This is a genomic window from Streptomyces sp. NPDC107546 (assembly GCF_055639175.1).
In genome coordinates, this window is the sequence record NZ_JBVKBA010000007.1 from 1 (window position 1) to 55,221 (window position 55,221).

General features: G+C 72.3%; 55 protein-coding genes (1 of these 55 only partly in view). 27 read left to right on the top strand and 28 right to left on the bottom strand.

Features of this window, described 5'->3' with window-relative positions:
* Positions 1-90: 90 nt before the first annotated feature.
* On the bottom strand, positions 91-894 hold the full coding sequence (locus tag ACZ7L1_RS12125; protein ID WP_471436425.1) for a TVP38/TMEM64 family protein: 804 nt from the start codon (positions 892-894) through the stop codon (positions 91-93).
* 364 nt (positions 895-1,258) lie between these two features.
* Between ACZ7L1_RS12125 and tuf the strand changes: the two genes are divergently transcribed.
* The 3 genes from tuf to ACZ7L1_RS12140 all read left to right on the top strand — a co-directional run bounded on the left by tuf (position 1,259) and on the right by ACZ7L1_RS12140 (position 3,889).
* On the top strand, positions 1,259-2,440 hold the full coding sequence (gene tuf, locus ACZ7L1_RS12130) for an elongation factor Tu (RefSeq protein WP_471436426.1): 1,182 nt from the start codon (positions 1,259-1,261) through the stop codon (positions 2,438-2,440).
* A gap of 61 nt (positions 2,441-2,501) precedes the next feature.
* Positions 2,502-3,347, top strand: a complete 846-nt coding sequence (locus tag ACZ7L1_RS12135; protein ID WP_471436427.1) for a spermidine synthase — start codon at positions 2,502-2,504, stop codon at positions 3,345-3,347.
* A gap of 104 nt (positions 3,348-3,451) precedes the next feature.
* On the top strand, positions 3,452-3,889 hold the full coding sequence (locus ACZ7L1_RS12140) for a DUF4442 domain-containing protein (protein ID WP_471436926.1): 438 nt from the start codon (positions 3,452-3,454) through the stop codon (positions 3,887-3,889).
* A 103-nt stretch (positions 3,890-3,992) separates the two neighbouring features.
* On the opposite strand, the gene ACZ7L1_RS12145 is transcribed toward ACZ7L1_RS12140, so the two are convergent.
* Positions 3,993-5,603, bottom strand: coding sequence for a solute symporter family protein (locus ACZ7L1_RS12145; RefSeq protein ID WP_471436429.1), 1,611 nt, complete (start codon positions 5,601-5,603; stop codon positions 3,993-3,995).
* Positions 5,597-5,998 carry a DUF485 domain-containing protein gene (locus ACZ7L1_RS12150; RefSeq protein WP_471436431.1) on the bottom strand — a complete coding sequence of 134 codons (402 nt, stop codon included), beginning with the start codon at positions 5,996-5,998 and terminating at the stop codon, positions 5,597-5,599. The genes ACZ7L1_RS12145 and ACZ7L1_RS12150 overlap by 7 nt, the downstream gene beginning before the upstream one ends.
* 580 nt (positions 5,999-6,578) lie before the next feature.
* On the opposite strand from ACZ7L1_RS12150, the gene ACZ7L1_RS12155 reads away from it, so the two are divergent.
* From ACZ7L1_RS12155 to ACZ7L1_RS12165, 3 genes are all read left to right on the top strand, one after another.
* Positions 6,579-9,053, top strand: a complete 2,475-nt coding sequence (locus ACZ7L1_RS12155) for a beta-glucosidase (RefSeq protein WP_471436433.1) — start codon at positions 6,579-6,581, stop codon at positions 9,051-9,053.
* Positions 9,050-10,603, top strand: coding sequence for a carboxylesterase/lipase family protein (locus ACZ7L1_RS12160; RefSeq protein WP_471436435.1), 1,554 nt, complete (start codon positions 9,050-9,052; stop codon positions 10,601-10,603). The genes ACZ7L1_RS12155 and ACZ7L1_RS12160 overlap by 4 nt, the downstream gene beginning before the upstream one ends.
* 85 nt (positions 10,604-10,688) lie before the next feature.
* Positions 10,689-11,348, top strand: a complete 660-nt coding sequence (locus tag ACZ7L1_RS12165) for a DedA family protein (RefSeq protein WP_471436436.1) — start codon at positions 10,689-10,691, stop codon at positions 11,346-11,348.
* A gap of 6 nt (positions 11,349-11,354) precedes the next feature.
* Here the strand turns inward: ACZ7L1_RS12165 and ACZ7L1_RS12170 are convergent, their stop codons facing one another.
* The gene (locus ACZ7L1_RS12170) at positions 11,355-11,885 is read right to left on the bottom strand and encodes a gamma carbonic anhydrase family protein (protein ID WP_471436437.1); all 531 of its coding nucleotides are present in this window, start codon (positions 11,883-11,885) and stop codon (positions 11,355-11,357) included.
* A gap of 106 nt (positions 11,886-11,991) precedes the next feature.
* On the opposite strand from ACZ7L1_RS12170, the gene ACZ7L1_RS12175 reads away from it, so the two are divergent.
* Positions 11,992-12,756, top strand: a complete 765-nt coding sequence (locus ACZ7L1_RS12175; protein ID WP_471436439.1) for an acyltransferase — start codon at positions 11,992-11,994, stop codon at positions 12,754-12,756.
* Between the two features lie 2 nt (positions 12,757-12,758).
* Here ACZ7L1_RS12175 and ACZ7L1_RS12180 read toward each other — a convergent pair whose 3' ends face one another.
* On the bottom strand, positions 12,759-13,616 hold the full coding sequence (locus tag ACZ7L1_RS12180; protein WP_471436441.1) for a DMT family transporter: 858 nt from the start codon (positions 13,614-13,616) through the stop codon (positions 12,759-12,761).
* Between the two features lie 93 nt (positions 13,617-13,709).
* Between ACZ7L1_RS12180 and ACZ7L1_RS12185 the strand changes: the two genes are divergently transcribed.
* On the top strand, positions 13,710-14,282 hold the full coding sequence (locus ACZ7L1_RS12185; protein ID WP_103840250.1) for a helix-turn-helix domain-containing protein: 573 nt from the start codon (positions 13,710-13,712) through the stop codon (positions 14,280-14,282).
* A gap of 101 nt (positions 14,283-14,383) precedes the next feature.
* The gene (locus ACZ7L1_RS12190) at positions 14,384-14,938 is read left to right on the top strand and encodes a YbaK/EbsC family protein (protein ID WP_471436443.1); all 555 of its coding nucleotides are present in this window, start codon (positions 14,384-14,386) and stop codon (positions 14,936-14,938) included.
* 27 nt (positions 14,939-14,965) lie between these two features.
* Here ACZ7L1_RS12190 and ACZ7L1_RS12195 read toward each other — a convergent pair whose 3' ends face one another.
* Positions 14,966-16,138 (bottom strand): cation diffusion facilitator family transporter, encoded by a 1,173-nt coding sequence (locus ACZ7L1_RS12195; protein WP_471436444.1) that lies wholly within the window; start codon positions 16,136-16,138, stop codon positions 14,966-14,968.
* Between the two features lie 62 nt (positions 16,139-16,200).
* Here ACZ7L1_RS12195 and ACZ7L1_RS12200 point away from each other — a divergent pair, with 62 nt between their 5' ends.
* On the top strand, positions 16,201-16,590 hold the full coding sequence (locus ACZ7L1_RS12200) for an ArsR/SmtB family transcription factor (protein WP_471436446.1): 390 nt from the start codon (positions 16,201-16,203) through the stop codon (positions 16,588-16,590).
* Between the two features lie 174 nt (positions 16,591-16,764).
* Here ACZ7L1_RS12200 and ppk2 read toward each other — a convergent pair whose 3' ends face one another.
* The 4 genes from ppk2 to ACZ7L1_RS12220 form a co-directional block, all read right to left on the bottom strand.
* The gene (gene ppk2 / locus ACZ7L1_RS12205; RefSeq protein WP_471436448.1) at positions 16,765-17,652 is read right to left on the bottom strand and encodes a polyphosphate kinase 2; all 888 of its coding nucleotides are present in this window, start codon (positions 17,650-17,652) and stop codon (positions 16,765-16,767) included.
* A 41-nt stretch (positions 17,653-17,693) separates the two neighbouring features.
* Positions 17,694-17,927, bottom strand: a complete 234-nt coding sequence (locus tag ACZ7L1_RS12210; RefSeq protein WP_471436450.1) for a hypothetical protein — start codon at positions 17,925-17,927, stop codon at positions 17,694-17,696.
* A 20-nt stretch (positions 17,928-17,947) separates the two neighbouring features.
* Positions 17,948-19,102, bottom strand: a complete 1,155-nt coding sequence (locus tag ACZ7L1_RS12215; RefSeq protein ID WP_471436451.1) for an inorganic phosphate transporter — start codon at positions 19,100-19,102, stop codon at positions 17,948-17,950.
* A gap of 195 nt (positions 19,103-19,297) precedes the next feature.
* On the bottom strand, positions 19,298-19,855 hold the full coding sequence (locus ACZ7L1_RS12220; RefSeq protein ID WP_471436453.1) for an NAD(P)H-dependent oxidoreductase: 558 nt from the start codon (positions 19,853-19,855) through the stop codon (positions 19,298-19,300).
* Between the two features lie 149 nt (positions 19,856-20,004).
* On the opposite strand from ACZ7L1_RS12220, the gene ACZ7L1_RS12225 reads away from it, so the two are divergent.
* The 6 genes from ACZ7L1_RS12225 (at position 20,005) to ACZ7L1_RS12250 (ending at position 24,637) form a co-directional block, all read left to right on the top strand.
* Positions 20,005-20,676 (top strand): TetR/AcrR family transcriptional regulator, encoded by a 672-nt coding sequence (locus ACZ7L1_RS12225; protein WP_471436454.1) that lies wholly within the window; start codon positions 20,005-20,007, stop codon positions 20,674-20,676.
* Positions 20,677-20,708: 32 nt separating this feature from the next.
* The gene (locus tag ACZ7L1_RS12230; RefSeq protein WP_471436456.1) at positions 20,709-21,260 is read left to right on the top strand and encodes a DinB family protein; all 552 of its coding nucleotides are present in this window, start codon (positions 20,709-20,711) and stop codon (positions 21,258-21,260) included.
* Positions 21,261-21,416: 156 nt separating this feature from the next.
* On the top strand, positions 21,417-22,427 hold the full coding sequence (locus tag ACZ7L1_RS12235) for a cation diffusion facilitator family transporter (RefSeq protein ID WP_471436458.1): 1,011 nt from the start codon (positions 21,417-21,419) through the stop codon (positions 22,425-22,427).
* An 83-nt stretch (positions 22,428-22,510) separates the two neighbouring features.
* Positions 22,511-22,966, top strand: coding sequence for a MarR family winged helix-turn-helix transcriptional regulator (locus tag ACZ7L1_RS12240; protein ID WP_471436460.1), 456 nt, complete (start codon positions 22,511-22,513; stop codon positions 22,964-22,966).
* Complete coding sequence (locus tag ACZ7L1_RS12245; RefSeq protein WP_471436462.1) at positions 22,963-23,817, top strand: ABC transporter ATP-binding protein; 855 nt, start codon at positions 22,963-22,965, stop codon at positions 23,815-23,817. Before ACZ7L1_RS12240 ends, ACZ7L1_RS12245 begins: the two co-directional genes overlap by 4 nt.
* Positions 23,777-24,637 carry an ABC transporter permease gene (locus tag ACZ7L1_RS12250; RefSeq protein WP_471436463.1) on the top strand — a complete coding sequence of 287 codons (861 nt, stop codon included), beginning with the start codon at positions 23,777-23,779 and terminating at the stop codon, positions 24,635-24,637. Before ACZ7L1_RS12245 ends, ACZ7L1_RS12250 begins: the two co-directional genes overlap by 41 nt.
* Before the next feature lie 17 nt (positions 24,638-24,654).
* Here ACZ7L1_RS12250 and ACZ7L1_RS12255 read toward each other — a convergent pair whose 3' ends face one another.
* Both ACZ7L1_RS12255 and ACZ7L1_RS12260 read right to left on the bottom strand, forming a co-directional pair.
* Positions 24,655-24,837: a hypothetical protein gene (locus ACZ7L1_RS12255; protein WP_471436464.1), complete on the bottom strand. Its 183-nt coding sequence runs from the start codon at positions 24,835-24,837 to the stop codon at positions 24,655-24,657.
* 352 nt (positions 24,838-25,189) lie between these two features.
* Positions 25,190-25,597 (bottom strand): CoA-binding protein, encoded by a 408-nt coding sequence (locus tag ACZ7L1_RS12260; protein WP_471436466.1) that lies wholly within the window; start codon positions 25,595-25,597, stop codon positions 25,190-25,192.
* A gap of 168 nt (positions 25,598-25,765) precedes the next feature.
* Between ACZ7L1_RS12260 and ACZ7L1_RS12265 the strand changes: the two genes are divergently transcribed.
* Complete coding sequence (locus tag ACZ7L1_RS12265) at positions 25,766-26,440, top strand: hypothetical protein (RefSeq protein WP_471436468.1); 675 nt, start codon at positions 25,766-25,768, stop codon at positions 26,438-26,440.
* Positions 26,437-26,982: a SixA phosphatase family protein gene (locus ACZ7L1_RS12270; protein ID WP_471436470.1), complete on the top strand. Its 546-nt coding sequence runs from the start codon at positions 26,437-26,439 to the stop codon at positions 26,980-26,982. Before ACZ7L1_RS12265 ends, ACZ7L1_RS12270 begins: the two co-directional genes overlap by 4 nt.
* 7 nt (positions 26,983-26,989) lie before the next feature.
* On the opposite strand, the gene ACZ7L1_RS12275 is transcribed toward ACZ7L1_RS12270, so the two are convergent.
* Positions 26,990-28,981, bottom strand: a complete 1,992-nt coding sequence (locus tag ACZ7L1_RS12275) for an APC family permease (protein ID WP_471436472.1) — start codon at positions 28,979-28,981, stop codon at positions 26,990-26,992.
* A 342-nt stretch (positions 28,982-29,323) separates the two neighbouring features.
* Between ACZ7L1_RS12275 and ACZ7L1_RS12280 the strand changes: the two genes are divergently transcribed.
* From ACZ7L1_RS12280 to ACZ7L1_RS12290, 3 genes are all read left to right on the top strand, one after another.
* Positions 29,324-29,950: a YigZ family protein gene (locus tag ACZ7L1_RS12280; protein WP_471436474.1), complete on the top strand. Its 627-nt coding sequence runs from the start codon at positions 29,324-29,326 to the stop codon at positions 29,948-29,950.
* 116 nt (positions 29,951-30,066) lie between these two features.
* On the top strand, positions 30,067-31,230 hold the full coding sequence (locus ACZ7L1_RS12285) for an exonuclease SbcCD subunit D (RefSeq protein ID WP_471436476.1): 1,164 nt from the start codon (positions 30,067-30,069) through the stop codon (positions 31,228-31,230).
* A 31-nt stretch (positions 31,231-31,261) separates the two neighbouring features.
* Complete coding sequence (locus ACZ7L1_RS12290; protein ID WP_471436478.1) at positions 31,262-34,255, top strand: AAA family ATPase; 2,994 nt, start codon at positions 31,262-31,264, stop codon at positions 34,253-34,255.
* A 7-nt stretch (positions 34,256-34,262) separates the two neighbouring features.
* Here ACZ7L1_RS12290 and ACZ7L1_RS12295 read toward each other — a convergent pair whose 3' ends face one another.
* A complete protein-coding gene (locus tag ACZ7L1_RS12295; RefSeq protein WP_471436480.1) occupies positions 34,263-34,709 on the bottom strand; it encodes an Lrp/AsnC family transcriptional regulator in 447 nt (148 codons plus the stop codon).
* Between the two features lie 136 nt (positions 34,710-34,845).
* On the opposite strand from ACZ7L1_RS12295, the gene ACZ7L1_RS12300 reads away from it, so the two are divergent.
* Complete coding sequence (locus ACZ7L1_RS12300) at positions 34,846-35,316, top strand: rhodanese-like domain-containing protein (RefSeq protein ID WP_471436928.1); 471 nt, start codon at positions 34,846-34,848, stop codon at positions 35,314-35,316.
* A gap of 74 nt (positions 35,317-35,390) precedes the next feature.
* Positions 35,391-36,236, top strand: a complete 846-nt coding sequence (locus ACZ7L1_RS12305; protein ID WP_471436482.1) for an SDR family oxidoreductase — start codon at positions 35,391-35,393, stop codon at positions 36,234-36,236.
* Between the two features lie 38 nt (positions 36,237-36,274).
* On the opposite strand, the gene ACZ7L1_RS12310 is transcribed toward ACZ7L1_RS12305, so the two are convergent.
* Positions 36,275-37,969 (bottom strand): DUF885 domain-containing protein, encoded by a 1,695-nt coding sequence (locus ACZ7L1_RS12310; protein ID WP_471436484.1) that lies wholly within the window; start codon positions 37,967-37,969, stop codon positions 36,275-36,277.
* A gap of 86 nt (positions 37,970-38,055) precedes the next feature.
* Positions 38,056-38,541 carry an Lrp/AsnC family transcriptional regulator gene (locus ACZ7L1_RS12315; protein ID WP_103844475.1) on the bottom strand — a complete coding sequence of 162 codons (486 nt, stop codon included), beginning with the start codon at positions 38,539-38,541 and terminating at the stop codon, positions 38,056-38,058.
* A gap of 60 nt (positions 38,542-38,601) precedes the next feature.
* Between ACZ7L1_RS12315 and ACZ7L1_RS12320 the strand changes: the two genes are divergently transcribed.
* Complete coding sequence (locus tag ACZ7L1_RS12320) at positions 38,602-39,819, top strand: trans-sulfuration enzyme family protein (RefSeq protein ID WP_471436485.1); 1,218 nt, start codon at positions 38,602-38,604, stop codon at positions 39,817-39,819.
* 77 nt (positions 39,820-39,896) lie between these two features.
* On the opposite strand, the gene ACZ7L1_RS12325 is transcribed toward ACZ7L1_RS12320, so the two are convergent.
* The 3 genes from ACZ7L1_RS12325 to ACZ7L1_RS12335 form a co-directional block, all read right to left on the bottom strand.
* Complete coding sequence (locus ACZ7L1_RS12325) at positions 39,897-41,318, bottom strand: GNAT family N-acetyltransferase (RefSeq protein WP_471436487.1); 1,422 nt, start codon at positions 41,316-41,318, stop codon at positions 39,897-39,899.
* 200 nt (positions 41,319-41,518) lie between these two features.
* Positions 41,519-43,105, bottom strand: coding sequence for an alkaline phosphatase D family protein (locus ACZ7L1_RS12330; RefSeq protein ID WP_471436489.1), 1,587 nt, complete (start codon positions 43,103-43,105; stop codon positions 41,519-41,521).
* Positions 43,106-43,400: 295 nt separating this feature from the next.
* A complete protein-coding gene (locus ACZ7L1_RS12335) occupies positions 43,401-44,231 on the bottom strand; it encodes an alpha/beta fold hydrolase (protein WP_471436490.1) in 831 nt (276 codons plus the stop codon).
* Between the two features lie 177 nt (positions 44,232-44,408).
* On the opposite strand from ACZ7L1_RS12335, the gene ACZ7L1_RS12340 reads away from it, so the two are divergent.
* Together ACZ7L1_RS12340 and ACZ7L1_RS12345 are read left to right on the top strand one after the other, a co-directional pair.
* Positions 44,409-45,308: an RNA polymerase sigma-70 factor gene (locus tag ACZ7L1_RS12340; RefSeq protein ID WP_471436492.1), complete on the top strand. Its 900-nt coding sequence runs from the start codon at positions 44,409-44,411 to the stop codon at positions 45,306-45,308.
* Positions 45,309-45,580: 272 nt separating this feature from the next.
* Positions 45,581-46,336, top strand: a complete 756-nt coding sequence (locus ACZ7L1_RS12345) for a GntR family transcriptional regulator (protein ID WP_471436494.1) — start codon at positions 45,581-45,583, stop codon at positions 46,334-46,336.
* A gap of 104 nt (positions 46,337-46,440) precedes the next feature.
* Here the strand turns inward: ACZ7L1_RS12345 and ACZ7L1_RS12350 are convergent, their stop codons facing one another.
* Positions 46,441-47,595: an ROK family transcriptional regulator gene (locus ACZ7L1_RS12350; RefSeq protein WP_471436496.1), complete on the bottom strand. Its 1,155-nt coding sequence runs from the start codon at positions 47,593-47,595 to the stop codon at positions 46,441-46,443.
* Between the two features lie 162 nt (positions 47,596-47,757).
* On the opposite strand from ACZ7L1_RS12350, the gene ACZ7L1_RS12355 reads away from it, so the two are divergent.
* On the top strand, positions 47,758-48,201 hold the full coding sequence (locus ACZ7L1_RS12355; RefSeq protein ID WP_471436498.1) for a hypothetical protein: 444 nt from the start codon (positions 47,758-47,760) through the stop codon (positions 48,199-48,201).
* 5 nt (positions 48,202-48,206) lie between these two features.
* On the opposite strand, the gene mug is transcribed toward ACZ7L1_RS12355, so the two are convergent.
* From mug to ACZ7L1_RS12395, 8 genes are all read right to left on the bottom strand, one after another.
* Positions 48,207-48,800 (bottom strand): G/U mismatch-specific DNA glycosylase, encoded by a 594-nt coding sequence (gene mug / locus ACZ7L1_RS12360; RefSeq protein WP_471436930.1) that lies wholly within the window; start codon positions 48,798-48,800, stop codon positions 48,207-48,209.
* On the bottom strand, positions 48,797-50,239 hold the full coding sequence (gene purB / locus ACZ7L1_RS12365; protein WP_471436500.1) for an adenylosuccinate lyase: 1,443 nt from the start codon (positions 50,237-50,239) through the stop codon (positions 48,797-48,799). Before purB ends, mug begins: the two co-directional genes overlap by 4 nt.
* 84 nt (positions 50,240-50,323) lie before the next feature.
* Positions 50,324-50,665: a DUF4326 domain-containing protein gene (locus ACZ7L1_RS12370; protein WP_471436502.1), complete on the bottom strand. Its 342-nt coding sequence runs from the start codon at positions 50,663-50,665 to the stop codon at positions 50,324-50,326.
* A 30-nt stretch (positions 50,666-50,695) separates the two neighbouring features.
* Positions 50,696-51,478, bottom strand: a complete 783-nt coding sequence (locus ACZ7L1_RS12375; protein WP_471436504.1) for an SGNH/GDSL hydrolase family protein — start codon at positions 51,476-51,478, stop codon at positions 50,696-50,698.
* Between the two features lie 206 nt (positions 51,479-51,684).
* Complete coding sequence (locus ACZ7L1_RS12380) at positions 51,685-52,698, bottom strand: hemolysin family protein (RefSeq protein ID WP_471436505.1); 1,014 nt, start codon at positions 52,696-52,698, stop codon at positions 51,685-51,687.
* A complete protein-coding gene (locus tag ACZ7L1_RS12385; RefSeq protein WP_471436507.1) occupies positions 52,695-54,020 on the bottom strand; it encodes a hemolysin family protein in 1,326 nt (441 codons plus the stop codon). Before ACZ7L1_RS12385 ends, ACZ7L1_RS12380 begins: the two co-directional genes overlap by 4 nt.
* A gap of 174 nt (positions 54,021-54,194) precedes the next feature.
* Complete coding sequence (locus tag ACZ7L1_RS12390; protein WP_471436509.1) at positions 54,195-54,620, bottom strand: GNAT family N-acetyltransferase; 426 nt, start codon at positions 54,618-54,620, stop codon at positions 54,195-54,197.
* Between the two features lie 166 nt (positions 54,621-54,786).
* A protein-coding gene (locus tag ACZ7L1_RS12395; protein ID WP_471436510.1) for an LLM class F420-dependent oxidoreductase crosses the window boundary here: on the bottom strand, positions 54,787-55,221 show its final stretch. 456 nt of this gene lie beyond the right edge of the window; only the last 435 of its 891 coding nucleotides appear in the window; its start codon lies beyond the right edge, outside the window; its stop codon occupies positions 54,787-54,789.

Consider the following 55,221-nt stretch of genomic DNA (forward strand, 5'->3'; position numbering starts at 1 on the left):
TGCGATGCTCCCCCACTGCCTGAAGGGCGTGGGAGGTGCCCCCAGCACCGGACGCCGCGAGCTTTCCGGCAAACCTTTCCGGCCACAGCACTAGCGGCCGCGCAGGTGGTGGCGCTTGCGCCAGGCCACCACCGCTCCGACCAGCGCGGGCACCGCGATGAACGCCAGCGCGATCAGGAAGGCCGGCGAGGTCGGCTTCGCGGCGCGGGCTCCGGCGACCACGTACGCGGCGGTGTTCGGGACCGATCCGAGCGCCGTCGCGAGCAGGAACGCCGCCCAGCGCATCCGGGAGACGGCGGCGCAGTAGTTGGCCGCCCAGAACGGCACCCCGGGGAACAGCCGCGCCGCCATCATCGAGCGGAAGCCGTGCCGACTGAGCTGCCCGTCCGCCGCCTTCAGCCAGCGCCCGCGCAGCAGCGGACGCAGCGCGTCCTGCCCGAGCATCCGGCCGAGCCCGAACGCGATCCCGGCCCCGAGCACGGTGCCCGCGAGGGCCGCGCCCGTGCCGAGCTGCGACCCGAACAGGGCGCCCGCCGCGAGGTTCAGCAGCGGGCGCGGCACGAACGCGACCGTGCACAACCCGTACGCCACCGCGAAGACGGCGGCCGCCGCGGCACCCCCGAGTTGCGGCGGCCAGCCGTGCGCCAGCAGTCTCTGCGGCTCGAACGCCAGCACACAGGATGCCGCCGCCGCGAGCAGCGCGACGAGCAGGGCGAGACGCGACCAGGGTGACAGCAGCGCTCTGGTGCAACGGGCGGCGAAACCCGGCGATATGACGACGGCGGCGACCGGTGCGGCTGTGAACTCCATCGCGGGGTCCCGGGGAGGGGACGTGGTAGCGGCCCGGGGGGAGGCCGTGGCGGTGCCGCCAGAGCGGGTGGTGGCATCGAGCATTCGGCGACACTAACCGACGCGTGTGTGTGATCGCCGTATGGTCCGCCTCATGAGCATGAGAGGCATCTCTCGCTGAACTCGTCGGCACGAAAAACCATTCGACGCCGGCGGACGAGTCGGCGATGCTCTACGGCATGTTCCGGTACGCCTTCGTCCTCGCAGCATCCGCCCTCGCGGATGCCCCGAAGGCTGCCGTCCCGCTCCTCGTGGCCGCAGTCGACGACGCCCGAAGCTGACCCTTCCCGGATCGTCCGGCGGACCCCGCAGGGGGAGGGTCGGCAAGACCTCGGGGTCCCCGTCCCGGCCGCAACTCCCGACGCCGGGGCCGTCACTGAGCACCACGAAGAGGCTACGAGGTACAGCCATGCCCAAGACGGCATACGTGCGCACCAAACCGCACCTGAACATCGGCACGATGGGCCACGTCGACCACGGCAAGACCACCCTGACCGCCGCCATCACCAAGGTCCTCGCCGAGCGCGGCACCGGCACCTTCGTGCCGTTCGACCGGATCGACCGGGCCCCGGAGGAGGCGGCGCGCGGCATCACCATCAACATCGCGCACGTCGAGTACGAGACGGACACCCGGCACTACGCGCACGTGGACATGCCGGGCCATGCCGACTACGTAAAGAACATGGTCACCGGGGCCGCGCAGCTCGACGGGGCGATCCTCGTCGTCTCCGCGCTCGACGGAATCATGCCGCAGACCGCCGAACACGTGCTGCTCGCTCGGCAGGTGGGCGTCGACCACATCGTCGTCGCCCTCAACAAGGCCGACGCCGTCGACGACGGCGAGGACGCCGTGCTGACCGACCTAGTCGAGCTGGAAGTCCGCGACCTGCTCACCGCGCAGGGCTATCCGGGGGACTCCGTACCGGTCGTACGCGTCTCCGGGCTCAAGGCCCTGGAGGGGGAACCGCGTTGGACCGCGGCGATCGACGCGCTGCTCGACGCGGTGGACACATATGTGCCCATGCCCGAGCGGTACGTGGACGCGCCGTTCCTCCTGCCGGTGGAGAACGTGCTCACCATCACCGGCCGCGGCACGGTCGTCACCGGCGCGGTCGAACGCGGCAGAATCCGGGTGGGCGACCGGGTCGAGGTGCTCGGCGCGGAAGTCGAGACGGTGGTCACCGGTCTGGAGACCTTCGGCAAGCCGATGGAGGAGGCGCAGGCGGGGGACAACGTGGCGCTGCTGCTGCGCGGGGTGCCGCGCGACGCGGTCCGCCGCGGGCACGTCGTCGCGGCGCCCGGCAGCGTGGTGCCGAGCAGGCGCTTCACGGCGCGGGTGTACGTGCTGTCGGCCCGTGAGGGCGGCCGTACGACGCCGGTGTCGACCGGGTACCGGCCGCAGTTCTACATCCGTACGGCGGATGTCGTAGGGGACGTCGACCTCGGGGAGACGGCGGTCGTCCGCCCCGGCGACACGGTCACGATGACGGTGGAGCTGGGCCGTGAGGTCCCGCTGGAGCCGGGGCTGGGGTTCGCGATCCGTGAGGGCGGCCGTACGGTCGGCGCCGGCACGGTGACGTCCGTCGCCTGAGGGTGCCGTTCCGAGCGGGTGCGGGGAGGCCGCGGTCTTCCCGCACCCGCACAATGGAGCCGTGAGCGAGCCCATACCCGTCACCCGTACCACCGACTACGGCACCGCCAAGCTGATGCCCGACGTCGACCGTGAGCGGGCCTGGCTCCTCACGGTGGACGGGGCGCCGCAGTCGTACGTCGATCTGGACGCCCCGACGCATCTGGAGTTCGAGTACGCGCGACGGCTCGGCCATGTGCTGGACACGGCCGCGGAGCCGGGGCGGGCGCTGGACGTGGTGCACCTCGGCGGGGGCGCGCTCACCCTGCCGCGCTATGTCGCCGCGACCAGACCCGGCTCACGGCAGGACGTGGTCGAAGCCGACCGGGGCCTGCTGGACCTCGTCGTGGAGCACCTGCCGCTGCCCGTCGGTTCCGGCATCACCCTGCACGCGGCTGACGCCCGCGCCTGGCTGGAGACCGCCCCGCCGTCCTCGGCCGACATGGTGATCGCGGACGTCTTCGGCGGCTCCCGTGTCCCCGCCCACCTGACGACGGTGGCCTACGCGCGTGCCGCCGATCGGGTGCTGCGTCCGGACGGCGTCTATCTGGCGAACCTCGCCGACGCCGCGCCCTTCGCCTTCCTGCGCTCCCAACTCGCCACGTTCGCCGCGGTGTTCCAGGAGCTGGTGCTGATCGCCGAGCCGGCCGTGCTGCGCGGCCGCCGCTTCGGCAACGCCGTGCTCATCGCCGCGCACCGTCCCCTGGACACGGCCCCGCTCGCCCGCCGATCCGCCGCGGACGTGTTCCCGGCCCGCGTCGAACAGGGCGCGGCGCTACGGGACCTCATCGGTGGCGCCGAGCCGGTGCACGACGAGAACGCCGTCCCGTCGCCGGAACCGCCCGACGGCGCCTTCAGCATCGGCTGACCGGGTGCCAGGACTGGCGGTTCGGCATCTGGCAAACGCACGGCGCAGCCCCCTTCCAGCCATAGCTACCGACGGGTAACCTGCTGCTCATGAGCGCAGACCAGATGTCGATCGGCGAGATGCTCGCCGCCACGGTGCCGATGGCCAGGACCCTCAACCTGGAGTTCCTCGAGACCACGCCGGAGAAGGCCGTGGTGGCCCTGCCGGACCGGAGCGACTTCCACAACCACGTCGGCGGGCCGCACGCAGGAGCGATGTTCACGCTCGGCGAGTCGGCGAGTGGCGCGATCGTACTGGCCGCGTTCGGGGAGCAGCTGTCGCGGGCCGTACCGCTCGCCGTCAGCGCCGAGATCGCCTACAAGAAGCTGGCGATGGGCCCGGTCACCGCGACCGCCACGCTCGGGCGCCCCGCCGCCGAGGTCGTAGCCGAGCTGGACGCCGGCCTGCGCCCCGAGTTCCCCGTCTCCATCGCCATCCAGCGCGGAGACGGCGCCGTGACCGGCGAAATGACGGTCGTCTGGACCCTGCGCCCCAACGGCTGACGCCACCACAGGCCGCCGTACGGCGAAGGGCCCCCGGCCGGGTGCGTCTGCCCTGGCCGGGGCCCTTTCGTGGCGGGCGCCGCCGGGACGACGGAGGGAGCGATCAGTCCCGGGCCGTGCGAGGTGCCGCGCCCACCAGCGTGCGGATCTGGAACTCCTCGTACTCCGACGGCTCCTGCTGCGGTCGCAGCACGCTCCCCAGCCACCCCAGCAGGAAGCCCGCCGGGATCGAGACGATGCCCGGGTTCTGCAGCGGGAACCAGGCGAAGTCGATATGTGGATACACCGACGTGGGGGAGCCGGAGAGCACCGGGGAGAACACCACCAGGAGCACCGAGCAGGCCAGCCCGCCGTACAGGCTGAGCAGCGCCCCGTGCGCGGAGAAGCGGCGCCAGAACAGGCTGTAGACCAGGGCCGGCAGGATCGCCGACGCTGCGATGGCGAAGGCGAGGAAGGCCAGACCGGCCGTGCTGATCTCCCACGGCAGCAGGGCCAGCAGCATAGCGAGGACGCCGATGACGACCGCCGCCATCCGCGCCACGCCCAGCTCCTCGGTCTGGGTCGCCTGCCCCTTGCGGATGACCTCGCCGTAGAGGTCGTGGGCGAGCGAGGAGGCGGCGGCCAAGGTGAGTCCGGCCGCGACCGCGAGCAGAGTCACGAAGGCCAGGCAGGAGATCAGCGCGGTGAGCAGGCCGCCGCCGAGGGACTGGGCGAGCAGCAGGACGGTCGCGTCACCCCTGGGGTCGATCTTCGCGATGTTCTCCCGCCCCAGGATCGCGGTCGCGCCCAGGCCCAGGATGCCGGCGGCGAGGCAGACGAAGCCGACGAGCCCCACGGCCCAGACGACCGAGGTGCGCAGCACACGGTTGGTGCGGGGAGCGAGCAGGCGCATCACCACGTGGGGGAGCGCGGCGAGACCCAGCACGATGGCCAGCTCCAGACTGAAGAAGTCGAGCTTGCTGACGGTTCCGGCGCCGTAGCGCAGCCCGGACTCCAGGTAGCGCTGCCCGAGGCCGCTGCCCCGGGCGGCGGCCGACAGCAGGGCGTCGACGTTCCAGTGGAAGCGGGTCAGCACCAGGACCGCCATGATCGCCACGCCGGACACCAGCATCACGGCCTTGACGACCTGGATGAAGGTGGCACCGGGCATGCCGCCGAGCGCGGCGTAGACGATGACGATGGTGCCGATGGCGATCACGCACAGGGTGCGGACGGCCTGGCTCGGCGCGCCCACGAACTGGGTCAGCAGGGCCACACTGCCGACGAGTTGGGCCACCAGGTAGAGCGTGGTGATGACCAGCGTGCAGATGGCGAGGGCCAGGCGCACGGGCCGCTGGAGACGGGGCAGGCGCAGCGCCAGGGTGTCGCCCAGGGTGAACCTGCCGGAGTTGTGCAGGGGTTCGGCGACGACCAGCAGCACCGCCATCCAGGCGACCGTGGTCCCGCCCAGGTACAGCAGTCCGTCGTAACCGGTGAGCGCGACCAGGCCCGTACTGCCGAGGAGGGTCGCCGCGGACAGGTAGTCGCCGCACATCGCCAGGCCGCCCCGCAGCGGCGACATGTTCCGGTCGCCGAGGTAGAACTCGCTGATCTCGTCGCGCTGAGGAGCCGTCAGCAGCGCCGTGAAGAGGGTCACCACGACGACCGACAGGAAGAGGACGAACGTCAGTTGCAGGCTAAACCGGTTCACGACGCTCGCGGAGACCGTCACCACGTGCCGAACCCCCTGGGCTGCGGGGCGCTCGCCCCACGGGTGCCGGCGCGCTCCAGCTCGGTGCGCAACCGGCGCGCCGCCGGGTCGACGCGCCGGCTCATGTGCACGGTGTAGCGCCACACCGCGAGGGCCATCACGGCGAACTGGGCGAGGCCCAGCGCCAGCCCCACGGTGAGATGGCCGACCAGAGGCTGGTTCATCACGCGCGGTGCGAAACTCGACAACAACACATAGAGCAGAAAACCGCCCACGACAAGCGTCACGGTGACTATCGCGAAGGTGCGGAACGCGCCGCGTATCGACTGGAAATCGGGATGCTCGTACAGGGACGGAACTCTCGTGGAATCCTCTGCCGGAGGATTCCAGTCGGCGGGTGACGGTGGATATCCGTTCATGACGCACCTTCTTCGCTGCGTGTGCCGCGCTGCCGTCTTCGGAGCAGGTCAGAGGGGACAACCAGGGACGGGTCGGCCCGGAGGAATGGCCCGTCGAGAACTTCTGGGGGTGCCGAAGCCGGGCTTTTGTGTGGACTTTGTGGGAGGTTTGTGGCGCCCTCGGCCCTCGGGTTCGCGGCAAGGTCGGGGCGGCCCTGTCCGGGGTGGTGACGGGGCCGGATGCGGAGTATCGCAGCGGGGCCATTGAGCTATCAACTGCCTGCGCGGCGTGGATATCTGAAGAGACTTGTTTCCGCATTCCCGGCCGGCCGAGCGCGTCATGCGGGGCGGTCGGCGACCCGCGCGGTGGCCACCCTCGCCGGTGCGCGCGGCTTCGGTTCTTGTCGGCGGACGCGGGAGTTCTTGTTCACTTCATTGACACGAGTCACCGGTGGTCATAGTTTTCCACGCCGTACCCGTGGCGTGACGGCGGCTCAAGACCCGTGTGCTACTGGAGCGTTCAAGGGGCGAACGTGCCGTCGTTGACACGTGTACATGCGGACCACGACGACGTGTCCGCGCACAGAAGGAGTGACGGCCCATGTCCCACGCCCCCACCCGGCGGTCCGCCCTGCGCCTGCTCGGCGGATCCATCGCGGTCGCCGCGGCGGCCACCACGACCGGTTCCTTCGCCCCCGCGCCCGCCCTGGCCGAGGAGAGATCCGCTCCCGGTGCCGGTCCGCGCGTCGAGGCGCTCGTCGCCAGGCTCACCCTCGACGAGAAGATCTCCCTCCTGCACGGCACCACCGACCCGAACTCGCTCGGCCAGGCCGGACACGTCCCCGGCGTACCGCGCCTGAACATCCCGCCTCTCCGCCTCACCGACGGACCCGCGGGCATCCGCGTCACCCGGCACGCCACCGCCCTGCCCGCGCCGGTCCTGCTCGCCTCCGCCTTCGACCCGGACCTCGCCCACCGCTACGGCCAGGTCGTCGGCCGTGAGGGCCGCGCCCTCGGCCAGGACGTGCTGCTGTCCCCGATGGTCAACACCATCCGCACCCCCTACGCGGGCCGCAACTTCGAGACCTTCAGCGAGGACCCGCTGCTCGCCTCGGACCTGGTCGCCGCCGAGATCAAGGGCATCCAGGACGAGGGACTGATAGCGACGGTCAAGCACTTCGCGATGAACAACCAGGAGCAGGACCGCATGGCCATCGACGTGCGGGTCGACGAACAGACCCTGCGTGAGGTGGAACTGCGCGGTTTCGAGGCGGCGATCGCGGCGGGCGCCGGCGCGGTCATGGGCGCTTACAACAAGGTCAACGGCACGTTCGCCTGCGAGAACAAGCCCCTGCTCACCGACATACTGCGCGATGAGTGGAAGTTCGACGGCTGGGTGATGACCGACTGGTTCGCCGCCCACAGCACGGTCGCCGCGATCACCGCGGGCCTCGACATGGAGATGCCGAACGGCACCTACTTCGGCGCGGCGCTGAAGACCGCCGTCCGAAGCGGCAGCGTGCCCGAGCGCTCTGTGGACCGCTCCGTGCGCCGCATCCTCTCCGTGATGGACCGCTTCGGGCTGCTCGACGGCGGCACCCCACCGCGCCCCGACCGCGACGCCGGGGCGGGAGCCGAGGTCGCCCTGGAGGTCGCCAAGGCCGGCGCGATCCTGCTCCGCAACGAACGCCGCACCCTTCCCCTCACCGGCGGAAGCATCGCCGTCATCGGCCCCACCGGCTCCCTCCCCTTCGTCAGTGGCGGCGGCAGCGCCCGCGTCGTCCCCGACCATGCCGACAGTCCCCTGGACGCCATCAGGGCACGAGCGGGCCGCGGTAGGCGGGTGACGTACGCGCTCGGCGAGGACCTCTACGGCAAGGTCGTCCCGCCGAGCTCGCTCACCCCGGGCTTCGACCCCGAGGGGCAGCGGGTCACCGCCGGGCAGACCTGGACCTACAGCGGCATCCTCACTGTCGAGGACCCCGACGAGTGGACCTTCGTCATCCACTACTCGGGCGCCACCCGCCCCACCGTCCGCCTCGACGGGGTGGAGCTGTTCCCGGTGCTGCCCGGTTTCGGCGAGTACTTCTCGGGCGGTCTGGTGTCCACCGCGCCCGACGGCCTCGCCGTCCGCCGCAAGACGCTCGACCTTGCCAAGGGCGCCCACAAGCTGGAGATCACGGCCAAGGGCGGCGACGCGGGTCAGCTCTTCCGGCTGCGCCGCATCACGGGCGCGACCCGCGCGCAGGACGTCGCCGAGGCCGTCCGTGTGGCGCGCACGGCGCGCACCGCGGTGCTGTTCGCCTACGAGGACGCCACCGAGGGCATGGACCGCCCGACCCTGGCCCTGCCCGGCCACCAGGCCGCACTGATCGAGGCGGTCGCGGCGGTGAACCCCCGCACGGTCGTCGTCCTCAACACCTCGTCGTCGACGTCGATGCCGTGGCTCCGGCACACCGCCGCCGTCCTGCAGATGTACTACCCGGGCCAGGAGGGCGCCGCCGCCACCGCAGCCGTCCTCTTCGGCGACGTCGACCCCGGCGGCCGGCTCACCCAGACCTTCCCGGTCGACGACCACCACCACCCGGTCGCCGACGACCCGCGCCGCTACCCCGGCGTTGACGGCACCGAGGAGTACTCGGAGGGCATCCACGTCGGCTACCGCTGGTACGACGCACAGGGCGTGCGCCCGCTGTTCCCCTTCGGGTACGGACTGTCGTACACCACGTTCGCCTACGGCGACCTGAGCGTCCGCAGAACCCCGGGCGGCCTGGACGTGAGCTTCACGGTCCGCAACACCGGGCGGCGTGACGGGATCGAGGTCGCCCAGGTCTACGTCGGGGCCTCGCCGGACCTCCGGCTCGACCAGGTGGTCCGCGTACTCGGCGGCTACCGGCGCCTTGCGCTGCGGGCGGGGGAGCGGCGACGGGTCACCGTCCGGGTCGCCGACCGCACGCTGTCCTCCTGGGACGCCGCACACCACCGCTGGGTGCTGGGCACCGGCCGACGCACCGTCCGGGTGGGCGCCTCCTCACGGGATCTGCGGCTGCACACGACGGTGGAGGTGACGCGGTGATACGACGTCTGGTCATCGGGCTGGCCGCCCTCGCCGCCGCGTTCGCCGTACCCCTTCCCGCCCGGGCCGCGCCGCACGACGACCCCGTCGTCCGCACGACCGCGGGCTGGGTGCGCGGCGAAACCACCGCCGAGGGACGGCAGTTCCTCGGCATCCCCTACGCCCAGCCGCCCGTCGGCGACCTCCGCTGGAAGGCTCCGCGGCCGGTCGAACCCTGGCACGGGGTGCGCACAGCTCGGGACTTCGGCGACAGATGTGTGCAGGGCTCGAGCTGGGACCCCGGGTACGACGAACCGACCTACACCGAGGACTGCCTCGACCTCAACGTGTACGTCCCCGAGGGGTCCGGGCGCCGCCCGGTCATGGTCTGGTTCCACGGCGGCGGACTGACCGCGGGCGCCGGCCAGGACATCGTGCCCGACGCCTTCGCCCGGCAGACCGGCACGGTCGTCGTCACTATCAACTACCGCCTCGGCGCGATGGGTTTCCTCGCGACGGCGGGGCTCGACAAGGAGCCCCGCGACGGCGTCTCCGGCAACTTCGGCATGCTCGACCAGCAGGCCGCGCTGCGCTGGGTGCGCGCCAACGTCGGCCGATTCGGCGGCGATCCGGCCCGTGTCACCATCGCGGGCGAGTCGGCGGGCGGACGTTCGGTCTGCACCCAGCTGGCCTCGCCGACGGCGAGGGGACTGTTCCGGGCGGGCATCATCGAGAGCGGCGCCTACGGCGACTGCGCAGCCCGTACGCACGACACGGCCGTGGCACAGGGGGCCGCCTTCGCCGAGAAGCTCGGATGCGGCACCCTGGCGTGCCTGCGCGGCAAGTCCGCCGCGGAGATCCTCGCCGCCCAGGCAGGCTTCGACTGGGGTCCGGTGGCCGGCGGCGCCTTCCTGCCCGTACAGCCCGCCACGGCCTTCGCTCAGGGAGCCGCCGCCCGGGTGCCGGTCCTCAACGGGGCGAACACGGACGAGGGGCGGCTGTTCGCCTTCTCCTCGTTCGACCTGACCGGCAATCCGCTCACCGCCGAGCAGTACCCGCAGGTCATGCGCTCGGCCTTCGGCGACCGCGCCCTGCGGCGCTACCCGCTGCCGGCCTACGCCTCCCCGACGATCGCATACGCCACCGCCCTCGGTGACACGCTCTTCGCGTGCCCCGCGCTGCGGCTGGACGGCGTGCTCGCCCGGCGCGGACCCGTCTACTCGTACGAGTTCGCCGACCGCACCTCACCGCCGTTCGCCTCGTTGCGCCACCTGCACACCGACTTCGACTTCGGCGCGACCCATGTGAACGAGGTGCAGTACCTCTTCAGGCACTTCGGCCTCGAGTCACCGCTGAACGCGGAGCAGAGGGCGTTGTCGCGGCAGATGGTCCAGTACTGGGGCTCGTTCGTCCGGGACGGGGTGCCGCGCGCCGCGGGGCAGCCCGCCATGCCCGGCCGGCCGGGGCTCGTCCTCTCCCTGAAGACGGCCTCCGGGGGTGGGAACACCCTGAGCGCCGCCGTCGGGCGCGACCACCAGTGCGATTTCTGGGACGGCGGCACGGCCGGCTGAGCCGGTAGGCTTCACGGCGTGCGTGGTGCCGGCCGGGCCCGCGCACGCCGTGAAGGCAGGGCCGCGAATCGGGGAGGAACCGGCGGTGCACGTCCAGGAGTGGCTCGACACGGTCCCAGCGGCCGCCGTCTACGCCGTGGTGGCGCTGGTCATCGGTCTGGAGAGCCTGGGCATCCCGCTGCCCGGCGAGATCGTCCTGGTGTCGGCGGCCCTGCTGTCCTCCCAGCACAGCGACATCAACCCGGTGGTCCTCGGGGCCTGCGCGAGCGTCGGTGCCGTCGTCGGCGACTCGATCGGCTACGCGATCGGGCGCAAGGGCGGGCGGCCACTGCTGGCCTGGCTCGGGAAGAAGTTCCCCAAGCACTTCGGCGAGGGCCATGTCGCGACCGCCGAACGGTCCTTCGAGAAGTGGGGCATGTGGGCGGTCTTCTTCGGCCGTTTCGTCGCCCTGCTGCGGATCTTCGCCGGGCCGCTCGCCGGGGTGCTCAGGATGCCGTACTGGAAGTTCCTGATCGCGAACTTCCTGGGGGGCGTCGTCTGGGCGGGCGGCACCACCGCGGTCATCTACTACGTGGGTGTCGTCGCCGAGTCCTGGCTGAAGAAGTTCTCCTACCTCGGGCTGGTGGCGGCGGCCCTGATCGGCCTCGCCTCGATGCTGATCGTGAAGCGCAAGGCCGGCAAGGCGAGCAGGGCGGCGGCCGGTGAGCAGGAGCCGGAACCGGAGACCGTACCGGCCTCCGAGTGAGCCTCACTACTCCTCGTGCACCTCGCGGTGCGCCCGCGCCAGGTCCGCGTACATCGTGCCGTTCAGCGTGACGACCTCCCGCTCCTCGGCCGTCAGCTCCCGCTTGACCTTCGCGGGGACGCCCGCCACCAGTGAGCCCGGGGGCACCCGCATGCCCTGCGGGACCAGGGCCTGGGCGGCGACCAGGGAGCCCGCGCCGATCACCGCGCCGTTGAGGACGGTGGCGCCCATGCCGATCAGGCAGTCGTCCTCCACGGTCGCGCCGTGGACGACCGCGTTGTGCCCGACGGAGACCCTTTCGCCGATGGTGACCGGGAAGCCCGGGTCGGCGTGCAGCGTGCAGTTGTCCTGGACGTTGCTGCCCGCGCCGACGGTGATCCGCTCGACGTCGCCGCGCAGTACCGCGCCGTACCAGACGCTCGCCCCGGCGTGCAGCGTCACGTCCCCGATCACCACCGACGTGGGGGACACGACCGCCTCCTGATCCACCTTGGGATCCCTTCCGCCGATCCCCGTTATCAGCGCCCTCTGCGTCATGGCCGTCTCCTCGTGGTCGGTACACCGGCACCGTACGCCATCGGTGGGGCGAAGATCACAGGCGCCCGGACGCCCGGTAGGAGTCCCGGCCGATTACGGTAAGCGGGTGCTCAGGAGCAGGAACACGTTCTCATCATGGCGCCGTGGCCTCGCGCAGCGCGCCGTTCACGCGGGCTGGGCCTGGGTGCAGCGCAGGGGGTCGGTGACGAAGGAGCACCCCGGGCGCTTCCGCTTCGGCGCGATGGGAACAGGTACCAGACTCGCCTTCCCGCTGGGGACGGTCTTCGGCGAACCCTGGATCCACCTCGGCGCCCACTGCATCATCGGCGAGCAGGTCACGCTGACCGCGGGACTGATGCCCGACCTGGACCTCGGCCCGGACCCGATCCTGCGCATCGGAGACGGTGTGGTCCTCGGCCGGGGCAGCCATGTCATCGCCGACACCACGGTCACGATCGGCAGCGACTGCTACTTCGGGCCGTACGTCTACGTCACCTCCACCAACCACTCCTACGACGACCCCCATGAGCCGATCGGCAAGCAGTGGCCCCGGATGGAGCCGGTGGAGATCGGGCCGGGCTGCTGGATCGGCACGGGCGCGGTGATCCTGCCGGGGGCGCGGATCGGGCGGAACGTGGTGGTGGCGGCCGGAGCGGTGGTACGGGGTGCCGTACCGGACCACGCGGTGGTGGCGGGGGCGCCGGCACGGGTCGTACGGCGCTGGACGCCAGAAGTCGGCTGGCAGCCGCCGCTGAGGACCCCGGCCCCGGTCCCGATCCCGGACGGCGTCACGCCGGACCAGCTGCTGGCGCTGGCCGAACTCGACGAGGAGGACGTCGCCCGGCTCGCCGAGCTGGAGGCGGAATCCTGAAGTCAGCCGGTCGCGAGCAGCACCGAGCCCACCAGGGCCAGGCCCGCGCCCGCCGCCTGCACGGCGCGCAGCCGTTCGCTGAGGAAGCCGCGCGCCGCGAGCGCCGTGACCACCGGGTAGAGCGAGGCGAGCACCGCCGCCACGGTGACCGGGCCGTGCTGGGCGGCGATCGCGTATGTGCCGTTGGCCGCCACGTCGGCCAGGCCGACGAAGGCGAGCGCGGGCAGGGAACGCCAGGGCAGGCCCTCGGCAGGAAGCGCCGGGGCGCCCCTGCGCAGGGCGACGTACAGGGCGGCTCCGCCTCCGGCGACGTTCGCGGCGCGCTGCACGAAGAGCGCCAGGAACAGTCCGGTGACCGTGGTCGACGCCTCCGCGATCAGCGCGAACACCGTGCCGAAGCCGAGCGCGGCCACGAGTGTCAGCAGGATCGCCTTCCGCTGCACCGGGGCGCCCCTGAGCTGGGGGCCGCCCGCGAGCGCGACGCCGGAGACGGCGACCAGGATGCCCGCCACCTGCACCAGCCCGGGCCGCTCGCCGAGGAACAGCCCGACGCCGACTGGGACCGCCACGCTCAGGGTGGCCAGCGGGGAGACCACGCCCATCGGGCCGAGGGCGAGCGCCTGGTAGAAGGAGAGCAGCGCGACCGGGCCGATCAGGCCCGCGGCGAGCGCGAACCACAGCCGTGGCCCCGCCTCGCTCCAGCCGCCCGTGGCCACCACGATCGCGCCCAGCACGGCCGCGGCGATCGTCTGGGAGACGACGACCACGCTCAGCGCCGGCATGCGCCGGGTCAGCAGTCCGCCGCCGAAGTCGGCCAGGCCCCACAGAAGGCTGGTGGCCAGGGCGAAGAGTGCTGTCATGGACCGCCTCGCAGTACAGTTCAGTGAACGATCGGGTGCATCCCACCCTAGTTCAATCGAGTCAACTCTGTCATACATAATATTGGACGGAATGTGTCGGATCTCGACCTGCTGACCCAGTCCCTGGCGCGCAACGTGAAGCGATGGCGCACCGAGCGGGGTTTCACCCTGGATGCGCTGGCCGCCCGCGCCGGAGTCAGCCGCGGCATGCTCATCCAGATCGAGCAGGCCCGCACCAACCCGAGCATCGGCACGGTCGTCAAGATCGGCGACGCCCTCGGCGTCAGCGTCACCACGCTGCTCGACTACGAGCAGGGGCCCAAGGTCCGCATCGTCCCGGCCGAGCAGGCCGTGCGCCTGTGGCACACCGACGCCGGCAGCTACAACCGCCTCCTCGCCGGCACCGAGGCGCCCGGCCCGCTGGAGATGTGGGACTGGCGGCTGATGCCCGGGGACCGCAGCCCCTCGGACCCGCACCCTGTCGGCACGGTCGAACTCGTCCACGTCACCGCCGGCGAGCTGACCCTCACCGTCGACGGCGTCGAGCACCGCGTTCCCACCGGCGCCAGCGCCTCCTTCGAGGCCGGTACCCCGCACACGTACGCCAACGACGGTGACGTCCCGATGGAGATGGTGATGGCGGTCTCGGTGCCGCCCGTGCGCTGAGTGGTCCTTGCGCTGTGCCCGCCCTGGGCGCGCGGCCCGGCACAGTGCAAGGCCCCCAAGGCACCGGCGGGCCGGGGGAGTCCGGCTGTTAGCGTGCCCTCATGCGCGCACCCATCGGAGACTTCGACCACGCCGTTCCGGCCCCCGACTGCCTCGGGGAACTCACCGGCCCCGTCGCCGACGCGGTACGCCAATGGAGCGGCAGCGTGCCCGCCGAGCAGATCGTGTACGTCGACACCGAGCCCGACTGGGCCGACACGGCGACCTTCCTGGAGCACTACGGCAAGGAGTTGCTCGACCGGTCCGCCAACTGTGTCGTGGTCGCGGGCAAGCGCGGCGGCGAGACAACGCCGGCCGCCTGTGTGGTCCTGTCGGCCACCCGGGTCGACGTCAACGGTGCGGTCCGCCGCCAACTCGGCGCTCGCAAGGCCTCCTTCGCGCCCATGGACGTGGCGACGGGGGAGACCGGCATGGAGTACGGCGGCATCACCCCGATCGGCCTGCCGGACGGCTGGCCGGTGCTGGTCGACTCCAGGGTTGTCGACCTGCCGTACGTCCTGGTGGGCAGCGGCCGGCGCCGCGGCAAGCTGCTGGTGCCGGGCAAGGCGTTCGCGGAACTGCCGAACGCGGTGGTGCTGGAGGGGCTGGGTATCTGAGGGTCTCGGCGCCCGAGGGGGGTGCGGTCAACTCCGGGCGTGGTGGGCCAGGGTCAGGTGCGGGTCCGCCTCGCCCGGGGCAGGCGCCGGGTCCGCGTGCACCAGGGCGGCCGTGAGCCTCGGTACCGCGTGCAGCAGGGCGTGTTCGGCCTCGACCGCGATGGCGTGCGCCCGCCGTACGCTCACCTCGCCGTCGACCACGACCGCCACCTCGGCGCGCAGCCGATGCCCGATCCAGCGCAGCCGCAGTTCGCCCACCGCACGCACACCCGGCACCTGTGCGACCGCCCGCTCCGCCCGGTCCACCAGAGCCGGGTCCACGGCGTCCAGCACCCGACGGAAGACCTCGCGCGCCGCGTCCCGCAGCACCAGCACGATCGCGGCCGTGATCGCCAGCCCCACCACCGGGTCGGCGAGCTGCCACCCGAGCGCCGCCCCGCCCGCGCCCACCAGAACCGCCAGCGAGGCGAAGCCGTCCGTACGCGCGTGGAGTCCGTCCGCGACCAGTGCGGCCGAGCCGATCGCGCGACCCACCCGGATGCGGTGACGGGCGACCCACTCGTTGCCCGCGAAACCGATGACGGCCGCGACGGCGACGACCGGGACGTGCTGCATGGGCCGTGGGTCCAGCAGCCGCTCCACCGCCGTCCAGGCGGCGAATGCGGCGGAGGCGGCGATCGTCAGCACGACCACGATCCCGGCGAGATCCTCCGCGCGGCCGTACCCGTAGGTGAAGCGGCGCGTGGCCGCTCGTCGGCCGAGGACGAACGCGATGCCGAGCGGTACGGCGGTCAGCGCGTCGGCCGCGTTGTGCACGGTGTCGCCGAGCAGGGCCACGGAACCGGACAGCACGACCACCACCGCCTGCGCCAGCGCGGTGGCCCCCAGCACGGCCAGCGAGGACCACAGCGCCCGCAGTCCGCGCGTGGAGGACTCCAGCGCCGCATCGAGCTTGTCGGCGCTCTCGTGGGAGTGGGTGAGGAGGTGGCGGAGGCGGGCGAGTGGGCCGTGCGCGGGCTCGTGGCCGTGCCCGTGGGAGTGCGGATGCGGGTGCTCGTGGGGATGGGGGTGGCGGCTGTGCGTATGCGCCCGGCCGTGCTCATGTCGCACGTGGCCGTCCTCGGCGTGCTGGTGCGCCGTGTGCCGATGCCCGGCGTGCTCGTGCCCCGCCTGTTCGCGCCCCGCGTGCTCGTCTCTCATCCCAGGCTCCTTCCGCCGTGCGGCAGTGGACGGGTATCCGCCCAGGGAGTCATTATGTGCGTATGAGCGCACGCATGCACCTATCATCTGCGCAGGATGCGCAGCCGCGCAGGGACGGCACGGACGGCGACCATCCCCGCACGCCGGGGGAGGAGCAGTTCGCGCTGGCGGCCGAGCTGCTGGCGCTGCTGGGCGACCGCACCCGTCTCGCCCTGCTGCACGCTCTGACCGGCGGCGAGGCCGACGTCTCGACGCTCACCGAGGCGTGCGGCGCGGCCCGGCCCGCCGTCAGCCAACACCTGGCGCGGCTCCGCCTGGCCGGCCTTGTCGACACGCGCAAGGAAGGCCGCCGCGTGATCTACTCACTGCGCGACGGCCATCTGCGCCGGGTCGTGGACGAGGCGCTCAGCCTGGCCGACCACCGGCTCACCGACAGCCCTGCGCACGACTGAGTGCTGTGGCCGGAAAGGTTTGCCGGAGAGCTCGCGGCGTCCGGTGCGGTGCATCGCAAGGCGGAGCGTCGCCCGCGTACCGGATGTACTCGGGCGATGCGACAACGCGGCGAGGTGCCGTGCCGGGCGTCGCGAGCCGGTGAACCTTTCCGGCCACAGCACTGAGACGCCGGTTCAGCCGCCGGTGTCGTCCTCGCCGGCCTCCAGCAGGTTCGCCGCCGCGCCCACGATGCGGGGATCGGGGGCGCCGACGACCTCCCGGTCCTTGTCGGTGTAGTCGAAGCGGGCGAGCACGCTGCGCATCGCCTCGACCCGGGCCCGCTTCTTGTCGTTGCTCTTCACCACGGTCCACGGCGCGTGGTCGGTGTCCGTCTCACGGAACATGGCGACCTTGGCCGCGGTGTACTCGTCCCAGCGGTCCAGTGAGGCCAGGTCCATCGGGCTCAGCTTCCACTGCCGCACCGGGTCGACCTGACGGATCGTGAAGCGGGTCCGCTGCTCGCTCTGGGAGACCGAGAACCAGAACTTCACCAGGTCCACGCCGTCGTCCACGAGCATCCGCTCGAACAGCGGGGCCTGCCGGACGAAGCGGCGGTACTCGTCGTCCGTGCAGAAGCCCATCACGCGCTCCACCCCGGCCCGGTTGTACCAGGACCGGTCGAACAGCACGATCTCGCCCGCGGTCGGCAGGTGCTGGACGTACCGCTGGAAGTACCACTGCCCGCGCTCGCGCTCGGTCGGCTTCTCCAGGGCCACCACCCGGGCGCCGCGCGGGTTCAGGTGCTCGGTGAAGCGCTTGATCGTGCCGCCCTTGCCGGCCGCGTCACGTCCCTCGAAGACGATGACGAGCCGACGCCCGGTCTCCTTGATCCAGCTCTGCAGCTTCAGCAGTTCGATCTGCTGGAGCCGCTTGTGCCACTCGTACTCCTTGCGCTCCATCCGGTGGTCGTACGGGTAGTTCTCCCGCCAGGTCTCCACCGGGCTGCCGTCCGGCCGGATCAGCACGGGGTCGTCGTGGTCGGTGTAGTCGACCCGCAGGCCGTCCGTGACCAGAGGTGTCATCCGTCCTTCCTTCTTCTCTTCCTCCCCACGCCTCGGTGGGATCAGTGGAACTGCGGCACGATCAGATAGATCCCGTACGCCACCACGGCCGCGCAGGCCAGGAAGCACAGCCAGGCCTGGGCGAGGCCGAGGGCGTGCGTGCCGCCGTCCTCCTCACGGGCCGACTCGACCTGGGCGAGGCCGAGGACCCCGAGGGCGAAGACGACGCCCACGGCGGCGGTGACTCCGACGCTGACCGCGGTGACCTGCCCGAGGGCGCTCCAGTCGAGGTGCATGGGTCGAACTCCTTCGTCGCTCAGGCGGCGGTGCCGACGCGCGCGGGCGCGGTGCCGCGGAGGGTGACCTCGTGGGTCTCGTTGACGTTGTCGGCGCGTACGGGGTTGCGGCGGGAGGCGGCCACGATGCCCGCGGCGACGGCGGCGGCGACCAGAGCGATCACCGCGGTCCCGGCGTTGCCGCCGTGCTTCACGACGCTCGCGGAGAGCCCGCCGACCAGGGCCGCGGCCGGGAGGGTGATCAGCCAGGCCATCACCATGCGGCCCGCGACGCCCCAGCGCACCTCCGCCAGCCGCCGGCCGAGGCCGGCGCCGAGGATGCCGCCGGAGCAGACCTGCGTGGTGGACAGCGCGAAGCCCAGGTGGGCGGAGGTCAGGATCACGGTGGTGGAGGCGGCCTCGGCGGCGAACCCCTGGGGGGACTGGATGTCCGTCAGGCCCTTGCCCATGGTGCGGATGATCCGCCAGCCGCCGAGGTAGGTGCCGAGGCCGATGGCCAGTCCGGCCGAGGCGATCACCCACACCGGCGGCCCCGCGTCATGGCCGAGGGCACCGGCGGAGATCAGCGTCAGAGTGATCACACCCATGGTCTTCTGGGCGTCGTTGGTGCCGTGGGCGAGGGAGACCAGGGAGGCGGAGGCTATCTGGCCGAGGCGGAAGCCCCTGGTCACCGAATCCCTGCGGGCCCGGGCGGTGATCTTGTAGGCGAGGTAGGTGGCCAGCAGCGCGGCGAGACCCGCCACGACCGGCGAGGCGACGGCGGGGATCAGCACCTTCTCGACAACCTTGTCGAAGTGCACGCCATGGCTGCCCGCACCGACCCAGACAGCCCCGACCAGGCCGCCGAACAGCGCGTGGGAGGAACTCGACGGCAGTCCCAGCAGCCAGGTCAGCAGGTTCCACAGGATCGCGCCCACCAGCCCGGCGAAGATCATGCCCGGGCTCACCAGGGTGTCGTCCACGATGCCGCCGGAGATCGTCTTCGCGACCTCGGTGGACAGGAAGGCGCCGACGATGTTCAGGACGCCGCTGATCAGGACCGCTGTTCGTGGTTTCAGGGCGCCGGTGGCGATGGAGGTGGCCATCGCGTTGGCGGTGTCATGGAATCCGTTCGTGAAGTCGAAGGCCAACGCCGTGACGATGACGACGGCCACAAGGAACGTGATGTGGTCCATTCCTCGATGCAAGCAATCGAAGGCGTACGCCCGGCGACGTCCAGGCAAAGCACGAGCATGCGTCTGGTGGGCGAACCAACAAAGCCGCACATCTCGCAACACACCCGCACACAACTGTGGGCCAGGACCTGCTCGGTCCTGGCCCACGGCCGTGTCACCGTGCGCGGGCCGGTGTGCGGCCCGGAGCGCGGGAGATCAGGCGGCGACCGGCTGCGCCTGGGAGAGCTGCTCGATGACCTTGGTCAGGCCCTCGGCAACCTCGGTGTCGTCCGCAGGGTGGGTCTCGGCGAAGCGGGTCACGGAGCCGGGGATGGACAGCTTGGCGTCCTCGACGACGTGGGCGCCGGCGATGCCCACGGCCTTGCGGGCCTCGTCCTGCGCCCACACGCCGCCGTACTGACCGAAGGCGGTGCCCACGACGGCGACCGGCTTGCCGGTCAGGGCGCCGGCACCGTACGGACGGGACAGCCAGTCGATCGCGTTCTTCAGGACGGCGGGGATGGTGCCGTTGTACTCGGGCGAGAAGAGCAGCAGCGCGTCGGCCTGGGCGGCGGCGTTGCGCAGCGCGGTCGCGGCCTCGGGGACGGTGCCCTCGACGTCGATGTCCTCGTTGTAGAAGGGCACCTGGCCCAGACCCTCGTGCAGCACCACCTCGACGCCCTCGGGGGCGTGCTTCACGGCGGCCTCGGCGAGCTGGCGGTTGTGGGAACCGGCACGAAGGCTGCCGACCAGGGCGAGGATACGTACAGACATGGCAAAACTCCCGGAGATATGCGATCAGTACAAGCGGACCGGGGAAGTCCGTTGAACGTTGTACCATTCCAAGCGGACCGCGGTCCACTTCTTGCCCACCATAAGCGGACCAGGGTCCGATTGTCTTCCCTCGGCGCTAGTCTGGTCTCATGACCGAGCCGCTCCCACCCCTTCTGCCGCCCCCGGCCGACGTCGACACGCCGACCGGCCTCGCCCTCATGCCCACCGGTGAGACGGCCCGGCTGCGCGCCGACGCCGCGCGCAACCGCACGCGTCTGCTGGAGGTCGCCGCCCGCCTGGCCGCGGAGCGCGGCATCGCGAACGTGACCATGGAGGACATCGCCTGTGGCGCGGGCGTCGGCAAGGGCACCGTCTTCCGGCGGTTCGGCGATCGCATGGGTCTGATGGTGGAGTTGCTCAGCCACCACGAGGAGAAGCTCCAGGCCGCCTTCCTCTCCGGACCGCCGCCGCTCGGCCCGGGCGCGCCCGCCCGGGAGCGCCTGCGTGCGTTCGGTGCGGCCGTCATTCGCCATGAGCACGCTAACCGTGACCTGTATCTGGCCGCCCACACGGACCCGGCCCGCCAGCGCGCGACTCCGCCGTACCAGCTGCGGCTGGTCCACGTGTGCATGCTGCTGCGCGAGGCACGGGCGGACGGCGACACCGAGCTCGTCGCGCACACGCTGCTCGGCTATCTGGAGACGGCCCTCGTCGACCACCTGCTGACCCGCCGCGGGATGTCCCTGGAGCGGGTCGAGGCCGGCTGGTGCGACCTGGTGGACCGTTACACGGGCCGATGTACCGGCCGATGTACGGGCTGACCTGTGCTCAGCAACGTCCCATCATGGTGGCCATGACGACCATGAGCAGAAGAGCCGAGATGTTCGTCCCCGCCGACCGCGATCCCCGAGTCCTCGGCCCCGCCACCGGCGACGAACGTACCCTCCTCGTCGATTTCCTCGCCGGCCAGCGCGCCACGCTGGAGCTCAAGTGCTCCGGCCTGGACAGCGAGTTGTCGCAGCGCTCGGTCGCGCCGTCCGCGCTCTCGCTGCTCGGCCTGGTGCGACACCTCGCCGACGTCGAACGCCGCTGGTTCCGCCGGGTCCTGGCCGGTCAGGACGTCCCGCCCCTGTTCTCCTCGCCCTCCGAACCCGACGGTGACTTCACCGGCGCCGTCCCGGACCCGAAGGGTGTGGCTCTGGCCTGGGAGACCTGGCGTGCGGAGACCGCCTTCGCCGACGCCTTCGTCACCGCCGCGCCCCACCTGGACATCGAGGGGCACGACTCCTGGCGCGGCACCGTGTCGCTGCGCTGGGTACTCCTCCACATGGTCGAGGAGTACGCCCGTCACAACGGCCACGCCGATCTGCTCCGCGAGCGCATCGATGGGGCGATCGGGATGTGACACCACTTGGCCCGTCCTTGTCGCCGTAACGTTTACGCAGGTCAGCGTCTTATTATCGGACATGACAACGGTCACCGGTGCAGCCTTTGCCCTGGAGCGTGGCCATGGGTTTGACTGCGGTCCAGACACCCGACTGCGAGGGGGAAGGCGGACCACATGAGCGGTCACGGTCATGAGCACGGCCCGGGGGGCCACTCCGGCCACTCCCACGGTGTGTCGGCGGATGCCGACCGCCGCTGGCTGGGCCTCGCGCTCGGCCTGATCGCCGTGTTCATGGCGGTCGAGGTGGCCGTAGGCGTCGTCGCCGGCTCCCTGGCGCTGATCTCCGACGCGGCCCACATGCTCACCGACGCCGCGTCCATCGTGCTCGCCCTCATCGCGATGCGGCTGGCCGCCCGCCCGGCCCGCGGCGGCTTCACCTACGGCCTCAAGCGCGCGGAGATCCTCTCCGCCCAGGCGAACGGCCTGACCCTGCTTCTGCTGGGTGCCTGGCTGGCGTACGAGGCCGTACGGCGCCTGATCACGCCGCCCCAGGTGGAAGGCGGCCTCATGCTGGTCACCGCGCTCACCGGGATCGTCGTGAACGTCGGCGCGACCTTCTGCATCTCGAAGGCCAACCGCACCTCGCTGAACGTCGAGGGCGCTTATCAGCATGTGCTGAACGACCTGTTCGCCTTCATCGGCACCGCGATCGCCGCGCTCGTCGTCGTCCTGACCGGCTTCGAACGTGCCGACCCGATCGCCACGCTGGTGGTCGTCGCGCTGATGGTGAAGGCCGCGTACGGGCTGCTGCGCGACTCCGGCCGCATCTTCCTGGAGGCCGCGCCCGCCGACGTCGACCCGGACGCGCTCGGCGACCGGCTCGTCACCAGGCCGGACGTCGTCGAGGTGCACGATCTGCACGTCTGGCAGATCACCTCCGGCCAGGCCGCGCTCTCCGCGCACGTCCTGGTCGAACCCGGCGGGGACTGCCACGCCGTGCGCCGTGACCTGGAGGAGGTGCTGCGCCACGACTACCGCATCACCCACACCACCCTCCAGGTCGACCACGCCCCCGAGCAGGTCCTGCAGGTGGCCCTGCCCGGCGACCGGAGCGCCGCTGAGGGCGCCGCGCACTGCGACGCCCCGCACGGTCCCGTGCACCGGGAGGAACCTCACCGCCACTGACGGCGACCGCAGTCGACCGTTGTTGATGGCCTTTGACCGTCTCTTTCCCCGATTACCTCTGAAGCAGAACTAATCTCATCAGTGTGGAACCGGAGAGGCTCGCCGACGACCTGGTGGCCGCGCTGATCGGAGTGCAGCGGCTGATCCGCCGCCGCGTGCGTGGCGGGATGGCCGCGCCGCCGCTGCGCGGAGCCGAGGTGGAACTGCTGCGCCTGGTGGTGGAACGGCCGGGCGTCGGGGTGTCGGACGCCGCCAAGGAGCTCTACCTGGCGGGCAACTCGGTCTCCACGCTCGTCAAGCACCTGGTCCGCGACGGCTATCTGATCCGTGAGACGGACCCGGCCGACCGGCGGGCCGCGCGCCTGCTTCCCACCGGCGCGGCCAGGGCACGGCTGCACGACTGGCGCGAGCGGCGCGCGGCACTCGTACGCGGCCAGGTGGCCCGCCTCGACGAGGCGGACCGCAAGGCGCTCGAGGTGGCCCTTCCGGCCCTGCGCAAGCTGGCGGAGAACCTGCATGAGGAGGCCGAGGAGACATGACGCGGAACGTGACGGACGGCAAGGCACCGGCAGTCGACGCCGTCACCTGTGCCGGACTGCGTTACTCCTTCGGGGAGACCAACGCGGTCGACGGACTCGACCTCTCCGTCCGCGACGGCGAGGTCTTCGGACTACTCGGCCCCAACGGCGCGGGCAAGACCACCGCCATCCGATGCATGACCACGCTCCTACCCGTCCCGGCCGGCAAGGTGCGCGTCTTCGGCCACGACGCGACGCGCGAGCGCATGGCCGTACGGCGCCTGCTGGGCTACGTGCCCCAGCAGCTCTCGGCCGACGCCGGGCTCACCGGCCGGGAGAACGTGGCCCTGTTCGCCCGTGTCTTCGACGTCTCCCGCGGCGAGCGTGCCCGCCGCGTGGACCAGGCCCTCGCCGCCGTCGACCTGACCGCCGCGGCCGACCGGCTCGCGAAGACGTACTCCGGCGGCATGGTCCGCCGGCTGGAACTCGCCCAGGCGCTGGTCAGCGCGCCACGGCTGCTGATCCTCGACGAGCCCACCATCGGCCTCGACCCCATCGCCCGGACCAACGTGTGGGAGCACATCAACGCCGTTCGCGCCGTCACCGGCATGACCGTCCTCGTCACCACCCACTACATGGACGAGGCCGACCAGTACTGCGACCGCGTCGCCCTGATGCACCGCGGCCGCGTTCGCGCGCTCGGCACCCCCGAGGAGCTGCGCAGCGGCCTCGCACAGCGGCTCGGAACCGAAGGCCCGCTGCCGACGCTGGAGGACGTCTTCCGTGACGTCGCCGGCAGCGGACTCGACGACCAGTCAGGAGACTTCCGCGATGTCCGAAGCACCCGCCGCACCGCGTCCCGCGTCGGCTGACCGCGCCCACCCGGCGGACCTCGACCTGCTGGTGGCCCCACCACGGGCCCGTACCGGCTGGAAGGTGCTGCCCGCCCGGGTCCTCGCCATGTGCGCCGTCGAACTGCAGAAGCTGCGCCACGACCGCACCGAGCTGTACACCCGGGCGGTCCAGCCGGCGCTGTGGCTGCTTATCTTCGGGGAGACGTTCACCCGGATCAGGGCGATCCCCACCGGGGGCATCCCCTACCTCGACTACCTCGCGCCCGGGATCATCGCCCAGTCCGCGATGTTCATCGCGATCTTCTACGGCATCATGATCATCTGGGAGCGGGACTCCGGGATCCTCACCAAGCTGCTGGTCACCCCGACCCCGCGGGCCGCGCTGATCACCGGAAAGGCCTTCGCCGCCGGGGTGAAGGCGCTGGTCCAGGCGGTCGTGGTGGTCCTGATCGCGGCGCTGCTCGGCGTCGCGCTGACCTGGAACCCGTTGCGGCTGCTGGGTGTCGCGGTGGCCGTCGTACTCGGCTCGGCCTTCTTCTCCTGCCTGTCCATGACGATCGCGGGCATCGTCCTGACCCGGGACCGCCTCATGGGCATCGGCCAGGCGATCACGATGCCGCTGTTCTTCGGCTCCAACGCCCTCTACCCGGTGCACGTCATGCCGGGCTGGCTCCAGGCCATCAGCAAGGTCAACCCGCTGAGCTACCAGGTCGACGCCCTGCGCGGCCTGCTCCTCGGCACACCCTCCCACCTGCTCACCGACTTCCTGGTGCTGCTGGTGGCGGCGGCCGTGGGCATCACGTCGGCGTCGTCGCTGCTGGGACGTCTGGCCCGCTGAGGCGGGGGAGGGGCGGCTCACCTCTTCTTCCAGAACGCCATCAGATCCGCGAGCGCCCTGATGATCTCGGGGCGCTGCGACGCCTCCGCCTGCCGCAGACTGATGGCGAGCGACAGAAGGATCATGGCGACGAAGAGGCCGATGGCGTAGACGAAGAGCTGAGGGGCGGCCACGGCCACCTGTTCCAGTACGGACCACATAGCGCCTCCCGGACATTTCCAGCCGCTGCGTCCGAGAGACTCCGGCAGGGCGCGAAGCCCCTCGACGAAGGCAGGTCGATCGATCTCCGTGGTGCTTTGTGTCGGGTCGGCGGCGCCGGCTGCTGCAGCCCGTGCGTCGGTCCCGGTCGAAGGTGAGGGGCCCGTACGTCGAGCAGCTCGGCACCCTGAGCGGTTCGGTCTCGTCGACGTCGGCGGAGGCGGGGCGGTACTCCTCGCCGCCGCCCGACCAGTTACTTCGTCATATCAAGGTATCCGAGAGGGCGGCCCGAACCCGGGTGACGCGCGCGCCGGTTCACTCTCGCGGCCCCCTCGGCGGCCGGCCGTCGCGGCCTCAGCGCAGGGAGGGGATCTCGATGGCCGGGCAGCGGTCCATGACCATCTCCAGTCCGGCCCCGCGGGTCCGGTCGTAGGCCTGCTCGTCGATGACACCCAACTGGAACCAGACGGCCTTGGCGCCGATCGCGACCGCTTCCTCGGCGACCGGACCCGCCAGGTCGCTGTTGACGAAGACGTCCACCACGTCGACCGGGAACGGAATCGCGTCCAGCGACGGGTAGCCCTTCTCCCCGTGGACCGTCTCGGCCTTGGGGTGGACCGGCACGATGCGCTTGCCGAAGCGCTGCAGGGCGGCGGCGACTCCGTAGGCCGGCCGGCGCCGGTTGGTGGACAGCCCCACCACCGCCCAGGTGTCGCCCAGCTCGGTGAGGATCTTGCGGATCGTTGCGGAGTCGCCGTACACGCCCGGTTCCCTTCGACGTTCCGCGGCCCGGCAGTCCCGTGCCGCCTGCTGTGGGCGGCAACAGCCGGTGGGAGGCGCTGATTCCCGAGGAGCGGCCGGGACCGCCGGTCCGTCCCGAACGTGCTCCGCTCGGCTGCGCCGGAGGCCTCGCCCGCCTACGCTCGCCTCGTGCTCCGAATCATCGACGCCCGCAGCGGCGAGCCCATCGACGTCCGTCCGGGCCTGGTCCGGGTCCACGCGCACCCGGCCGGGGCCGACGACTCCGCGCTGCGGGTGCTGCTGGTGGCCGACGTGCTGGCCAGGGCCCTGGAGCTCGGCGGAACACCCGTCGTCACGGTGGGCGCACCGCCCGCCGCGCTCCGGGCACGCGCCGACGACCTCGGCATCCGCCCCGCGGAGCCGGACACACCGGGCATCGGACAGGTACTGCACGTGGTCGGCGTGCCGGGTGCCGCGCCCGACGGGGTACGTGTCGAGGTGGCCCCCGTGACCGGCCCCGCCGCCCCGTCGTCTGCGCTGCGCCTCGCCCTGCTCGCCCGCCCGCGCCGGCAGCCCGCCGACCTCGACGCGGCCACCCTCAGCCAGGCGCGGGACACCCTGCTCCGCTGGCGCAAGGCCGTCGCCGCCTGGGCGACCCGCCCCTCCAAGCCGATCCCCGAGCAGGTGCGGCAGGAGCTGCGCACCGCCTGGGAGGACGATCTCGACGTCCCCGCCGTCCTGGACGTCCTGCGGTGCGTGGAGAGCGCCGACGACGTGCCGGACGGGGCGCGCTTCGAGACGTACGCCTACGCCGACCGACTGCTCGGACTCGACCTCACCCGCGAGATCGGTACCTGGACATGAACACCCCGGCCGGGCAGGGCCCGCTGCGCAGGCTAGTCGTGCTGCGGCACGCCAAGTCCGCCTGGCCCGAGGGCGTCCCCGACCACGAACGGCCGCTGGCGGCGCGCGGCCGCCGGGACGCGCCGGCCGCCGGGCGCGCGCTCGCCGAGGCCGACTGGTTGCCCGACCTCGCCCTGTGCTCGACGGCGGCCCGCGCCCGCGAGACCTGGGAGCTGGCCTCGGCCCAGTGGGGCACACCGCCGCCGGTACGACTCCAGCGACGCCTGTACGCCGCCGACGTACCCGATCTGCTGGACGCCGTGCACGAAGTACCCGCCCCCGTGCGGACGTTGCTGCTGATCGGGCACAATCCCGGGCTCGCCGAGCTGGTGCTGGAACTCGCCGGGGACGGGCTGAACGACACCCTCGACCGGGTCCGCGCCAAGTTCCCCACCGCGGCCATCGCCGTCCTCGCCTGGCACGGCCCCGCCTGGGAGGCACTGGCCCCCGGCGCGGCGCTCCTCACGGACGTGGTCGTGGCGCGCGGGAGGAAACCGAAGTAGGGCAGGCTCAGCCGACGTGGATCCTGGGGCGCCGCTCCGGGTCCGGCTCCGCACGGCGCAGCACCTCCCGCGTGACCGGGGCGACCTCGCCGTCCCCGAACACAAGGAAGCGCAGCAGGTGGCTGAACGGGGCGCCCTCGGTCCAGTTGAAGTAGGCGTGCGGCACCTGGCCGGTGCGGTCGCGCAGCTCCATCAGGACCGCCGCGATGGTGTTGGGCACGGTCGCGCCCTGGACGCGCAGCCTGCGCACCCCGTGCTTCTCGTCGCCGTGGACGGTCAGATCGGCGGTGAAGTCCGAGGAGTCGGTGACGAAGACCTCCAGGAAGAGCACCGGCCGCCCGTCCGGGATGTGGGTCTGCTCCCGCTGGCTGGACTCCTTGGCGCGGTACTCCCCGATGGTGTGCTCCTGCGGCTCGTTGGCGATGAGCAACGGCGGCCCGCTCGCCGCGGCCTCGTCGACCAGCCGGGCGGCAGCCTCGTCGAAGGTGACCGTCGCCGCCCGCAGTTCGAAGGCGCGGTGCACACGCGAGGCGAACGAGGTGACGAGGATCGCCACGATGAAGATCAGCGCGATCTTGATGCCGTCGGGGCGCTCGATCACATTGGTGACCAGGGTGTACGCGAGGACGGCGGTGATCGTACCGAAGCCGACTGCGGCGGCCCGGTGGCCGCGCCGGTGCACGGCGACCGTCGAGGCGAACGCCGCGGAGAGCATCAAGACGAGCACCCCCGTCGCATACGCGCCGCTCTGGGCGTCGACGTCCGCGTGGAACCACAGCGTGATGAGGACCGCGGCCACCATGAAGACCAGCACGAGGGGCCTGACGGCGCGGGTCCACTCGGGGGCCATGCCGTAGCGGGGCAGATAGCGCGGCACCAGGTTGAGCAGGCCGGCCATCGCGGACGCGCCCGCGAACCACAGGATCGCGATCGTCGAGATGTCGTAGACCGTCCCGAAGGCCCCGCCCAGGTGCTCGTGCGCGAGATACGCGAGCGCGCGACCGTTGGCCGGGCCGCCGCTCTTGAAGGCGTCCTGCGGGATCAGGATCGTCGTCGCCAGGCTGGACAGCAGCAGCAGACAGCTCATGATCACGGCGGCCGTGGTGAGCAGTTTGCGCGTGTCGCGCACCCGGCCGGCCGGATCCGCGTAGGTGTCGGTCGGGTCGCCCTTGACCTGCGGCATCACCGCCACGCCCGTCTCGAAGCCGGACATGCCGAGCGCCAGCTTCGGGAAGACGAGCAGCGCCACCGCGATCATCGCGAGCGGCGAGGAGTGCTCGGCGGTCATCGCGTGCGTCCAGTCGCCGATCCGCACCGGGTGACTGAGCACCTCCCAGGCCGAGACCGCGATGACGACGACGTTGAGCGCGAGATACGTGGCCACGAGCGCGACCGCGATACCGATGGCCTCCTTGAAGCCCTTGAGGAACACGGCGCCGAGCGCGGCGACCAGGAGCAGGGTGATCCAGGTGTTGCCGCCGTCCATCCAGTGCGGAGCGAAGGGGTTCTCCACGACGTGGGCGGCGGCGTCCGCGGCCGACAGCGTCATCGTGATCAGGAAGTCGGTGGCCGCGAAGCCGAGGAGCACCAGGACGAACACCTTCCCCGCCCACCACGGAAGCAGCCGCTCCAGCATGGCGATCGAGCCCTCGCCGTGCGGGCTCTCGTGGGCCACCCGGCGGTACACCGGGAGCGCGCCGAACAAGGTCAGCGCGATCAGTACGAGCGTGGCGAGCGGCGACAGCAGCCCGGCCGCGAGCGCGGCGATCCCGGGCTGGTAGCCGAGGGTGGAGAAGTAGTCCACGCCGGTCAGGCACATCACCCGCCACCAGGCGTGGCCCTCGTGCCCGTCGTCCCGGGTGGCGTGCGGGCCCGGGTGGCGGGCCGCGCGCTCGCTCAGGCCCTCCAGGAGCCAGGCCCGGCAGCGGGCCGCGGCGGTGGAGGGCCGCGAATGGCCGGGCTCGGCGGCGTCCGGGCTCCCCACCTGGGTGCCGGTCATGCGGTGTTCTCCCTGTGATCGTCGGGCGGTCGGACAACGACGAGCGAGTATCCACTACGGGGTGGTGTGCCCGGATACCGGGGGCGAACGCCTGGGAGGCGCCCAGGCGGGTGACGGGGAGGCGGCCGGCGCGGCGCTTTCGCCGGTGACGACCGCCACGCGCGCGGGGCTTTCGGACGGCCGTGACGAGCGCCACGCGCGCGGGGCTTTCGGACGGCCGTGACGAGCGCCACGCGCGCGCAGGGGCTTTTCCTGCCCTTACCAGCGCCACGCGCGCGTGGCGTGGGCGGCGGGCACCGGCCCGCCTGCGGAACCCGGGCGGGTGCCGCATACGCTGGCGTGATGCAGGACGAGTACCGCACAGTCGCCCGCGTGGGCGTGCACGAGACCGAGGTCAACCGCTCCCGTTTCCTGTGCGCGCTCGCTCCCGCCGCCACCGAGGAGGAGGCGCAGGAATTCATCGCGGGTGTCCGCAAGGAGCATGCCGACGCCACCCACAACTGCTATGCGTACGTCATCGGCGCCGACGCCGCGATCCAGAAGGCGAGCGACGACGGTGAACCGGGCGGCACCGCGGGCGTCCCCATGCTCCAGATGCTGCTGCGCCGCGACATGCGGTACGTCGTCGCCGTCGTCACCCGCTACTACGGCGGCGTGAAGCTGGGGGCGGGCGGGCTCATCAGGGCGTACGGGGGAGCGGTCGGCGAGGCGCTGGACGCGCTCGGCACCCTCACCCGCCGCCGCTTCCGGCTCGCCACGGTGACGGTCGACCACCAGCGCGCGGGCAAGGTGCAGAACGACCTGCGCGCGACCGGCCGTGAGGTACGGGACGTGCGCTACGACGAGAACGTCACCATCGAGGTCGGGCTGCCGGACGCCGACGTCGAGGCGTTCCGCGCGTGGCTCGCCGATGTGACGGCGGGCACGGCCCGGTTGGAGCTGGGCGGAGAGGCGTACGGGGACGCATGACGGACGCACCGGACGTCTGACGGGCCGTCGGGCCGTCGGGCCTCTTCCGTCCCGGGGCGGCCCGGTACGGGAGTAACCGCCCGTGATGTCAGACCCGGCCGTTAGTCTCGGGGATCATGAGGCTGCTGCACACTTCCGACTGGCATCTGGGCCGGGCGTTCCACCGTGTGAACATGCTCGACGCCCAGGCCGCGTTCATCGCCCACCTCGTCGCCACCGTGCGCGAGCGCGGTGCGGACGCGGTCGTGGTGTCGGGAGACGTGTACGACCGGGCGGTACCGCCGCTCGCCGCGGTCGAGCTGTTCGACGACGCCCTGCACTGCCTCGCCGACCTCGGCGTGCCCACGGTGATGATCTCCGGGAACCACGACTCGGCGCGCCGCCTGGGCGTCGGCGCCGGCCTCATCGGTCGCGCGGGCATCCACCTGCGGACCGAGCCCGCGGCCTGCGGAACCCCGGTCGTGCTGAGCGACGCGCACGGGGACGTGGCGTTCTACGGCCTGCCGTATCTCGAACCGGCCCTGGTCAAGGACGAGTTCGCGGTCGAGAAGGCGGGCCACGAGGCGGTGCTCGCGGCCGCCATGGACCGGGTCCGCGCCGACCTGGCCACGCGCGCCCCGGGCACCCGCTCCGTCGTCCTCGCCCACGCGTTCGTCACCGGGGGCGAACCCAGCGACAGCGAGCGGGACATCACGGTCGGCGGAGTCGCCGCGGTGCCGGCCGGCGTCTTCGACGGCGTGGACTACGTGGCGCTGGGCCATCTGCACGGCAGCCAGACCATCACCGAGCGCGTGCGCTACTCGGGGTCCCCGCTGCCGTACTCCTTCTCGGAGGCCGGCCACCGCAAGAGCATGTGGCTGGTCGACCTCGGCGCCGACGGCTCGGTCGCGACGGAGCGAGTCGACTGCCCGGTGCCGCGGCCCCTCGCCCGGCTCCGCGGGCATCTGGAGGACCTGCTCGCCGACCCGGAGCTGGCGCGCCACGAGGAGGCATGGGTGGAGGCCACGCTCACCGACCCGGTGCGGCCCGGCGAGCCCATGGCCCGCTTGACCGAGCGCTTCCCGCACACCCTCAGCCTCGTCTTCGACCCCGAGCGCGCCCCCGAGGATCCCGGTGTGTCGTACGCGCGCAGGCTGGCGGGCCGCTCCGACCAGCAGATCGCGGAGGACTTCGTGGCCCATGTGCGCGGGGCGGGACCCGACGAGCGCGAGCGGGCCGTGCTGCGGGAGGCGTTCGACGCGGTGCGCGCCGACCAGGCGGTCCGGGAGGGCGCCCGGTGACCTCACGCACGCGTGGAACGGAGGGGGACCAGTGAGGCTGCACCGGCTCGACATCACCGCCTTCGGCCCGTTCGGCGGCACGCAGCAGGTCGACTTCGACGCCCTGTCGGCGGCCGGACTCTTCCTGCTGCACGGGCCGACCGGCGCCGGCAAGACATCCGTCCTGGACGCCGTGTGCTACGCGCTCTACGGCGCCGTGCCCGGCGCCCGGCAGAGCGGCCAGGGGATGACCCTGCGCAGCGACCACGCCGCACCGGGGACGCGCACCGAGATCCGGCTCGACCTCACCGTCGCCGGACGGCGGCTGGAGATCACCCGGCAGCCGCCCTGGGAGCGCCCGAAGAAGCGCGGCAGCGGCACGACGACCGACAAGGCCCAGACCTGGCTGCGCGAGTACGACAGCGCTGCCCGCACCTGGAAGGACCTCAGCCGCTCCCACCAGGAGATCGGCGAGGAGATCACCCAGCTGCTCGGCATGAGCCGCGAGCAGTTCTGCCAGGTCGTCCTGCTGCCCCAGGGCGACTTCGCCCGATTCCTCCGCGCCGACGCCGAGGCCCGGGGCAAGCTGCTCGGCCGCCTCTTCGACACCCATCGCTTCGCCGAGGCCGAAAAGCGCCTCGCGGAGCGTCGCCGGACCACGGAGGCCGAAGTACGCGACGGCGACGCCGCGTTGCTCGCCGACGCCCACCGCATGCAGCAGGCGGCCGGTGACCCCGTGCCGCTGCCGGACCTCGCCCCCGGCGCCCCGGGGCTCGCCGACGCCGTCCTGAGCTGGGCCGCCGTCGCCCGCAGCACGGCCCGTGAGCGCCTGGCCGTCGCTCAGTGCGCGCGTACGGCCGCCGAGTCGGCGCGGGCCGCCGCCGAGCGCGCCCTGGACGACGTACGCGAACGGGCGCGGCTGCAGCGAAGGTTCGCCGAGGCCCGAGAGCGTGCGGCCCTCCTGGAGCAGGGCGCCGAGGCCCACCGGGAGGCACGGCAGCGCATGGAGCGCGGCCGTAAGGCCGAGGCCGTGGCGCCCGCCCTGGACCTGCGCGACGCCGCAGAGGCCGAGCACCGGCGCGCCGCCGACGCAGAAGCACGCGCGCGTGCCCGGCTCCCGGAGACCGACGCGGACGCCGGGGCCGCGGGCCTCGCCGCCGCCGCGCGCCGGGCGACGGAGGAGCTGGGCGGCCTGGAATCGGCCCGCCGCGCCGAGCGGCGACTGGGCGAACTGGCCGCCGAGCGGGCGGCGATGGACCGCCAGGAGCGTGCCGACGAAGAGGTCCTGCAGGACGCCGAGGGCTGGCTCGCCGAGTGGGAGCAGACCCGAGCCGCCCTGCAGGAACGGATCGACTCCGCCCAGGAGGCAGCCACTCGGGCCGAGCAGCTCGCCGTGCAGCGCGAACCGGCCCGCAACCGGCTGAGGGCGGCCCGTGAGCGCGACCGGCTCGCCCGGGAGACCGAAGCGGCCCGGGCCCGTGCCCTCGTCTCCCGGGAGCGCGCTCTCGCGGCCCACGAACACTGGCTCGACCTCAAGGAACAGCGGCTGAAGGGCATCGCCGCGGAACTGGCCGCCGGGCTCGTCGACGGCGAACCCTGCGCCGTCTGCGGTGCCACCGACCACCCCGCGCCCGCCCGGAAGGTTGCCGGACACGTCGACCGGGAAGCGGAGGAGCGGGCGCTCACCGCCCATCGGCACGCCGAGGAGGAACACGCCGAAGACGAACGGCGACTCGCCGCCGTGCGGGAGGCACTGGCCGCCGCGACCGCCGAGGCGGGAGACACGCCGACCGGCGAACTCGCCGCGCAGGCGGACGAACTGGAGCGGCTCCACAGCGCCGCACGCGCGGGCGCCTCGCGGCTGCACCCCGCACAGGAGGAGCTGCGGCGGGCCGAGCAGGAGCGCGAGCGGCGCAGTGCGGCCCGGCAGGAAGCCGCCCTGCGTGTGGCGGCGCGCGTCTCCCGCCGGGACGCGCTGGAGCGTGAACGGACCGCGCTCGTGGCGGAGTTGGGCCGGACCCGGGGCGACGCCGTGAGCGTGGCCGCGCGCGCCGCGCAGTTGGAGCGCCGGGCCGCCTTCCTCACCGAGGCCGCCGACGCCGCCCGCGCCGCCGAGGACGCCGCGCAGCGCCTCAAGGAGGCCGACGCACGCCTGGCCGACGCGGCCTTCCGCGCCGGCTTCGACACGCCGCAGGCCGCGGCCGCCGCCCTCCTCGACGACACCGCCCATCGCGAGCTGCAGCGACGCCTGGACGCCTGGCAGCAGGAGGAGGCCGCCGTCCGCGCGATGCTCGCCGAGCCCGACACCGCGGCGGCGGCCCAACAGCCGCCGGCCGACCTCCCCGCCGCCGAACAGTCCGCCGAGGCCGCGGTCCGCCGGCTGCAGGCCGCGGTCTCCGCCGAGGACGAGGCGGCCCGCCGCTGCGCCGAACTCGACCGACTCTCCGCGCGCGCGACCGCGTCCGTGCGGCGCCTCGCGCCGCTGCGCGAGGAGTACGACCGGGTGGCCCGGCTGGCGTCCCTCGCCGCCGGCACCTCCGCCGAGAACGAACGCAGGATGCGCCTGGAGTCGTACGTGCTGGCCGCCCGCCTCGAACAGGTGGCGGCCGCCGCGACCGTACGGCTGCAGCGCATGTCCTCGGGCCGTTACACCCTCGTCCACTCCGACGACCGGTCCGGACGTGGCCGCAGCGGCCTCGGGCTGCATGTCGTCGACGCCTGGACCGGGCGGGAGCGCGACACCGCGACCCTGTCCGGAGGGGAGACGTTCTTCGCCTCCCTGGCCCTGGCCCTCGGCCTCGCGGACGTCGTCACCGACGAGGCGGGCGGGGTGCGCCTGGACACCCTCTTCATCGACGAGGGGTTCGGCAGCCTGGACGACCAGACCCTCGACGAGGTCCTCGACGTGCTCGACTCGCTGCGGGAACGGGACCGCAGCGTGGGCATCGTCAGCCATGTCGCCGACCTGCGACGCCGCATCCACGCGCAGCTGGAGGTCGTGAAGGGCCGGACGGGTTCCGTCGTACGGCAGCGGGGAGTCGGCTGAGCGGCGGTCAACGGCCGAGAGAACGGCGGGGGAGGGGCGAGGAGTACACGACGCTCGTCGTCACCGAGCCCAGCGTGCCGATCCTGCCCGACACCTCCTCCAGGTGGCGCATGGAGCGTGCCGCGACCTTGATGACGAAGCAGTCGTCGCCGGTGACGTGGTGCGCCTCCAGGATTTCGGGGGTCGCGGCCACGAGGTCGTGGAACGGCTTGTAGTTGCCGTTCGGGTAGCGAAGCCGCACGAACGCCAGGATCGGCAGGCCCAGCCGCTCCGGGTCGACGACCGCCGCGTACCCCTGGATGACGCCGGCCTCCTCCAGCCGCCGCACCCGTTCGGTGACCGCGCTCGCGGACATGGAGACGGCACGCGCCAGCTCGGCGTAGGTGGCGCGGCCGTCTCGCTGGAGGACATCGAGTATGCGCCAGTCGGTGGCGTCCGGGGAATAGGCGGTCATTCCCGAGGGATAGCAGGGGAATCCCCGGCTGATCAAGATGCAAGCCGTTGATCGCCTGTTCAGAGAGGCGATCGATCGCCATAGGTTTCTGGTCAGCGAACTCCACCAGGGAAAGGCCGGCCCGTTGAGCATCAGCATGACCGCCGAGAACCCCGTCCTGCGCGTCCCCCCGGCCGCGCCGGCCACCGCCGCCGCACACTTCCGGGCGAGCCTCGCCTTCCACGCCGACGTGTCCGACGTCGCCGCCGCGCTCGCGGTCGGCGGCGACCCCGGGTTCGTCCTCCTCGACTCACGCTCCACCGCGGCCTGGGACCAGGGCCACATCCCCGGTGCGGTGCACCTGCCCACCGCGCTCATCCCGGAACAGGCCGAGCGACTCCTCGACAGGGCGGTGCCGGTGGTCACCTACTGCTGGGGCCCGGGCTGCAACGGCGCGACGCGCGCGGCCCTCGCCCTCGCCGAACTGGGCTTCCAGGTCAAGGAGATGCTGGGCGGTTTCGAGTACTGGGTGCGCGAGGGCTTCGCGTTCGAGACCTGGCAGGGCCCCGGGCAGCGCGCCGCCGACCCTCTGACGGCACCTGCTCAGGACGCGGACTGCGGCTGCTGACCGATCGCCCACCGCACCCCGGGGCGCGCGAAAACCGGGTGCGGGCGGCGCCGGCCGTCCGCATCATGGCGACCGTGCCCCGACTCCCGCACCCCACGCCCGAAGAGCTCCGACGCGATCCGCTGCCCCTGCGCGGCCGCACCGCCCTCGTCACCGGCGCGAGCCGGCGCGCCGGCATCGGGTACGCGGTGGCCCGGCGGCTGGCCGCGTACGGCGCCGGCGTCTATCTGCACCACCATGTGCCGCACGACGCGGACATGCCCTGGGGCGCCGACCGCGTCGAGGACGTCGTCGCCGGAGTGCGTGCGGCGCTGGGCGACCCGGGCGCGCCCGTGGCGGACGGCCCCGCGGACCTGTCCGACCCGGCGGCTCCGGCCGAACTGATCGCTCGGGCCACCGAGGCGCTGGGCGGACGGATCGACATCCTCGTCGCCAACCACGCGCTCAGCGGCAGCGACGGCACCCTCGACACCGTCGACGCCACCATGCTGGACGCGCACTGGGCCGTGGACACCCGCTCGGTGCTCCTCCTGGTGCAGGCGTACACCCGGCTGCGCGCCGGGCTGCCGCCGGGCACTGCGGGCGGGCGGGTGGTGATGATGACCTCGGGGCAGGACCTCGGGGACGGCATGCCGGGCGAGATCGCGTACGCGCTCCAGAAGGGGGCCCTCGCCTCGATCACGCGCTCGTTGTCCACGGCCCTCGCCGAGCACGCCGTCACCGTCAACACGGTCAACCCCGGCCCCGTCGACACCGGTTACCTGACCGGTGACGCCTACGAGGCCGTCGCCGCGCGCTTCCCGGCCGGGCGTTGGGGCATGCCCGACGATCCGTCCCGGCTCATCGCCTGGCTCGCCACGGACGAGGCGGCCTGGATCACCGGTCAGGTCATCGGCTCGGAGGGCGGCTTCCGCCGCTGACGGCCGGACCCGGCGGAGGTCCGGCCGTCCACGCGCGATCAGAGGCGGGACAGTTCGTCCACCAGGTCGTCCAGGCCCAGTGACCCCTGCGAGAGCGCCGCCATGTGCCAGGCCTTCGCGTCGAACGCGTCACCGTGGCGCTCCCGGGCCTTCTCGCGGCCCAGCAGCCAGGCCCGCTCGCCCAGCTTGTAGCCGATCGCCTGGCCCGGCATCGACAGGTAGCGGATCAGCTCGCTCTCCACGAAGTCCGCCGGGCGGCTGCTGTGGGAGCCGAAGAACTCGTGCGCCAGCTCCGGCGTCCAGCGCTCGCCCGGGTGGAACGGCGAGTCCGCCGGGATCCGAAGTTCCAGGTGCATGCCGATGTCGACGATGACCCGCAGCGCCCGCATCATCTGGGCGTCCAGGTAGCCGAGGCGCCGCTCCGGGTCGGTGAGGAAGCCCAGTTCGTCCATCAGGCGCTCGGCGTACAGCGCCCAGCCCTCCGCGTTGGCGCTGACGATGCCCACCGTCGCCTGGTAACGGGAGAGATCGTCGGCCACGTGCGCCCACTGCGCGAGCTGGAGGTGATGGCCGGGGACGCCCTCGTGGTACCAGGTCGAGACGAGGTCGTAGACCGGGAAGCGGCTCTGCCCCATCGTCGGCAGCCAGGTGCGGCCCGGGCGGGAGAAGTCCGCGGAGGGGGGCGTGTAGTAGGGCGCCGCGGCGCTGCCGGGCGGTGCGATGCACGACTCGACCTTCCGCACCCGCTCGGCGAGTTCGAAGTGCGTGCCGTCCAGTGCGTCGATCGCCTCGTCCATCAGCCCCTGCAGCCAGGAGCGGACCTCGTCGACGCCCTCGATGTGGGTGCCGTGCTCGTCCAGGTGCGCGAGCGCCACCCACGGGGTCGCGGCACCCGGCAGGACCTTCTCGGCCTCCTTCTTCATCTCGCCGAGGAGGCGGTGGTACTCCGACCAGCCGTACGCGTACGCCTCGTCGAGGTCCAGGTCAGTCCCGTTGAAGTAGCGCGCGAAGCGGGCGTAACGCTCACGGCCGACCGTGTCGGGCGCGCCCTCGATCGTCGGCGCGTACACGTCGCGCATCCAGTCCCGCAGCTCCGTGACGGCAGCGGTCGCCGCGCGGGCGGCCTCGTCCAGCTCCGCACGCAGCGCGTCGGGGCCCTGGGAGGCGAAGCCCTCGAACCAGCCGCGGCCCTGGCCGTCCTTGTCCGACCATTCGGTGAGCTGCTCGATGAAGGTCGCGGTCGGGCGCGGACCGGCATGCAGCTTGCGCTCCAGGCCGAGGGCCAGGGACTCGCGGTAGCCCCGCAGGGCGGCCGGCACCGCGCGCAGCCGTTCGGCGACCGCCGCCCAGTCCTCCTCCGTCGCCACGGGGGTGATGGTGAAGACGTTGCGCACGGAGTGCACCGGGGACGAGAGGTTGCTCACCGCCCTCAGACCCTCGTCGGCCTCGCGCACGGCGAGTTCGGCGGTGAGCCGCTCACGCAGCAGGCGCGCGCACCGGCGCTCGATGTCACTGTCCGCGCCCGGCCGGCGCTCCGCCTCGTCGAGCCGGGCGAGGGTCTCCCGCGCCAGCTCGGCGAGCGCCTCCTGGCCCGCGGGTGAGGTGTCGGGCAGCTTGCTCGAACTCTCCTTCACACCGAGGTACGTGCCGGTGACCGGGTCGAGGGCGACGAGGGCGTCGACGTAGGCGTCGGCGACCTCCCGGGGCAGAGGGCTTCTGGTCGTGTCAGACATGCGGACAATCCTCATACGGCCACGTGGTGCGCGTCACGCGGATTCAGCGCTCGGCTTACCCTCTGCCCGGCGGGTTGCGGCACGGCTCACGCAGTGGCCTGTCCCGGGGGGAGTAGCGGGCCGCAGTCCCACTGCTGGAAGATCAACCGGGTCTCCACCCGCGCCACCTCCCGCCGTGCCGTGAACTCGTCGAGCACCAGTCGCTGAAGATCCGCCATGTCCGCGACAGCGACATGCACCAGGTAGTCGTCCGGACCGGTGAGGTGGAAGACGGTACGGGACTCGGGCAGCGCCCGGATGCGCTCCACGAACGGACCGACCAACTCCCGCCGGTGCGGCCTGACCTGCACCGACAGCAGCGCTTCCAGGCCGCGCCCCAGCTTCGCCGGGTCCAGCCGCAGCTGATGGCCGAGGATCACGCCCGAGCGGCGCAGCCGGGTCACCCGGTCCAGGCAGGTCGAGGGCGCGACCCCGACCTGTGCGGCGAGGTCGCGGTAGGTGGCCCGGGCGTCGTTCTGCAAAAGCCGCAGCAGATGCAGGTCCACCGGGTCCAGTACGACGGATTCGGCCATGAGCCGAACGTAACACGGGTTTCGCCGCCGTGACCCCGGCCGCTGTTCAGTCTGCCGTCCATGGATTCCCGTACTCATGACACGCGGAACGGATTCCCCGCGGGCGGTCCGTCCGAGCGCCGGGCGCTCGCCACCGAGGCCGTGCACGCCGGGCGCGAGGACCTCGTCGCCCTGGGGCTGCACGCGCCGCCCCTGGACCTGTCCACCACCTACCCCTCCCCGGACAGCCGGGGCGAGGCCGCCCGCATCGACGCCTTCGCGGCCGACGGCGCCGAGCTGGTGGGCCCGCCCGTCTACGGACGGCTCGGCAACCCGACCGTCGCCCGTTTCGAGACCGCGCTCGCCCGCCTGGAGGGCACCGAGAGCGCGGTCGCGTTCGCCAGCGGCATGGCCGCACTGAGCGCCGTGCTGCTCGCTCGGGGCGCGCTGGGCCTGCGACATGTCGTCGCCGTACGACCGCTGTACGGCTGCAGCGACCATCTCCTGACCGCCGGGATGCTGGGCTCGGAGGTGACCTGGACCGACCCGGCGGGCATCGAGGAGGCGCTGCGCCCGGACACCGGCCTGGTCATGGTCGAGTCCCCGGCCAACCCGACGCTCGCGGAGGTCGACCTGCGGGCGGTCGCCCACGCGTGCGGCTCGATTCCGCTGCTGGTGGACAACACCTTCGCCACGCCTGTGCTGCAGCGGCCCGTCGAGCAGGGGGCGCGCCTGGTGCTGCACAGTGCCACGAAGTACCTCGGCGGGCACGGCGACGTGATGGGCGGGGTGGTGGCCTGCGACGAGGAAATGGCAGGCCGGTTGCGGCAGGTGCGCTTCGCGACGGGTGGGGTGCTGCACCCGCTCGCCGGCTATCTGCTGCTGCGCGGCCTCGCGACGCTGCCGGTCCGGGTTCGGGCGGCGTCCGCCACCGCCGCCGAACTGGCCCGTCGTCTCGCCGCCGACCCGCGGATCGCCCGTGTCCACTACCCCCGCATCGGGGGCGCCATGGTCGCCTTCGAGGTGCACGGGGAGCCCCACGCGGTGATCGGCGGGGTCCGTCTGATCACGCCCGCGGTGAGCCTCGGCAGCGTCGACACCCTCATCCAGCATCCGGCGTCCATCAGCCACCGCATCGTCGACGCCGCGCACCGCCGGGGCGCCGGGGTGAGCGACCGGTTGCTGCGGCTGTCGGTCGGCCTGGAGGACGTCGAGGACCTGTGGGCCGACCTGGAGCGGGCTCTGGGGGCGGAACAGGGTGGAGACGGTCTGCTCCGGGAGGAGGGCGCGGCCCGGTAGCGGTCCGGTCCCGGCATGCGGAACGGCCCGGCGGAGTGCGCCGGGCCGTTCCCCGTCCGTCGTGCGTGGGCGCGCGGTCAGTCGTGCGTGCCCCTCGAGGCGCGCCGCTCGTACGCCTCGCCGTACGGCAGACGGGACGCCACCGGGGTCGCGTGCAGGCGGGCCGTGATGACGAGGGTGCCCTCCTCGATCTGGTAGTCGAGGGGCAGCCCGAGGCCGCGCATCGCGGCGACCATGCCGGTGTTGGACGCCTGCGTGACCGCGTAGACGTTCTCGCAGCCCGCCTCGACCGCCATCGACACCAGACGGCCGAGGAGTTCGCTGCCGACGCCGCGCCGCTGCCACTCGTCCTCGACGAGCAGCGCGACCTCCGTCTCGTCGCCGTCCCACAGCAGATGGCCGAGGCCGACGATGCGGCCCGATCCCGTCTGCACGGCCAGGGTGCGGCCGAAGCGCGGGCTGAGCAGGTGGCCGAGATAACGATCCGTGTCGTGGACCGGCCCGTGGTAGCGCATGCTCAGCGTGTGCGCCGAGCACCGGGCGTGCATCTCCTTGGCCGCCTGAAGGTCGGAGGCGTCGGCGCGCCGCACGGTGATCGCGTTGCCCTCCGGCAGCGTCAGCACGTCCTGGCTGCGCGGGATGCGCGGACCGAGCCGCGTGTCCAGCTCCACCAGCGCGCGGGCACGCGCGAACTCCGTCGGCGTGAACGGCAGATACGGCCGCTCCACCGTGATCACCCCGCCTTCCGGCGCTCGCAGCCGCATCACCGTGTCCTCCAGGACGCCCTCGACGGGGGCCTCCTGCTGGGCCCGGCCGGAGCCGGGGGAGACGGCGGGCAGGGAGCGGATGGTGCACCGACCGAGCAACTGCCGTAGCGCGAGGGGGAGTTCGGCCGTGTCCAGCGCGGTGCGCGCGGCGAGTCCGAGTACCCGGGTCGGGACGTCCACCAGGTCGTGCGTATCGGCCCGCTCGATCCAGGTCCCGTTGCCGCCGGCCTGCGACACGGCCCGGGTGACCTCGCCCGCCTCCACGCCGGCGGGCGCCCGCAGCAGGAACTCGTCGACCGTGCCGTGCGCCAGCGGGTGTGTCTGCAGGCTGAGGATGTCGACGCGCAGCCTCGCCAGCACCGCGCACAGCGCGGCCAGCGAGCCCGGCTCGTCCTTCACCGTCGTCCGCATCCGCCACAGCGCGCTCGCCCTGTCGGCCGCGTCGGTCCCGGACGGCCCGGCCTGCTCCGTCTCGGGGAGCGGCCGGGCGCCGGTATCGGCCGAGGGCGGCGCATGGCCATGGCGGCGTGACCACCATGCGTGGAACGCGGCTGTCGCCACCAGCGCCACCGCCGAGATCACGAGGAGGACGGGACCGTCGGGCCCGTGCCCGACCAGGTTGGCCGTCACGTCCGCCACCGCGACCGCCGTGAACAGGGCGGCGAGTTCCACCAGGTCGCGTCGCCAGTGGTGCACCGGGCGGCCGTTCTTCGCGCGCCTCACATCAGACATGTCTGGAGTCATGCAAGTACTGTGCAGGAACGGTGTTGCGTGATCACGAACGCTTTGTGACTGATCGGTTAAGTATGGATCTGTCCCTTTTGTTGCCTGTTGTACGATATGCATAGGCGGCGGCGACCGCGCTGCCGCGCACCGGGGGATGACGCCGGTGCGCGGCGCGGTGATCGAGGGTAGCCGAAGCGGCGGTCCCGTTACTGGCCCACGCGACCCGGCTGCAGCACCTGGCTGAACAGAACAGTACCGTCCTGCTCCCGCAGACGGACCGTCAACTCACCGCTGTCGCCGTCGATGTCGACCTCCCCGAAGAACTGGTAACCGCCCGCGGGGGAGACGTTCGAGGCGGTCGGCGCCTTCACGAACACTCGCTCCGGGCCGAACGTGCCGTCGAGCGCGCTCGCCGGGAACGCGCCGGCGTTGAGCGGGCCCGAGACGAACTCCCAGAACGGCTCGAAGTCGGTGAAGGCCGCCCGTGAGGGGTGGTAGTGCTGCGCCGAGGTGTGGTGCACGTCGGCCGTCAGCCACAGCGTCCCCGTGATCCTCCGGTGCTTGATGAACCGCAGCAGCTCCGCGATCTGCAGCTCCCGCCCGAGCGGCGCGCCCGGGTCACCCTGTGCCACCGCCTCGAAGTTGGGCTTGTTCTCCATGGGGTCCGGCACGACCAGGCCGAGCGGCATGTCGGCCGCGATCACCTTCCAGACCGCGCGGGATGCGGCCAACTCCCGCTTCAGCCACTCCAGTTGCTCGGCACCTAGGATGCCCTGAGTGTCGACCGTCTGGTTGTCGGGCGAGTTGGGGTCGCGGTAGGTGCGCATGTCCAGCACGAACACGTCCAGCAGGGGGCCGTGCCGCATGACCCGGTACACCCGGCCGTGCTTGTCACCCGGCTGCAGCGTCGAGATCGGGAAGTACTCGCTGAACGCGCGCCGGGCCCGGGCGGCGAGCACGTCGATGCTCTTCTCGGTGTAGCGGGTGTCGGAGGAGGCGATCACCTCGCCCGGGTACCAGTTGTTGCGGACCTCGTGGTCGTCCCACTGGATGATCGAGGGCACCTGGGCGTTGAACCGCCTGAGGTTCTCGTCGAGCAGGTTGTAGCGGAAGTTGCCGCGGTACTCGGCCAGGGTCTCGGCGACCTTGGACTTCTCCTCGGTGGTGATGTTCCGCCAGGTGCTGCCGTCGGGCAGAGCCTGGGTGGCCGAGATGGGGCCGTCGGCGTAGATGTTGTCACCGCTGCACAGGAAGAAGTCCGGGTCCAGCTTCGCCATCGCGTCGTAGATCCGGTAGCCGCCGAGGTCCGGGTTGATGCCCCAGCCCTGCCCGGCCAGGTCGCCCGACCACAGGAACCGCACCCCGCGGCGCCGCTGGAGAGGCGTCGTACGGAAGGTGCCGGTCACCGGCTCGCCGGTGCGGCGCGGGTCGTCCGGGTCGGCCAGCAGCACCCGGTAGTGGATCTGCTCGCCGGCGGGCAGCCCGTGCAGCCGCGTGGTGCCGGTGAAGTCGGTGTCCGGGCCCAGCAGCGGCCCCTGCCATCTGCGCGGGCTGCGGAACGACTCGGTCGCGGCGGTCTCGACGATCATCCGGGCCGGGCGGTCCGAGCGCACCCAGACCAGACCGGAATGGGCGGTCACGTCGCCGGCCTGGACGCCCCATCCCGCCTTCGGGCGTCCCGACAAGGAGAACGCCGGCGCCGCGCCGAGCGCGGTGGGCAGGGTCAGGGCCGCCGAAGCGGCCAGGGAGCCGCGCAGCACGCTGCGGCGGGCGGGGAAGGGAGGGTGTGACATGGGATGCGCCTCCAGGGACGTATTCCGGCCAATGGGCACCGCAACACCTACTGGTGCGCCACGGCGCGCACGGAAACCCCAAGTGAACAACGGACCCCGGCCGCACGGTGAAGGACACCCGTCACGCGCGCGTGGCGTCGCCATCACCCGTACGCCCTTCCCGGACATGTACGGCTGACAGGTGCGCGCAACCCGGCACCAGGCGAACGCCGTCGCCGGCCGCCCTCCCGTGCGCGGACAACGGACGTACCGCCGAACCGGCGGGGACCGCCCGCTCCGGGACCGCCCGGCCGGGTCAGCGGCTGCCGTCCAGGATGACCCGGGCGACCAGGGCGGGGTCGTCGTTCATCGGGACGTGCCCGCAGCCGGGCAGTCGCACCAGCCGGGCCCCGGGGATGATCCGCTTGGCGCGAACGCCCTGACGGTACAGCAGCAGCCGGTCCCTGGTGCCCCACGCCACGGTGACCGGCAGCCCGGGCACGTCCTCGGTGAACTGGACGGACGTGCCCGCCCGGAGGGTCTCGGCGAACCCCTCGGCGTGGGCCAGCGCCAGGGTCTCGGCGACGACGGCCTCGGGTGAACGGCGGCCGGGGCGGGCATAGATGGTGCTCGTCAGGACCGTCCATCCGGCCGCGGTGCGCGACAGCCGCTCCACCACCGGAAGCGGCGTGTTCCGCGCGGCCTGCCGCATCGCGGAAAGGACCGTGAACGCGTACCGGCGCTCGACGGGGGTCCAGAAACCGGCGGGCGCGAGGGCGGTGACGGACCGTACGAGCTTCTCGCGGCCCAGCTCCAGGGCCAGCAGCCCGCCGAGGGAGTTGCCCGCCACGTGCGGACGATCGATCCCCAGCGCCTCGCACAGCGAGCCGAGCGTGGGCACCACGGTCGCCAGGTCGTAGGCGAGCCCCTCCGGCAGGGCCGGGGACGCGCCGAAGCCCGGCAGGTCGACCGCGATCACGTCCCGCTCGGTCGCCAGTATGTCCACGACCGGGTCCCAGGCCTGCCGGTGGTGGCCGATGCCGTGCAGCAACAGGAGCGGTTCGCCCGCGCCCACGCGCGCGTAGGAGACGGTCACGGTCCGTGGGCCGTGCGGGGAGGGGACGCTGAAGGAGACCGTGGCCGGCATGGTGCTGCTCCTCGTCTGGGGGCACGGACGATTTGGTAGACAGCTTGTCAGCAATTGCTACCCGCGGGTAGCCCCCGTGTCGACGCGGTTCGGCCACAGGCGGCCCGCCGGCCATTGTGCTGCGTCAACCGCCTTGTCTCCTGGACATGGTGGGAGCGTGTCGGATGGGATGGAACGGTGACGACCGACACCACGACCGAGGTCTTCGAAGAGCACCGCCCCGTCCTGATGGGAGTGGCCTACCGCATGCTCGGCCGGGTCGCCGACGCCGAGGACGTGGTCCAGGAGGCCTGGCTGCGCTGGTCCCGCGCCGACCGTGAAGCGGTGCGCGAACCGCGCGCCTACCTCGTCCGTGTCACCACCCGGCTGGCCGTCGACCGGCTGCGTCAGGCGCAGGCCCGCAAGGAGGCCTACGTCGGGCCCTGGCTGCCCGAGCCCTACGTCACCGACTTCGGCGACACGGCGCCGGACGCGGCGGACCGGGCCGTGCTCGCCGACTCCGTCTCGCTCGCCGTCCTCGTCGTCCTGGAGTCCCTGTCGCCACTGGAACGCGCGGTGTTCGTACTCAGAGAGGCCTTCGGTTTCCCGTTCGGGGAGATCGCCGCCACCCTCGACCGCAGTGAGGTCGCGGTGCGCCAACTCGCCGCGCGCGCCCGCAAGCACGTCGACGAACGTCGGCCGCGCTACGACGTCGACCCCGCCGAACGCCGCGACCTGACCGAGCGTTTCCTCGCCGCGGCCTTCGAGGGCGACCTCGAGGGGCTGATGGAACTGCTCGCTCCGGACGCGCGGCTGGTCGGCGACAGCGGCGGCCGCGCGAAGGCGCCGCTGCGCGTCCTGCAGACCGCGGACAAGGTCGGCCGGTTCCTCGCCGCCGTGGCCGGGCAGCGCCCGGCGGACACGTCGCTGCGCTTCCTGGAGCTCAACGGCGGTCCCGCCCTGCTGGTCCTGTCCGGCGGCAAGCCCGACGCCGTGTTCCAGGTGGACGTGGCGGATGGGCGCGTCCAGTGCGTCTACGTCGTCCGCAACCCGGACAAGCTGGCCTCCCTGCCGGTGGACCGGCAGTCGGCGAAGTGATCGGGAAGCCCCCGTACGACGACACCACGACGTCCGCGAAGCCTCCGTGGGCCGAAGTCCGTGAACGCAGGCTTCGTCGGCATGTCGTACGCGTCGCCCATCGCGAACGCACTGTGAACGCTTCGTGACAGAACGCACGGGAACCGGGGAGCCGATCGAGGATTGGTCTTGACCAAGGGTGGGGGCCGCCCTATGGTCGCAGAGAAGTGCAACAACCTTTAAAAAACAAGGGCGCTTAAAGCCGCCGGGCCACGGCGATCGCGGAGGACAGGGTGGGGACCACGCAGCTGGAATCGGTGCCGGAGCCCAAGTACTGGCATCTCAAGACCGTGCTCACCGAAGCACTCGACTCCGAGTTCTCGGTGGGCGAGATCCTGCCCAACGAACGGGATCTCGCCGCCAGGTTCGGGGTCGCCCGCGCCACGCTCCGTCAGGCGCTGGAACAGCTCGAGCTGGAAGGCCGCCTGCAGCGCCGCCGCGGGGTCGGCACCACCGTCGCCCCGCCGCGCGTCGGGGTGGCCGTCGGCGCCGAGGGGCACAGCTGGCCGGGGGCGGCCGGCGACGACTGGCAGCCCACGGACTGCACGGACGTGATCCCGCCCGCCGCGGTGGCCGACCTCCTGGAGACCGACCGGGGCGAACAGGTGCACACGGTACGCCGCTCCCGCGTATCGCAGGGCTGGCCCGTGGCCGCCGAACTGCTCTACATCCCGCACTCCTCGGTGCCCGATCTCTCGGCGATCGACGCCCCCTCCGGCCCGGCACGCGCGCGCGCCGTGCTGCGCGAGCTGCAGCACCTGGAGTTGGAGGGCCGGGACCAGGCGGTCGAGCTGGGCTCGGTCAGCGCCGAGGACGCCAAGGAACTCGACCGGCTGCCCGGTGCGCCGGTCCTCGTCGTCACCACCCGCTTCCACTCCGGAGGACGCACCGCGGCCGTCTCGGTCGCGACCTACCGCGCCGACACCTGCCGCCTGACCTTCGGAGGCGGCATCGAGATCCACCACGGCCCGGAGCGCCGCGCCTCCTGACCGCGCCGCCGCACCCGGCAGCCGGCATCGAAGGCCGCACCCGTCGCGCCCCGGACACCCGGGGCGCGACGCCATTGGGACACCTACGAGTTGCGGGCCGGGATTCAGCGCCGCGCCGTGACCGTCCCCTCCACGGCGAACAGCTGCTCCTCCACGTGGTCCAGCGCCAGCCGCAGCGCGCCCGTCGCCACCGCCGCCTCGCCCAGCTGCGACAGGGCCACCCTCGGGGGGCGCAGGCAGTAGCGGGCCAGCTCGTGGCGCAGCGGGTCCAGGACGCCGTCCAGGCCCACCGCCCAGCCGCCGATCACGACCAGTTCGGGGTCGAGCGCCAGGACGAGGGCCGCCACGTCGTGCACCAGCCGCTGTAGGAAGCGGTCCACGGCGGCGCGGGCCCGCTGGTCGCCCTCGCGGGCCAGTGCGAACACATCGGCCACCTGCTGCTCGTCCAGCGGCTGCAGCGGCTCGTCCGTGGTCGACAACAACGTCTCGGGTTTCGCCTCGCGGCCCAGCAGATGCAGCGCGCCGATCTCCCCGGCCGCCCCGCCGTAGCCGCGGTGCAGCCGTCCGCCGATCAGCGAACCGGCGCCGGGGCTCAGCCCGGCCAGGACGAACACCACGTCGTCGGACTCGGTGGCGGCGCCCTTCCAATGCTCCGCGACGGCCGCCGCGTTGGCGTCGTTCTCGACGAGGACAGGGCACTTGAAGGAGCGGCTGAGCCGTTCGCCCAGCTGCAGACCGGTCCACTCGGGCAGGGCCGTGCCCAGACGCACCGTGCCGTCCGCCTCCACGATCCCGGGGGTGGCCACCCCGACCGCGCGCAGCGAACCGCGGGACACGCCCGACCGGCGCAGCAGCTCGGCGACGGTGCTCCGCAGCCGCTCCAGCCGCTCGTCGGCCGGCGCGGACTCGGCGACCTCTTTGGAGAGGCTGCCGAGCTCACGGCCGTCGAGATCGGCGAGGAGCGCGGTCACCCGATGGGCGCCGACGTCCAGCCCCAGCAGATGGCCCGCCTCCGCCCGGAACCGGAACCTGCGCGCGGGCCGCCCCTGCCGCCGGGCCGCGCCCTCCTCGGCCGCCGCCTCCACCACGAGTCCGGCCTCGATCAGCCCCTCGACGACTCCCTCGACGGTCGGCCGGGACAGTCCGGTCACCCGGGTGATCTCGGTGAGCGTCGCACAGTCCGTCGCGCGCAGCGCGTGCAGCACCACGGCGGAGTTGATCCGTCGCAGCAGAGAGGGGTCCCCGCCGGTCAGCCCCACCGTCGTCCTCCCAGGTCGTGCGCGTGTTGGCCGGATCGTACTCGGCACCGCGCCCACCCGCGAGGGCCGGGCGCCGTCCGTGATCGGGAACGGCCACCGACCCTGTTGCTCCGGACCTCTGACGCCACGCCAATTGTCAGTGGCGACTGGTCTACTGGACGCATGACCATCGACCATCACCTGGCCGTGATCGACCGGCTGTGTCTGCGCGAGTTCCCCGCGCGACCCGGCCGGTCGGACGTGGGCTTCGGGGGGCCCGGGTTCCACATCGCCGAGTTAACGGTGAGCGTCGGCCTCGGCACGGGTGACGGCGCGGCACGCGAGCGCACAGCGGAGGACTTCGACGCGTGGCGGGAAGCGATCGCCCAGCGGCTGAACGACCGATGGGGGCAAGGACAGCGCTGGGGGATGCTGACCCTCGGCGTGCGCAGGGCGCGCGGCGAGGAGATACCGCAGCCCTGGGCGCTGCTGGGCGACCTCGTGCACGAGGTGCATGTGTGGCAGGCGGACGGCACCGGCCGGTGGGTCGCCCTGGGAGTGGCCGAGCGTGACGAGACCGACGAGATACGGCTCCTCACGGTGGTCACGGCCATAGACCCGCCCTGACCGACCTAGGGCCTCTCGTCTGGGTCATGCCGACCTGATCCAGACGAAAGACCCTGGTCCCGCGCGGCGTGCCTCAGCCGTGCGAACTCCTCCGCCATCGTCGCCGCCGTCCAATGCGCGTTGAGCCCGCTGGGATTGGGCAGCACCCAGAGACGGCTGGAGCCGATCGTCCGCTCCTGCGGGCCGACACGGGCCATGCGGTCGTCGAAGGCCGCCCGGTACGCGGTCACCCCGACCACGGCCAGGAACTTCGGCCGCAGCCGCTCCACCTTGGCGCGGAGGATCCGTCCGCCCTCGCGGTACTCCTCGGCGGTCAGCTCGTCGGCCCGCGCCGTCGCCCGCGCCACCACGTTCGTGATCCCGAGTCCGTACGACAGCAACTCGGCCTGCTCGGACGGCTGGAACAGCCGCGGGGTGAAGCCCGACAGATGCAGCACGGGCCAGAAGCGGTTGCCGGGGCGGGCGAAGTGATGGCCGGTCGCCGCCGTCATCAACCCCGGGTTGATACCGCAGAAGAGGACGTCGAGGCCGTCCGCGACCACGTCCGGTACCAGACGGTCGCGGGCGGCCTCCAGGTCCGCCGGGGTGAACCGGGTCAGAGGATCGCCCCCGGGGTGTAGCCGGCGGCCTCCGGGTGCTGCTTCACGATCTCCTCGACGCGGGCGACGATCGAGGCGACCTGGTCGGCCGCGGCGCCCGTGAAGGACAGCTTGTCCGCCATCAGCGCGTCGAGCTCGGCGCGGTCCAGCGGGATGCGCTCGTCGGCGGCCAGGCGGTCGAGCAGCTCGTTGCGCTCGGCACCCTGCTCACGCATCGCCAGGGCGCAGGCGACGGCGTTCTCCTTGATCGCCTCGTGCGCGACCTCGCGGCCCACGCCCGCGCGAACCGAGGCCATCAGCACCTTGGTGGTGGCGAGGAACGGCAGGTAGCGGTCCAGCTCCCGCGCGACGACCGCGGGGAAGGCGCCGAACTCGTCGAGCACCGTCAGGAAGGTCTCCAGCAGCCCGTCCAGTGCGAAGAACGCGTCCGGCAGCGCGACCCGGCGCACCACCGAGCAGGACACGTCGCCCTCGTTCCACTGGTCGCCCGCCAGCTCGCCGGTCATCGAGGCGTAGCCGCGCAGGATCACCATCAGGCCGTTGACACGCTCGCAGGAGCGGGTGTTCATCTTGTGCGGCATCGCGGAGGAGCCGACCTGCCCCGGCTTGAAGCCCTCGGTCACCAGCTCGTGGCCGGCCATCAGCCGGATCGTCTTCGCCAGCGACGACGGCGCGGCCGCGAGCTGCACCAGCGCGGTGACGACCTCGTAGTCGAGGGAGCGCGGATAGACCTGGCCGACGGAGGTGAAGGCCTGGGAGAAGCCGAGGTGCTCGGCGATCCGGTGCTCCAGCTCGGCGAGCTTGCCCGCGTCCCCGCCCAGCAGGTCCAGCATGTCCTGTGCCGTACCGACGGGGCCCTTGATGCCGCGCAGCGGGTAGCGGCCGAGCAGCTCCTCGACGCGGCCGTACGCGACGAGCAGCTCGTCGGCGGCCGTGGCGAAACGCTTGCCGAGGGTGGTGGCCTGCGCGGCCACGTTGTGCGAGCGGCCGGCCATGACCAGCTCGCCGTACTCGCCCGCCAGCTTGGCGAGGCGCGCAAGGACGGCCACCGTGCGGTCGCGCATCAGCTCCAGGGAGAGCCGGATCTGCAGCTGCTCGACGTTCTCGGTCAGGTCGCGGGAGGTCATGCCCTTGTGCACCTGCTCGTGCCCGGCGAGCGCGTTGAACTCCTCGATCCGCGCCTTCACGTCGTGCCGGGTGACCTTCTCGCGCTCCGCGATCGAGGCGAGGTCGACCTGGTCGAGCACGCTCTTGTAGTCGGCGATCGCCTCGTCCGGCACCTCGATCCCGAGGTCCTTCTGGGCCCGCAGCACGGCGAGCCAGAGCTGCCGCTCCAGCCTCACCTTCTGCTCGGGGGACCAGAGAGTGGCCAGCTCGACGGAGGCGTAGCGTCCGGCGAGGACGTTCGGGATACGGGGCTTTGCGGGCGCAGCAGTCACGTGTACGGATTCTACTGGCGATTCCTGCAGGCCAGATCCACGGGCCGGTTCGGCGGAACCTACGAGACGGCCGTCACGGAAGGGCTACCCCTTCTTGTCCGCGACCTCGGCCAGGATGTCCGCGTGGCACAGCTCGGGCGCGCACCAGCACGCGAGGGTCTTGCCGCGCAGCTCGGGGACCTGGGCCAGCAGGTCGGGACGGCCCATGAGGTAGTCCCGGTACTTGGCCATCACCTCCTCCCGCGTCCCGTCGTGCTTCTTCTTGGGCGTGTCGATCTGGAAGGGGTTGTACAGCGGGTGCTGGGTGAGGTCCCAGCCGCCCCTGGTGAGGTGGCGGCCGACGTAGACGACGTTCCTCGGCGCGTGTTCCAGCCGGGGGCCGTACTCCTGAAGGCGGCCCTTGAGGTTGATCACCTTGGTGGTCACGTGTGACTCCCTCCGGTGTGGTCCGTACCCCTACCCGACCGGGCCCTCGTACGGCAGCAGTTCCGGACGCTTGGCCGGGCGACCGTCGCCCGAGGAGCGGCCGGTCAGCCGCCGCCCTATCCACGGCAGTAGATGCTGCCGGGTGAAGCGGACGTCCGCGGTCCGGCGGGCGGCCCAGCTCGGCGGCGCGGTCGGGGGCGGCGGTGTGCGCCACTCCGTATCCTCCGCCTCGTACCCGAGCGTCTGCCACACGGCTTCCGCCACCCGGCGGTGCCCCTCGGTCGTCAGATGCAACCGGTCCACGTCCCACAGGCGCGGGTCGGCGAGCGACGGTGCGCCGTACAGGTCGACGACGAGCGCGCCGTGCCGCGCGGCGAGGTCGTCGACACAGGCGAACAGTTCCTCCATACGGGGCCGGAAGCGCTCGAGGACCGGGCCCTGCCGGCCGGGGCTGCGCATCAGGACGAGCTGTTTGCACGACGGGGCGAGCCGCTCCACGGCTTCCGTCAGCAGCGCCCGTACGCGCCCCATGTCGCACTTGGGCCGCAGCGTGTCGTTGAGCCCGCCGACCAGGGTGATCACGTCGGCCCCCATCGCCGCGGCGAGGTCCACCTGCTCGTCGACGATCTGAGCGATCAGCTTGCCGCGCACGGCGAGGTTGGCATACCGGAATCCGGGGGTCCGTGCGGCCATCCGGCCCGCGAGGACATCGGCCCAGCCGCGGTAGGTGCCGTCGGGCAACAGGTCGGACATACCCTCGGTGAAGGAGTCGCCGACGGCGACCAGGCTGGTGTAGGTGGGGTTCGTCTGCATGGCGCCGTAGATGCTATCCCGGCCGTCCCCACTCCATACCCACCGGTCGGTCAGGCGGCGCCGGGCCGCTCGTCGCATGCCCGCCCGCCGCCCCGGCGCAGGGCGGCGGCGAAGCCTTTGCAGGGACCCGGAGCCGCCCGGGATGGCTCCCGGGCGGTCGCGACGGACGCCGCGGCGATCAGGCCGGCCGACGGAATTCCCGGGCGTCAGGCCGGCTGGCCGAACAGCTGGCGCAGCACGTCCTCCATCGTCATCAGGCCCGCGAGGCGGCCGTCCGTGCCCAGGACCGCGGCCAGGTGGGTGCGGCTGCGGCGCATGGCCGTGAGGACGTCGTCCAGCGGGGTGGTCTCGCGCACCCGGGCGATGGGCCGCATGTCCCGCAGCCGGAACGGCACATCCCGCGGTGAGGCGTCCAGGGCGTCCTTGACGTGGAGATAGCCGACGATGCGCCGACCCTCGTCCACCACCGGGAAGCGCGAGAAGCCTGACTGGGCCGACAGCTGCTCCAACTGCTCCGGAGTGACGCCCACGTGCGCGTAGACGACGTGCTCCAGCGGCACCACCACGTCCCGTACGGGCCGTCGGCCGAGGACCAGCGCGTCGTGCAGCCGCTCCTGCGCACGGTCGTCGATGAGCCCCGCCGCGCTGGAGTCCTTGACGAGCCGCACCAGTTCGTCGTCCGAGAACGTGGCCGCGACCTCGTCCCGTGTCTGCACCCGCAGCAGTCGGAGCAGCGCGTTCGCGAACGCGTTCACCGCGAAGATGACCGGGCGCAGCGCCCGGGACATGGCCACCAGCGGCGGGCCGAGCAGCAGGGCCAGCCGCACCGGCTCCGCGAGCGCGACGTTCTTCGGCACCATCTCGCCGAGCAGCATGTGCAGATACGTGGCCAGCGCCAGCGCGATCACGAACGACACGGCACGCCCCGCGCCCTGGGGCACACCCACCGCGTGGAACACCGGCTCCAGCAGATGCTCGATCGCCGGCTCGGCGACCACACCGAGGACCAGGGTGCACAGGGTGATGCCGAGCTGAGCCGCGGCGAGCAGCGCCGACACGTGCTCCAGCCCCCACAGCACGCTGCGCGCCCGCCGCTCGCCCGCCTCGGCGCGCGGCTCGACCTGGCTGCGCCGCACGGAGATCAACGCGAACTCGGCGCCCACGAAGAACGCGTTCGCGACCAGCGTCAACAGACCGATCAGCAACTGGACGACGGTCACCGTTCCCCCTCCTCAAGGGTGCGCGGCGCGTGCATCAGCACGCGCGCGGCCCTGCGTCCCGATGCGTCCACCACGTCCAGCCGCCAGCCGGCCACCTCGACGCGGTCACCCCTGACCGGTATGCGACCCAGTTCCGTCGCGACGAGTCCGGCCAGCGTCTCGTACGGTCCCTCCGGCACCCGGAGCCCCACGCGCGCGAGCTGGTCGACGCGGGCCGAGCCGTCGGCCGAGTACAGCGCCCGGCCGACGGCGTCGATCCCGGCCGACGCCAGGTCGGGCGTCTCGTGCGGATCGTGCTCGTCGCGCACCTCGCCGACGACCTCCTCGACGATGTCCTCCAGCGTGGCGACCCCGGCGGTGCCGCCGTACTCGTCGATGACGACGGCGATGGTGTTCTTGCCGGAGAGCCGGTCCAGCAGCCGGTCGACGGTGAGGGATTCGGGAACGAACAGCGGTTCGCGTATCAGCTGTGCGACGGACCGCAGCGGCCGCTCCTCGGCGGGCACGGTGAGGATGTCCTTGATATGGGCGGTGCCGATGACCGAGTCGAGGCTGCCGCGGTAGACGGGGAACCGTGACAGGCCCGTCGCGCGCGTCGCGTTCGCCACGTCCTCGCAGGTCGCCTGGGCCTCCAGGGCGACGACCTGGACGCGCGGGGTCATCACGTTCTCCGCGGTCAGGTCGGCGAGGTTCAGGGTGCGGACGAACAGCTCGGCGGTGTCCGCCTCCAGAGCGCCCTGTCTCGCGGAGTGCTGGGCGAGCGCCACCAGTTCCTGGGGGCCCCGAGCGGAGGCCAGCTCCTCGGCCGGCTCGAGGCCGAAGCGGCGCACCACGCGGTTGGCCGTGTTGTTCAGATGCGTGATGAAGGGGCGGAACGCGCGGCTGAACCAGCGCTGCGTCCCGCCCACCCGCTTGGCCACGGCCAGCGGCGAGGAGATCGCCCAGTTCTTCGGCACCAGCTCGCCGACCACCATCAGGAACACCGTCGACAGGGCCGTGCCGATGACCAGGGCCACGGACGGGGCCGCCGAGCGGGGCACGCCCAGTGCCTCGAGGGGGCCCGCGATCAGCTTGGCGATCGACGGCTCGGAGAGCATGCCGACCACCAGGTTGGTGACCGTGATCCCGAGCTGCGCGCCGGAGAGCTGGAACGTCAGGTTCCGTACGGCCTTGAGAGCGCCCGCCGCGCCGCGCTCACCGCGCCGCGCGGCATGCTCCAGCTCGCTGCGCTCGACCGTGGTGAGGGAGAACTCCGCCGCGACGAAGACACCGCAGGCCACCGAGAGCAGAACCGCCACCAGCAGGAGGAGCACTTCGGTCATCGGGTCACCTCCGTCCCAGGATCGGCCAGGGGCGCGAGGACCGCGCGATCTCGGGTACTGGGAGGCTCGCCCATGGACGGACGCTCACACCTTTCATGGTGGGACGGGTTGACCCCGACAGGGGGGAAGCTTGGCTCCTCCATGGTAAAGGATCGGCAAAGTAGCTCTTGTGGGTCAGTCGGTGAGCGGCTTGACCCACCTCCGCCAGTGCTCCTCCGGCGCGTACCCGGCCGCCCGCCACGCATGGTGCGCGGTCTCGTTGCGCTGCAGCACCATCGCGTCCCCGCGGCGCCCTCCGAGCCGCACGAACCGCTCCTCCGCCGCGGACAGCAGCGCCGCACCGATGCCCCGCCGCCGTCGCTCCGGATGCACCGCGAGCCGGTACAGATGGCAGCGCCAGCCGTCGAAGCCCGCGATCACCGTGCCGACCAGCCGGCCGTCCTGCTCCGCGAGGATCAGGGCCTCCGGGTCGCGGTCGACGAGCCGCTGCACTCCGTCCCGGTCGTCGCTGATGCTCGTGCCCTCCGCGGCCACCTTCCAGAAGGCCAGCACGGTGTCCAGGTCCTCGGGCCCGGCGGCCCGTATCCGCAGATCACTCATACGGTGATCCGATCACGCCACCGACAAGCAGACCTTCGAATTTCGGCATGCGGACGGAAGGGGACATGGGAGGGAAGGGGACATGGGGGGGAAGGGGACATGGGGGGGAAGGGAACATGGGGGGGAAGGGAACAGGGGACGGAAGGCGCGGGCGGCCCCCGGACGGCTACACGCCGCGCAGCGCCTCGATGACCGGAGCGAACGCCTCCATCGACGGCTCCAGGACGGTCAGGTACGTGAAGCCGTACCGCTCGCGCTGCGCCCGCACCTGCCGGGCGATCTGCTCCAGCGTGCCGATCAGGAAGATGGGCAGTTCCAGGGCCTGTTCCGGCGTCAGGTTCGGCAGGTGCTCCAGCAGGGGGCGCACGGCGGCCTCGCGGTCCTCGGTGACGACGACCCTCTGGATGAGCACGTTCAGCTCGGCGGGCTCGTCGCGGCCCGCCGCGAGCTTGCGGTACAGGCCCACGCGCTCGTCGAGCTGCTCGGCCGTGATCGGCTCCAGCTGTCCCGTCGTGCTCCCCGGCACCGAGCGCGCCCCCGTGAAGGCGGCAATGTCGGCGTGCTCGGCGGTGAGCTTCAGCATCCGGTCGCCGTTGGCGCC

Coding starts and splice junctions, on each gene's coding strand:
- ACZ7L1_RS12125 (WP_471436425.1), bottom strand. CDS start 894: ATGCTCGATGCCACCACCCGCTCTGGCGGCACCGCCACGGCCTCCCCC.
- tuf (WP_471436426.1), top strand. CDS start 1,259: ATGCCCAAGACGGCATACGTGCGCACCAAACCGCACCTGAACATCGGC.
- ACZ7L1_RS12140 (WP_471436926.1), top strand. CDS start 3,452: ATGTCGATCGGCGAGATGCTCGCCGCCACGGTGCCGATGGCCAGGACC.
- ACZ7L1_RS12150 (WP_471436431.1), bottom strand. CDS start 5,998: ATGAACGGATATCCACCGTCACCCGCCGACTGGAATCCTCCGGCAGAG.
- ACZ7L1_RS12155 (WP_471436433.1), top strand. CDS start 6,579: ATGTCCCACGCCCCCACCCGGCGGTCCGCCCTGCGCCTGCTCGGCGGA.
- ACZ7L1_RS12170 (WP_471436437.1), bottom strand. CDS start 11,885: ATGACGCAGAGGGCGCTGATAACGGGGATCGGCGGAAGGGATCCCAAG.
- ACZ7L1_RS12180 (WP_471436441.1), bottom strand. CDS start 13,616: ATGACAGCACTCTTCGCCCTGGCCACCAGCCTTCTGTGGGGCCTGGCC.
- ACZ7L1_RS12190 (WP_471436443.1), top strand. CDS start 14,384: ATGCGCGCACCCATCGGAGACTTCGACCACGCCGTTCCGGCCCCCGAC.
- ACZ7L1_RS12195 (WP_471436444.1), bottom strand. CDS start 16,138: ATGAGAGACGAGCACGCGGGGCGCGAACAGGCGGGGCACGAGCACGCC.
- ACZ7L1_RS12200 (WP_471436446.1), top strand. CDS start 16,201: ATGAGCGCACGCATGCACCTATCATCTGCGCAGGATGCGCAGCCGCGC.
- ppk2 (WP_471436448.1), bottom strand. CDS start 17,652: ATGACACCTCTGGTCACGGACGGCCTGCGGGTCGACTACACCGACCAC.
- ACZ7L1_RS12210 (WP_471436450.1), bottom strand. CDS start 17,927: ATGCACCTCGACTGGAGCGCCCTCGGGCAGGTCACCGCGGTCAGCGTC.
- ACZ7L1_RS12215 (WP_471436451.1), bottom strand. CDS start 19,102: ATGGACCACATCACGTTCCTTGTGGCCGTCGTCATCGTCACGGCGTTG.
- ACZ7L1_RS12220 (WP_471436453.1), bottom strand. CDS start 19,855: ATGTCTGTACGTATCCTCGCCCTGGTCGGCAGCCTTCGTGCCGGTTCC.
- ACZ7L1_RS12225 (WP_471436454.1), top strand. CDS start 20,005: ATGACCGAGCCGCTCCCACCCCTTCTGCCGCCCCCGGCCGACGTCGAC.
- ACZ7L1_RS12230 (WP_471436456.1), top strand. CDS start 20,709: ATGACGACCATGAGCAGAAGAGCCGAGATGTTCGTCCCCGCCGACCGC.
- ACZ7L1_RS12235 (WP_471436458.1), top strand. CDS start 21,417: ATGAGCGGTCACGGTCATGAGCACGGCCCGGGGGGCCACTCCGGCCAC.
- ACZ7L1_RS12245 (WP_471436462.1), top strand. CDS start 22,963: ATGACGCGGAACGTGACGGACGGCAAGGCACCGGCAGTCGACGCCGTC.
- ACZ7L1_RS12250 (WP_471436463.1), top strand. CDS start 23,777: ATGTCCGAAGCACCCGCCGCACCGCGTCCCGCGTCGGCTGACCGCGCC.
- ACZ7L1_RS12255 (WP_471436464.1), bottom strand. CDS start 24,837: ATGTGGTCCGTACTGGAACAGGTGGCCGTGGCCGCCCCTCAGCTCTTC.
- ACZ7L1_RS12270 (WP_471436470.1), top strand. CDS start 26,437: ATGAACACCCCGGCCGGGCAGGGCCCGCTGCGCAGGCTAGTCGTGCTG.
- ACZ7L1_RS12275 (WP_471436472.1), bottom strand. CDS start 28,981: ATGACCGGCACCCAGGTGGGGAGCCCGGACGCCGCCGAGCCCGGCCAT.
- ACZ7L1_RS12280 (WP_471436474.1), top strand. CDS start 29,324: ATGCAGGACGAGTACCGCACAGTCGCCCGCGTGGGCGTGCACGAGACC.
- ACZ7L1_RS12285 (WP_471436476.1), top strand. CDS start 30,067: ATGAGGCTGCTGCACACTTCCGACTGGCATCTGGGCCGGGCGTTCCAC.
- ACZ7L1_RS12295 (WP_471436480.1), bottom strand. CDS start 34,709: ATGACCGCCTATTCCCCGGACGCCACCGACTGGCGCATACTCGATGTC.
- ACZ7L1_RS12300 (WP_471436928.1), top strand. CDS start 34,846: ATGACCGCCGAGAACCCCGTCCTGCGCGTCCCCCCGGCCGCGCCGGCC.
- ACZ7L1_RS12310 (WP_471436484.1), bottom strand. CDS start 37,969: ATGTCTGACACGACCAGAAGCCCTCTGCCCCGGGAGGTCGCCGACGCC.
- ACZ7L1_RS12315 (WP_103844475.1), bottom strand. CDS start 38,541: ATGGCCGAATCCGTCGTACTGGACCCGGTGGACCTGCATCTGCTGCGG.
- ACZ7L1_RS12320 (WP_471436485.1), top strand. CDS start 38,602: ATGGATTCCCGTACTCATGACACGCGGAACGGATTCCCCGCGGGCGGT.
- ACZ7L1_RS12325 (WP_471436487.1), bottom strand. CDS start 41,318: ATGTCTGATGTGAGGCGCGCGAAGAACGGCCGCCCGGTGCACCACTGG.
- ACZ7L1_RS12330 (WP_471436489.1), bottom strand. CDS start 43,105: ATGTCACACCCTCCCTTCCCCGCCCGCCGCAGCGTGCTGCGCGGCTCC.
- ACZ7L1_RS12335 (WP_471436490.1), bottom strand. CDS start 44,231: ATGCCGGCCACGGTCTCCTTCAGCGTCCCCTCCCCGCACGGCCCACGG.
- ACZ7L1_RS12355 (WP_471436498.1), top strand. CDS start 47,758: ATGACCATCGACCATCACCTGGCCGTGATCGACCGGCTGTGTCTGCGC.
- ACZ7L1_RS12375 (WP_471436504.1), bottom strand. CDS start 51,478: ATGCAGACGAACCCCACCTACACCAGCCTGGTCGCCGTCGGCGACTCC.
- ACZ7L1_RS12385 (WP_471436507.1), bottom strand. CDS start 54,020: ATGACCGAAGTGCTCCTCCTGCTGGTGGCGGTTCTGCTCTCGGTGGCC.
- ACZ7L1_RS12390 (WP_471436509.1), bottom strand. CDS start 54,620: ATGAGTGATCTGCGGATACGGGCCGCCGGGCCCGAGGACCTGGACACC.